This window comes from Pseudoalteromonas sp. APC 3691 (assembly GCF_030408135.1).
In the GTDB taxonomy this organism is placed as follows: Bacteria; Pseudomonadota; Gammaproteobacteria; order Enterobacterales; family Alteromonadaceae; genus Pseudoalteromonas.
Window position 1 is genome coordinate 1 of record NZ_JASDCB010000026.1, and the last position, 55,278, is coordinate 55,278.

Below are 55,278 nucleotides of genomic sequence, written 5' to 3' on the forward strand. Positions count from 1 at the left end.
GCACGCTTTAACATTTTCTTTTTAACTAAGCGCCCTTGTTCATTGCAGCACACCACATGGAAAAATCTTTTTGCTATGTCTAAACCAATTGTTGTAATCTTCATTTTGGTCTTCTCCCTTTGATTATTGTAACCACTTTAATCATGGCACATAGATGCCGTATAGGGAGGAGACCATTACATCAGGTTAGCTAGTTAAAGTGTGTAACTAAAACTTAGTTTTGCATTACGCTCTTCCCCTGGCATACCACCTAAAAACATCGCTTTTGAGTAATACTTTTTGTTGAACAAGTTATTTAAGTTTAACTGCATATGCCATTTATCAGTTGTATACGATACAGCTGTATCGTAAGTCGTATAACTTGGTACGTAACCATCAGGAATCGAAAACGAACTTGAATTAGTACTTCTGTTATCTACAAATGTAATACCACCACTTATATTTACAGCCTCAGGTAAATTAAACATATCTGCGTAGTAGGTTACCCATGTACTTGCTGTTACGTAAGGCACACCTTTTTGGCGTGTGTCGTAACTGCTGCTGTTAGGATTACTTTTGTCACGTGCATCTTGATAAATACCATTTACGTTTACTTTCCATTTATCGTTCAAGTAAGCATTTAAATCAAGCTCAACACCTTTTGTTTGCTCTTTACCATCATAATAGCTTTCAGGTACATCTGAGCCTGATGTTAATGCGTCATAGAGTGGATTTGCATATTCTAAGTTAGTACGAGAGCTTTCAAATATAACAACAGATGCGAGTAGTTGGTCATCAAATGCTTTAAATCTAAAGCCTAGGTCGTTACTTATAGATTCTGAATCTTCTCGGTCAGCTTCATTACCTGCCACTGAGCCTAATACACTATACGCTGTACGCCCTTTTGAATGATTTACAAATACAGATAAATCTTCAGATGGCTGATACGTTGCACCCAGGTTATACGTTAAGCCAGAATCTGATGTACTCGCTTCAGGCGTTGGCTCTGCACGGCTAGAACTGTAGCGCTCATCAACACCAAAGTGCTCATAAGTTTGCTCAATTCGGTTATATGCCACACCAATACGCGTTGTAAGTTCTTCAGTTATGTAACCAACATGTTGAATGCCTAAGCCCCATGCTTGTACTTTTTTATTGTAGTCACTTGTTTTAAGCGGATCGTAATTTTCAAAGTTACCGGTTGGCCAATTTGGTTCTCTTATATCGTAAATATACGGCAAAGAACCTTGGTACGTTACATCACCATCATTGTTTGTGAGTACGTAATCTTGATCCCATATTGAGAATTGTTTAAAACGAATATCTCTATCTTCGTAGTTGGCGTTAACTAGTAATTCGTTATCTACGTCGCCTAACATAAAGTCATAACGTAAATCTAAGAAGTACTGCCATGATTTTTCATCTGCTTCTACTTGGCGGTATTCTTGGCGGCGTGCTGCATATGGGTAAAGTACACCGTCTTCAACTAATGGAGCACGGGGGTCGTTATTGATAATTCCATCGCGTGTTGAATAGACGTAGTTATATGCACCTGTTTGGCGCGCAAAACTTGATGTGTAGTTACGGTACTGTAGCTGCTGGTTTAAAAATAAATCGTCAGTAATGTAATAGTTATGCGTTAATTTAAAACGCAGCTCTTCACCTTCGTTAGCATCAGCCATTGGTGAAATAATACCATTTGTGCCAAAGCTATAAGGTGTTAAGCCATCAGATGCTGATAATGAATTAGCAAGTTGGTCGCGTTGTGCATCACTTAACTGTACGCCGCTTCCTGTCGGATCATTTACTAAATCGGCACCAGTTACTTCACCCGCGCTTAAGCCGTTTGCAGTTTCTGCATTGTAAATACGAATAGGGTGACCAATAGAATCAACCGCTATTTCATCTTTTATATAGGCTGCAGAAAGCATGATGTTTTGTCTGTCGTTTAGCACGTATTTAAGTGAGGTATAAATTTCGTCGCGATCTTCTTTTAAATCGCGAAAGCCGTCACTTGACGCTGTTTTAGCCATTACACGATAAGCTAAATCATCTGTTATAGCGTTAGTGCTATCAAACGATAATGAATAGCTATCCCACTGGCCAAGCTCAGCCGCAACTTTGTGTTTTTCTTCAAACTCTGGTTTTTTTTCAATTAGGTTAATTACGCCACCTGCACTACCAATGCCATATAAACCTGTTGCTGGGCCTTTTAAAACCTCAACAGATTCAACATTTGTAAGTGAACGAGTTGGGTTAAATGTATTACCTAGGCCTGCACCACCGTACATACCATCGTAGGTGTAGTTTGCATCTAAACCACGAATTACTAAGTTATCACCAATACCGTAATTATTACCTGCTTGTGTTAAGCCACTTACGTTTCTAACTAAATCTTGTAAGCTATCTACACCTTGAGATTCAATCAGTTCTCGGTCAATAATTACAACCGGTGCAGGTGTTTCCATTAAAGACATGTCTGATTTAGTAGCAAGACCAGAGCTCATCACCACGCGGTTTTGCTTTTCGTATACGCTGATGCGTTCAATATCAGCATCAACTTGTGTATTTTTGGCAAATGCCATATTTGCATTTAAACAAGCAAGAGTAATAAGAGAGTACTTAAACGTTTTCATAGAGTGATAACTATTCGCGTTATTGAATTTGCGCGAATGATAATGGTTATTGTTTTTAAAGTGAATAGAAAGTTCATTTTATTTGATTAAATAAAACTGTTCGGATAATTAATAGACAAAAGCGAGTCTAATAGGGGGGCGGTGACCCTTTTATGGCATATTCAATATAGGTGAGAGTTTTATTAAGGCTGAGTAAACTCAGCCTTAATAGTGTGTATTTACAACTGGTTTTTATAAACAACACCTGCTTTCATTACAAAAGGTACTGCCTCTAAGGTTTTAATACTTTTAAGAGGATTTGCTTTTACCGCAATTATATCAGCTGCAAATCCGGTTTTAATTTGTCCTAACTGAGTATCCATTTTTAATAACTTAGCGCTATTAATAGTTGATGCTTGAATGGCTTGTAGTTCTGTCATGCCAAATTCAACCATGCGGCTAAACTGTTTTGCATTATCTCCGTGCGGGTAAATTGCTGCATCGGTACCGAACACCATTTTAACACCCGCTTTTACAGCACGGCTAAAGCTATCACGTTGCCTTTTAGAAACTTGGCGCTCTTTATTTAGGTTTTCTTCGTCTACGCCGTTTTGCTCGCCATAAGTGAGCGTGTATTCGGTGTTATAAATATCCATAGAAAGCCAAGTTCCATGCTCTTTAGCAAGCGCTATTGCTTCGTCATCTAAAAAGCTGGCGTGCTCTACGCTATCAACACCTGCTTTAATCGCTGTTTTTATACCGCTTGTACCGTGCGCATGGGCAGCTACTGGTAAATATCGCATATGGGCTTCATCAACAATGGCTTTCATTTCTTCAAAAGAATACTGCTGTGCACCTACTTTAGTCCCTTTTGAAAATACGCCACCTGTGGCGCAAAACTTAATAGCATTTGCCCCGTATTTAATATTTTCGCGTACTTTTATACGCGCAGCCCATGGACCGTCTGCGACGCCACTTGAAGTATATTTAAGCTCAGGAGGTAGGCGGTTGTTATCACAGTGCCCGCCAGTAATGCCGAGTGATGGGCCTGCAGCCCAAATACGAGGGCCAACTATGTCACCCGCATTTATGCCGTCACGCACGGCTATGATGCTGTAACCTTCTGCGCCAACATTACGTACTGTTGTAAATCCAGCTTCTAAGGTTTTTTTGGCAAAATGAGCCGCTTTAATCGCCATTCTAGGAACTGACTGGCCTAAACGTTCACTGCGCGGCACCGTAGGGTCACTCGTTAAATGCACATGCATATCCATTAAACCTGGCATAAGGGTTAAATCAGGTAGTTGAATATGTTTATCATCTTTAGTTAGCGTTGGTTTTTTATTTTGTTCAACATTAGTGATCACGCCATCATCTATAGTAATTAAAGGAGATTTAATGAGCTTGCCATCTTTAATATCAATCATGGCTTTAGCCGATAGGTATGTAACTGCATGGCTATTAAAAGTGGTTAAGCAAAGTAAGGCAATAGAGGTGCTGAGTAGTTGTTTTTTCATTTTATTTTTCTTTTAAATCATATTTGAATTAATAGAAATGTAACAAGTTCAGATAAAAGTGCAAATTTAATACGATGATTGCAATCTATCGTAATTTCTTTATTAAGCACGGTTTAATGCGCATAATTAAAAAACGATATTAAAAAGGATTATCATGAAATCAATTAAATTAGCATTAGTTGCCAGTGGCGTTATGTTTGCTTTAAGTGGCTGTATGAATACTGAGCTTAGTACACAGACTAATACCAGTACACAGTTAAACACAGTTAAGGCATCAGCAGGTATTGTTTCAGAGCTTTCAGCAGAGCAACAACTCGATGTACTTGTTGCACAGTATTACGATGAATCGCTCACATATAGCCCCATCAGCGCAACGTACAATGGTCGTAATGAGTTTAACGATCAATTCACGCCTGTGATTTCAAAAGAAAATAGAGCTAAAAAAGCCGCTTTTTATAAAAAATATCAACAGCGATTAAACTTTATAGATAAAGCACAGTTAACAGGGCAATCGCTTTTAAGTTTTGAAATATTAGAGCGTGACCTTGCCCTTAAATTAGAAGGCATGCAGTTTCCTGATTATTTACTACCAATTAACCAAATGGCGGGTGCGCATAACACCTTTGCAGGTTTTGGTTCAGGTCAAAGTGCCCAGCCGTTTAATACCGTTGAAGATTACACGGCTTTTATCTCGCGTAGCGAAGGTTTTGTAAAGTGGCTTGCCAGTGTAGAGCGCTCAATGGCACAAGGCATTAAACTAGGTATTACGTTACCAAAACCACTAGCTGAAAAACTGCAGCCACAATTTGCAGCTCATGTAGTTAAAAATGCTGAAGACTCACTATTTTGGGGACCAATTAAAAAATTACCAGACTCGATTAGCGCACAGCAAAAGCAAAAAATTACAGCGCAGTATCGTCAATTGATTATGCAGCACTTAGTACCGGCTTATAAAAGCATGAGTGACTTTTTAGCTAATCAGTATATTGCAAATAGCCGAAAAAGCGTTGGTTACAGTGACCTACCAAACGGTAAAGCATGGTACGAATACCAAATTAAGAAAAACACGACGCTTAGCTTATCTGCAGATGAAATTCATGACATTGGTTTAAGTGAAGTGTCGCGTATTTTAAGCGAAATGAAAAAAGTAAAAGAAACCGTAGGCTTTAAAGGTGAGTTATCTGAATTTTTTGACCATTTACGCGATTCAGATGAATTTTACTACGACACGCCTGAGGAGTTAATTGCGGCATATGAAAACGTTAAGAAAAAAATAGACTCACGTTTGCCTCTGCTTTTTAACATCGCACCCAAAGCACCTTATGTTGTAAAAGCTGTTGAAGCATACAGAGCGCAGTCGGCAGCTGGTGCATCATACGCATCTCCGGCGTCTGATGGCTCTCGCCCTGGTATTTTTTATATCAATGCTTATAACTTAAAAGCGCAGCCTAAATTTTTACTCGAAACTTTATCGATTCACGAAGCAGCCCCGGGTCATCACTTTCAAATAGCACTTCAGCAAGAAATTGAGGGCTTACCTGATTTTCGTAAATTTGGTGGTTATACCGTGTTTGCAGAAGGTTGGGCGCTTTATGCAGAAAGCTTAGGCAAAGAGCTAGGTTTATTTACCGACCCTTATATGTGGTACGGACGTTTATCAGACGAGCAATTACGCGCAATGCGTTTAGTGCTTGATACTGGTTTTCATGCAAAAGGGTGGACGCGTCAACAAGGTATAGACTACATGCTTGCAAATTCGTCTATGGCTAAAAGTGATGTAATTGCTGAAGTAGAGCGCTACATAGCATGGCCAGGCCAAGCGCTTTCTTACAAGTTAGGGCAATTTAAAATTCAAGAATTACGTGATTTTTCTAAAAAAGAACTCGGCAATAAATTTGATATTAAAGCGTTTCACACGCAAATATTAATTGATGGCGCATTGCCAATGCCAATCCTTGAGGAAAAAATTAAGCGTTGGGTTAAATCTCAAAGCTAATTTGTAGCGCAAAGCCTGTACTTTGAAAGGGTATTGGCTTTGCGCCATTTACAGCAATACGGTAGAATGCGCGCTCTTTAGGGGGCACGAGTAAACTATGTTTGATCAACAATTAGCAAATACACAATTTTGGCTTAAAAAAAGCTTAAGCGACATGAGTCAAAACGAATGGGAAGCCATTTGTGATGGATGCGGAAAATGTTGTTTAAATACGTTTATTGATAGCGAAGATGAAGACGAATTTACTGCCACCGATCAGTTACGCGAAGGTGAGCAATTAATATTTACTAATATTGTATGTCAGTATCTTGATAACAACACCTGTGGTTGTAGCGAATACGAAAACCGCCAAACGCTTGTTCCTTCTTGTGTAAAACTCACAAAAGAAAACCTTAAAGACATCTTTTTTATGCCACAAAGCTGCAGTTACCGTCGTTTACATGAAGGCCGGGGTTTGGCTTCTTGGCACCCATTATTAAACAGTGGCGATAAAGCAAAGATGCATGAGTTAGGTATTTCTGTAAAAGACAAAACAGTAAAAGATTGTGATGTAAAGCTAGATGATTTTGATTTATACATCGCAGAGTGGCCAACAAAGGACGCTGATTAATGAATAAGTTAAAAGCGAGTATTGGTTTAATTAACCCTAAAAGCCCGACAAATGTTGGCGGTGTATTGCGTGCAGCAGGCTGTTATGACGCCAAACAAGTGTTTTTTACCGGTAATCGTTACTTAAATGCCAAAAAATTTCATACCGATACTAAGAACGCACTTGAGCGTATCCCTTTAACCGAAACCGATAGTTTAGAAGCGGTAAAACCAGAGGGTGCTACCGTTGTTGTCATTGAGCTTATTGAAGGTGCAACACCTTTACCTGAGTTTAAACACCCTGAAAATGCGTTTTATGTTTTTGGCCCCGAAGATGGCTCTGTACCAAAAGACGTTTTAAAGTGGTGTGATGAAGTGGTATATATTCCAACTATTGGCTGCATGAACTTAGCGGCTACCTGTAATGTTGTTTTGTACGATCGCTTAGCTAAATTAGGCGGCGTTGAGAGCAGCGATACAACAATTATAAGCTCACGTGATACAAATAATAAAATGAAATGGGAAAAAGTATCTAATTAAGATTTATTAGTGCAAAAGGTTTAGTTGTAACTAAACTCATAAATATTCGTAATCACAAATAGATTCTAAAATGCGCTGGTTTTATTTTATATTATTACTGACAAGTAGTAATTGTTTTGCTGAAACATCAGTTGAGTATTATCAAAATGGTACTCAACATGTTTTAACTGGACATTACCACAAATCAGGAGTGCTCTATGAAGCGAAAAACCCCAAACAAACACTCCATTTAGCCACACTCGATTGGCCTCCTTATATTGGTAATAATTTATGTAATAAAGGCTGGGTTTATCAATTTTCAATTGCTCTATTAAATAGTAAGGGCTACAGCGTATATATTGAATTTTTGCCTTGGGCAAGAGCTGTACGAAATGTAGAACTAGGCAAAGCTGATATATTAATGCCTGAATACTTTATAGAAGATACAGCCCCCTCCGATTATGTTAATGGTAAAACACGTCGAGAATTACTCGGTTTATCAAATTCGTTTAAAGGTGGCGAAATTGCATTTTTAAAAAGGAAAGGCGATTCAGACCGTTTCACTGGAAACTTAAAATCGCTTAAAGGGCAAAAGATTGGTGTTGTTCGTGGGTATCAAAATACGCCTGAGTTTGATGCTATGATGGACAATGCTGAGTTTGAAGTTATTACCTCTGTTGATGATTTACAACTTGTTCAGCTTCTGGTTGCTAAACGTGTTGATTTGATTATAGGCGACCCTCAAGTTCTTAAATTCTCTGTAACTTATTCTTCTTTAACTAAACCTGAAAAACAATCTTTGCTTTCTTCTATAGAGCAAGAAAGCATTCCTCTGCAATATAACCCTTTATATTTTGCTATTAGTAAGCTTACACCTAAATGGCTTTTAGTCTTAGATGACATAAACGAAGGGCTTTATCAGTTCCATAATAGTGGTGAGATAGACCGTATTATCAATACGACCAATACTCAATGCAAACCATAAAATTGGAACGTTCCTTTGTTGCACTGACTAATTTATATATAAACATGTAGAATCGTTTTCAACTTGTTAATGGAGTGAAAACGACGTGAGTGAAATAAATACAAATCAATCATTCGCGGTCAACGAACAGCCAAATAAAAATTACCTGTTTCCACTGACTGCAATGACGACCCTATTTTTTTTATGGGGTTTTATTACTGTTTTAAACGATGTACTAATACCACGATTAAAAGGTGTATTTGATTTAAGCTTTTTTGAAGCGATGCTAGTACAGTTTTGCTTTTTTGGTGCTTATTTTATTGTTTCTATCCCTGCGGGTATTTTAGTTAAGCAGTTTGGTTACAAAAAAGGGATTTTAACCGGTTTAATTGTGGCTTCAATTGGCTGTATGTTGTTTTACCCTGCTGTTGTAGTACATGAGTATTGGCTATTTTTAGGCGCTTTATTTGTACTTGCCGCTGGTGTAACGGTACTTCAGGTTTCTGCTAACCCTTATGTTGCTGCTCTTGGGAGCGAAAAAACAGCTTCTTCTCGTTTAAATTTGGCACAAGCACTTAATGCGCTTGGTACTACTGTTGGGCCTTATGTAGGTGGTTTATTATTTTTTGGTACAGCAGGTAGTCTAGCCGCTTCTGCAGCAACTGCTGAGTCTGTAAAAGTTCCTTATTTAATGCTTGCTGGCGCATTATTACTTATCGCTATTATATTTGCCTTTATAAAGCTTCCAGAAATTGAAGCCCATAAAGAAGAAAATAACGCTGCAGTAGAATCTCGTTCATTAACTCAAGCACCGCACTTAACTATGGGTGTACTTGCTATATTTTGTTATGTAGGCGGGGAAGTTGCCATCGGCAGCTTTTTAGTAAATTACTTTGGTGAGGCACACATAGCAGGGCTTGAAGAGCATACCGCGGCCGCACTTATTAGTTATTATTGGGGCGGGGCAATGGTAGGGCGTTTTATTGGCTCTGTTTTATTACAAAAAATAGCGCCTTCTAAGGCTATCGCATTTAATGCATTTAGTATTATTGCGCTATTGCTGATCACCATTTTTACTCAAGGTGACGTCGCTTTATATTCAGTATTGGCAATTGGTTTATTTAACTCAATTATGTTCCCGACTATATTTTCAGTTGCAATCGAGCGACTAGGATCATTGACCAGTAAGGGTTCTGGTTGGTTGTGCTTAGCTATTGTAGGTGGTGCACTTGTACCATTACTGCAAGGGTTTATAGCTGACACAGTAAATATACAGCAAAGCTTTTTTGTTCCAATGCTATGTTATGTATTTATTGCATGGTATGGATTAAATGTTGTTCGCTTAGCAAATAAGTGGAAATAACAGACTATACAAGAGTGACTGAATACGTATTCAGTCACTTATAAAGCTACATTTAATAGGAACGTTCCACAAGTAATTAATACGAGTCACAATTTATTTCAATATTAGTCAGTTATCCCCTACAGCCTTTTGTTTTTTAATCCTTTATCCTTATTTTTATCTAATAACCTAGTCGCAAGACTTATTTATTAGGACATTTTGCTAAATTTTTGCTAAAACTGTATTGATAATAAAGATAAATAATAAAAAGGATGTATATGCTTAACTCGTTGAAATTTACTTCCAAAGTGACTATTGCGGCCTCTTTAATTTTGGTTTTGGTGCTAGGGTTATTTACTTTTAATAACTACATTGCAATGCGCAAGCAAACAGAGCAGCAGTTAAGCCTAGTATTACAACAAAACTCAGAATCTGTTTCACAAAATATAGCGAGTTGGTTAAATGCAAAGTTGGCGATTGTTATATCAATTGCTAAAACCCACAAAGCTAATGATTCTAAAGCACTCACCCTTTCACAATTAAATACTGCAGAACTTGCCGGAAGCTTTAAAAATACCTATATCGGTAAATCCAGCGGCACGTTTATATTAAACGATCAATCTGTCGTTTTACCTGCTGATTTTGATGCGACCTCTCGGCCTTGGTACAAATTAGTCGAAAACAAATCAAATACCGCTTTTACAACTCCCTATATTGATGTAACAACTAACGAGCTTACAATCTCAGCGGTAGTACCCATGCTACAAAATGGGCAGTTTAGCGGCGTTGCAGGTGCCGATATTGATATGCAGACCGTGACTAAAATTATCAACGATATTGATTTTTTAGGTCTTGGTTATGGTTTTTTACTCGATAACAAAGGTCAAGTGTTAAGCCATCCTAATGCTAAGTTAAACTTAAAAAATACATCAGATATTTTTGGTACTAATACGCCCTTGCAAAGTGAGTTTACCCAATACGAAATAAACGGAGAGTCTAAACTTATCTCGTTTACAAAAATTAGTGGCATTGAAAATGTAGATTGGTACCTAGGTGTTGTTATAGATAAAGATAAAGCGTATGTCAGCGTTTCTAACTTTGGCCAAACTGCGGCTGTTTTTATGGTGATAGGGATCATTGCTATCATTATTATGATGCAGCTTTTATTACGCTATTTAATGCAGCCTATGAACCGTTTAAATGATGCCATTAAAGATATAGCACAAGGCGAAGGCGATTTAACAAGGCGTTTAACCGTTGAAAACGATGATGAGTTTGGCGACTTAAGTCATTCATTTAATATTTTCATCGAAAAAATTCAGCATTCAATAGAGCAAGTAAAAGATTCCACTGAGCAATTAGATACAGCTATTGAGAGCTTGGTATCACAAACACATTCATCACTGTCTATGTATGATGATCAAAGTAAACGAACCGATAGCGTTGCAGCGGCTATTAATCAGTTTTCAGCTACATCAATGGATATTTCAAGTAATGCAGAGAGTGCTTCGCAGCTTGCTAAAAATGCAGATGAGCACTCAACACAAAACCAAGAAGCATTAAGCCACAGTGTTGCAACCATCCACCAGCTTTCAGCTAATATGGAGAAAGCTCAGCAAACAATAAACAGTTTAAATACACACACAGCCAGTATTGGGCAAGTGCTTGAAGTTATTAAAGGTGTAAGTGAACAAACGAATTTATTGGCACTTAATGCCGCAATTGAGGCCGCTAGAGCAGGAGAGGCGGGACGCGGTTTTGCCGTTGTAGCAGATGAAGTTCGCCAATTAGCGCACCGCACTCAACAGTCAACGCAAGAGATTGAAGACACGGTTAGTCAGTTGCAAAAAGGCTCAAACCTTGCGGTAGAGCTTATGAAAACAAGCCTTGAAGGCAGTGAACAAAGCGTGCAACAAGCCGATGCTGTTGGCAATTTAATGAGCCATGTTATACAAGCGATTCAACAAATTAACGATGCAAATCACTCTGTGGCCACTGCAACAGATGAGCAAAACCAAGTTGTTAAGTTATTAGATACAGATATTCAAACAATTAATTCGCTTTGTATACAAGGCAAGGCCAACTTAAATGACACGCTTGACGAATGTACCAAACTAAAACAACAGTTTAGTGCTTTAGAAAATATGGTTCAAAAGTTTAAAGTATAAAATTAATGACTAAAAAAAATGTGAATAAACCAAATTGGCTCAGTCTGATAAATATCGACAGTGTTTATAGCTCAGACATTCAACGCAAAGCGTTTTCCTTATTTACCATGATTGGGATTTCAATTGTGTTGATCGCAGTATTAGTGTTTTTTAATTATAAGCTTTATTCGCCACTACTGACCGCTTCATTAATTATCGTTAACATTACAAATATAAGCTGTTCTATCTATTTTATAAAAACGGGTAATCTGCAAGTTGTGGCATTAATAAGTATGAGCATTGTGTGCATGATGTTTGTTGCACTTGTTTATACCGGCGGTAAAGATAATACCGCGCTATATTGGCTAATGTTTTATCCTGTCGTAACGTTTGCATCTTTAGGGGTTAGACTAGGTGCTTGGTTAGGCTGTACCTTACTGTTTTCTTGTATTGTTATTTTATACGGCCCTGACTTTGGTCAAGTTAGCTATGGCAACGTAGAAAAAACACGTTTTATAGCGTCCTTTTCTATGGTGTTTTTATTCTCATTTATTGGTGAGTATTTTAGGCATAAAAGCCACATGGCTATTGCCGATATTACGCTAGAGCAAAAACAAGATGCTTATACTGACCCCCTTACTGGCATAGCAAATAGGCGTTTTATTACCTCTCATTTTTTAAAGCTTGCTCAAACACGCCCAGAGCAGTACTTACCTTTTTCAATTTTGTTAATTGATTTAGATAATTTTAAATCTTTAAACGATACGCATGGCCACGATTTCGGTGATACGGTATTGATAGAATTTACCAAACTTCTTGAGTCTCAGTTTTTGGCAACTGCGTTAAAGGCCCGTTATGGCGGTGAAGAGTTTGTTGTTATTTTACCGCAGCTCACTGCCTCTACAGCCTCTGTAATTGCCAACAAATTTCGAGAAGCAGTGGCAGGGCATGTTATATTTACTGATGACAAGCAGCGTATTTCAATCACCTGTAGCATTGGTATTTCCCAAGTAAATAAAGTAACTGATTATGATGATTCGTTAAAGCAAGCTGATGAAGCTCTTTATAGTGCAAAGGCTGCTGGTCGCAATAGAGTCGTCTCAAACTAGTTGAAGGATTAATATGTCTCAAAGTAAGTTAATATATGTCCATGACCCAATGTGTAGTTGGTGTTGGGGTTACTCACCAACCTGGCTTAAGCTAAAATCAGAGCTTGCTGGTAAAGTGGCGATAGAATATAAAGTAGGTGGTCTTGCTCCTGATAGCCAAGACCCAATGCCACAAAATATGAAAGAGATGCTTGAGGGTACTTGGCATAAAATTTCAGCGCAGTTAGGTACGCAATTTAATTATAACTTTTGGCGCGATTGCCAGCCAAGACGTTCAACGTATCCCGCATGCAGAGCTGCACTTATAGCGCGTAAAGCGGGTAAAGAAGCCCAAATGGTGGCTGCTATTCAACACGCTTATTACCTAAACGCACAAAACCCGTCTGATGAAAGTACATTAATTAGTTTGGCTGAAAAAATTGGCTTAAATAAAGATGAGTTTTCGGAGCAGCTAACATCAAGCGAGCTTAATGATGAATTTAAAGCTGAGTTATCGTTTGTTCGCACTTTACCAATTCAAGGTTTTCCCTCACTGGTGCTTATTAAAGATAATAAAGCTCACCCTATAGAAATTAATTATACCGATTTGCACTATTCTCTTAATCAAATTAATTCAATTTTGGATTAACCACCTTCTTGCATCTTCTTAATAAGGGGTATTTGGCCAGCAAGTACCCTTATTCGCGTTAAAACTTCCTCGTAAGTCTTAATTGTTACCATTGTCATAAAAGCGACTTTTTTGCGCAACATCCTTGTCATGTTTCATCTATAAACTCCTGCTCATTGAATTATTAAGTCATAAATTATTTATATAACAAAGTTTATGACCTAAAAAAACAAACTAGCAAATCCGCTAACTAACGAGTAAAGGTGTATGCGATGAAAGGCGTTAAACCATTAATCTTAGCTGGTATTGTGGCCGCAAGTGCAGCAGTACACGCAAACGATTTAGATAAGGTTATTGATAAAAGCAGTGAAATTAATAAATCAGCTGCGCAATCACAAACAAAAATAGACAAGATTGCAGATTCAATGCAAGGACGTTTACAGCAATTTAAAACCCTCAATAAAGAGATTGATGGTTTAGCTGTATACAACGCCCAGCTAACTAAACAATTAAATAATCAAATAGAAGAGATGGAATCTTTAAACCTGTCAATGGATCAGGTTTCTATTATTGAACGTCAAATTACTCCGCTAATGCTTAGAATGATTGAAGGTCTTGAGCAGTTTGTATCTTTAGATATTCCATTTTTAGCTGATGAGCGCACTAAGCGCGTTACGTCTTTAAAAGAAATGATGAATCGTGCTGATATTAACTCAAGTGAAAAATTCCGCCGTGTACTTGAAGCGTATCAAGTAGAAGTTGACTACGGGCGCACTATTGAAGCTTATACCGCACTTTTAAATGTGGATGACAAAGAGCGTGAAGTTGATTTTTTACGCATTGGCCGTTTAGAGCTTATTTACCTAACACGCGATGGCAAAAAAGCAGGTAGCTGGAATGCAGAGACAAAATCATTTGAAGCATTACCAGACTCTACAATAAGCCAAATTAATAAAGGTTTACGCATTGCGCGTAAACAACTTGCCCCAGATATGTTAACTCTGCCAGTACATGCAGCAGAATAAGAGGTTGAAAATGAAATTGTTTACTCAAATGACAAAAATAGCTCTTTTTGCTGCAAGCCTAAGCATTACTGGTGCAAGTATAGCGGCAGAGCCAATGAACTTAGATTCATTACTTAAAACGCTCGAAAATGGTAAATCAGCTCAAAGCGAGCAAAATAAACAACGTGAACAAGAGTTTGCTGCTCGCCAAAACGAGCAAGTACAAACACTTAAAAATACCCAAGCAAAGCGCAATCAAATGCTGGTGGAATCTGAACGTCTAGAAACGCAATTTGAAGAAAACGAAGTAAAACTTGCTAACTTAACAGACACGCTTTCTAAACGCATGGGTTCGCTTAAAGAGTTGTTTGGCGTTCTTCAACAAGTTGCAGGGGATTCTAGTAATAAGTTTGCGACATCAATAATATCTGCTCAGATTGCTGGGCGCAGTATGTTTATGGATGACCTTGCTCAAAAGATGGGTTCAACTTCAAAACTTGCTTCAATAGAAGATATTGAAAAAGTATGGTTTGAATTACAACGCGAAATGACCGAGCAAGGTAAAGTAAGTCGTTTTAACGCAAGTGTTATTGTTGAAGGCGGTACTAAAGCACAGCAAGAAGTTGTGCGAGTGGGCGCATTTAACCTCGTATCAAACGGTAAGTATTTAGAGTTTAACTCCTCGACTAATTCTTTGAGTGAATTAACTCGCCAACCTGTATCGCGCTTTACTGCAACAGCAGAAGAGCTACAAAGCACTAAAAGTGGCGTGGTGCAATTTGCACTTGACCCAACAGGCGGCTCTATTCTTGGTTTATTAGTACAAGCACCTGATACACAAGAACGTGTTCATCAAGGTGGCACAGTGGGTTATGTGATTTTAGGCGTAGGTGTTATTGCACTACTTATATCACTTGAGCGTTTTTTCTCACTATTGATTATGGGCGGTAAAATTCGTCGCCAGCTTAAAGATACAGTTGCACGTGATGACAATCCGCTTGGACGCGTAATGAAAGTAAAAGATCAATTTCCAAGTGTTTCACACGACACACTGGAGCTTAAACTAAGTGAAGCTATTTTACGTGAAATGCCAAAAGTGACGCGTAATTTAACACTTATCAAAATCATCTCTGTTGTTGCGCCGCTACTAGGTTTATTAGGTACGGTAACCGGCATGATCAATACATTCCAAGCAATCACCTTATTTGGTACTGGGGATCCTAAGCTTATGGCGGGTGGTATTTCTCAAGCGCTAGTAACAACGGTATTGGGCTTAGTGGTCGCCATACCAACGGTATTTTTATACACCTTACTTAATACGCGCGCTAAAAATATCTTGTTAACTATTCAAGAGCAGAGCGCCGGTATTATTGCAGAGCGAAGCGAGGAAGGAGCATAAACCATGGTGCTATTGATTGATTCAATCAATGCTATCCGTGATTTTCTCGACACTGGTGGCCAAGTTCTCTTGGTCATCGGGGTGTTAATCTTCGCGATGTGGTTATTGATACTCGAGCGATTTATTTACTTTTTTAATGGTTTTAGAAGCTATAAACACGCTCTTAAAGCCAATTGGATTAACCGTGCAGAACGAGATAGCTGGAATGCAGAGCAAATACGCGAAGCTATGATATCGCGAGCTGGTATGCGCTTAAACACCAATCTTTCTTTGATTAATGTGATGGTTGCTTTGTGCCCGCTACTTGGTTTGTTAGGCACGGTGACGGGCATGATAGAAGTGTTTGATGTAATGGCAATTACTGGCACTGGTAGTGCGCGTTCAATGGCATCAGGGGTATCTAAAGCAACTATTCCGACAATGGCAGGCATGGTAGGTGCGTTATCTGGGGTATTTGCCTCAACGTACTTACAACGAAAAGCTAAGCGCGAAGTAGAACTACTACAAGACAGCATGGTTTTAGACCATTAAGAAAAATTTTGATAAGCGGCTTATATAAAGCCACTTATCCTAGGAGAATAAAAATGAGAGCCCCGTTAGGAAACCTATTTCAAGAAGACGAAGCTGAAGAAATAAACATGACCCCAATGTTAGACGTTGTATTTATCATGCTTATTTTCTTTATTGTAACTGCCTCTTTTGTTAAAGAAGCCGGTATTGATGTAAACCGCCCAGAAGCCGCAACAGCTGTTAAAAAAGAGCGTGCTAATATTTTAGTGGCTATTTCTGATACAGGCGAGATTTGGATTAATAAACGTCAAATTGATGTACGCGCAGTACAAGCCAATATCGAGCGTTTAAAAGCAGAAAATCCACAAGGTAGCGTTGTGATTCAAGCAGATAAAAAAGCCACTACCGAAATGTTAATAAAGGTGATGGATGCCTCGCGCGCGGCGGGCGCATTTGATGTATCAATTGCCGCACAAGATGCGTCTTAAGGGCTAGTTATGTTGCGATATTTAGTTGCATTAGTGATAGCCGGTGTAGTGACCTTTATGTTGTTTTTAGGCATGCAGGCACTGATCACTGGCGGTGAAGGCGCTATGACGGATCCGGTAAAGGGTAACGTACTTGATTTTGTTCGCTTGAAAAAAGAAGAAACCGTACAAAAAAAAGAGCGTAAGCCACAAAAGCCACCAACACCAAAAGAGCCGCCACCACCAATGGAATCACCGCAAATGCAAAATAGTGATGCTACAGCAAATGCTAACAACTTTGACTTTGGTGCCAATGTAGATGCGGATGTAAATTTAGCCGGCGGGTTAGCACTTGAAACAAGTGATGGTGAATATTTACCGATTGTAAAAGTGGCACCTGTTTATCCGCGCCGTGCATTATCGCGAGGTATCGAAGGCTACGTTATTGTTGAATTTATAGTAACTAAACAAGGCACTGTACGCGACCCACAAGTAGTAAAAGCAGAGCCTGAGTCACTCTTTGATAGAGCCGCGATGGATGCAGCACTTAAATTTAAATATAAACCACGCGTAGTAAACGGTGAAGCCGTTGAAGTGGCGGGTGTTCAGAACAAAATATCTTTCCAAATTAGCGGTTAATTTAGTAATTAACCACGAGTATACGGACAGTAATGCGAGGCGATTATGAAACTATTTATTAAATCTGTTATGAAATTAAGCCCTACAGCTAAATTTTTAAAATTAACACTATTTTGTACCGCTGCAGTGAGTACAAGTATTGTTACTCCAAGTGCTTTAAGCCTGATACCAGGGCTAAATGTAGCTACGGCATATGCAGAGCAAGAGCAAAAAACAAAACGTGTACCAGCGCTTCGCGAAAAGGTCTACAGCCAACTCGCACGTGCACAAAAACTCGCTGATGATGGCGATGTTAAAGCAGGCCTTGAAGCGCTTGATAGCATTCAAGAGCGAGCTTCAAGCATGAACTCGTACGAAATTGCGATGATGCATAATTTTTATGGGTTTATTTATTACAACGAAAACGATTTACCAAAAGCGATAGCTTCGTTTGAAAAGGTCGTAGCAGAGGAAGCCATTCCTGAGTCGCTTCGTTTAAGTACTACCTTTAGTTTAGCGCAACTAGCTATGGCTAATAGTGATTACACTAAAGTTATCGCATTTTTAGATGACTGGGACACTATTAACACTAAGCCTAAAACAGAAGGCTATTACTTGTTAAGGGCTCAAACATACTATCAGTTAAAGGATTATAAAAAAGGCCTTGAGTACATATCTCAAGTGATTGCTTTAAGCGACAGCGAAGGCAAAATCCCTAAGGAAAACTGGTTAGTACTACAGCGTGCCATGTACTACTCACTTAATCAAACTGACAAAGTTGTTGAAGTACTTGAGCGTATGGTAAAGCTTTATAACAAGCCTGAGTATTGGGTACAGTTATCAGGTATGTATGGTGAAACAGGGCAAGAAAAGCAGCAGTTGGCGGTAATTGAAGCGGCTTATCAGCAAGGATTTTTAACCTCTAAGTCTGATTTACGTCAATTAGCGCAAGTGTATTTATATAACGGCTTAGCATTTAAAGCCGCAGACGTTATGAGTGATGCGATTGAAAAAGGGATTGCAGAGCAAAACGCTAAAAACTATGCCTTTGTAGCTGAGGCGATGATCCAAGCAAAAGAAGACGAAAAATCAATAAAATACTTTGTAAAAGCAGCCGATTTATCACCCAGTGGTAAATATGACCAACGCTTAGCTGAAGTATATGTTAATACTGAGCAATATGAAGAAGCGGCCGACGCAGCGCGTAAAGCACTTAATAAAGGCTCACTTGATTTTGAATCAAATGCATTTGTTGCCTTGGGTATGGCTCAGTACAACTTACAAAATTTTGATGCATCAATTTTAGCGTTCGAACAGGCAGAAAAACATAAAAAATCACAGCGTTTAGCGCAGCAATGGATTAAATATGTAAAGCGCGAGAAAGTGCATGCAGAAACATTAAGAACGGCACTGCTTTAAGCTTTAGTAATAACGTTTAAATATAATTTCATAATCGCAAATCCAAACCACACTATTTTTAGTGTGGTTTTTTTATGTTTTTAATAAATTAACTACTTGAATTTTATGTAAATAACTTTGTCATCTTATGTTTATTAAAGTGTAACTGTAATGTCATATAGCTACCGTAAGGTAGGCGCTGCTGATAACTCAAGTGACCTTAAAGCATTACTTAATGTTTTAAGGTGACTTGAGTTTATTTAAAGCACTTAACAAAATAATTAAATACTTTAACGGAGTGAACAATGAAATTATCTGACTTATTTAAAGTTAGTTTGATTGCAACTGCAGTATCTTTAGCGGGTTGTGGTGGTGACTTAGTAGTATCTGAAGGCGACACAACAATAAATGAAGGCGACACAGTTACTAATGTTGTTGAAGGTGGCAGTGGTACAGTAGATGAAACATCATCGCGTGATGATTCGCAAAATGCAACTACGGGTTTCCCTGCTGATATCGACAATGCACTTGTTCAAGGCTTAGCAACGGATGTATCAAGTGAATTTCCAGCAATAACAGATAAACCAGTGTATCGCTTAAGTGCTGATACAACATTGATTGCTGATGTTTCACTAACTAATGATGCACATTGGATTGTGAGTGGTCGTACTGCTGTGGGTAATGACCGTGCAGATAGTACAACGCTTTATATTCAGCAAGGTACAACGATTATTGGTGAGTCAGGGGATGACTTTTTAGTTGTGCGTCGTGGTTCACAAATTGAATCAGTCGGCACTGCAAGCCAGCCAATTACGATGACATCAATTCAAGATGTTACGGGTAGCGAGACAGCAATTGGCCAATGGGGTGGTTTGGTATTACTTGGTAATGCACCTGCAAACTCATGTGGAGACCAACAAGGTGAAGCAACAGCAGACGAACTTGCTAACTGTGGCGTGTCAGCTGAAGGTGATGCAGGTCAGTTCGGTGGAAATATCAGTGATGATAATTCAGGTACTCTAAAATATGTACTTGTTAAGCAAGCAGGTAAAACGCTTGGTAATGGTGATGAGTTAAATGGTATTACATTTGCCGGTGTTGGCTCTGCAACTACGGTTGATTATATCCAGGTTCATGAAAACCTTGATGACGGTATCGAGTTTTTTGGTGGTACGGTTAATGTAAGTAATGTAGTGCTGACTAACATTGGTGATGATTCACTTGATTGGTCTTTTGGTTGGACGGGTTCGGCTACTAATGTTTACATTCAACAAGCCGCTAACGTAGGCGATAACGCTATTGAAGCTGATAACTCTGAGTTTGATTCAAGCGCCACGCCATTAACACTGCCTACTATATCTAACGTAACAATCGTCGGTGCAGAAGGTAATAATGGTATTCGTCTACGCGCTGGTACTGCGGGCGCTCTTAAAAATGTATTTGTAACGGGTCCTGCTACTTACGAAAACTGTTTACGTGTAGGGTCTGATTCAGTTCCTCGCGCTGAAGATGGCACACTAACGATTGTAAACTCTATTGTGGCGTGTCAAACAACGGCAAATAATTTTGGTAGTGAAGTAATTAACGGTGGCGACGTTCAATCTTGGTTTGAAGGACAAGATGGTAACCAAGTACTTACGCCTGCAGAGCTTATGCTTGCTGATGACGGTTACACGCCACTTGCTGGTTCACCGCTTATCGCAAATGGTCAAATTGGTGCTTTTGATGGTTCAACTAATTGGATGGAAGGTTGGACTGTCGGTATTAATGGCGGCTTCCCTACTGATATTGATAACGCGCTTGCACAAGGCTTAGCATTAGATGTTTCTAGTGAATTTCCAGCAATTACAGATAAACCAGTATACCGTTTAACTGAAGATACAACGTTCACAGCAGATGTAACGCTTACTAACGATGCACATTGGATTTTAAATGGTCGTACTGCAGTTGGTAATGACCGTGCAGATGCAACTATATTATATGTTCAAGCGGGTACAACGCTAATTGGTGAAACAGGTGATGACTTTTTAGTTGTACGTCGTGGTTCACAAATTAATGCCAATGGTAATGCAACTGCGCCAATCACTATGACATCTATTCAAGATGTAACAGGCGCTGAAACAACGATTGGTCAATGGGGCGGCTTAGTATTATTAGGTAATGCACCCGCTAACTCGTGTGGCGATCAAACCGGTGAAACGACAGCTGAAGAATTAGCTAACTGTGGTGTATCAGCTGAGGGTGACGCTGGTCAGTTTGGTGGTGATATTATCGATGATAACTCAGGTGTTCTTCGTTATATTGTTGTTAAACATGCAGGTAAAACGCTGGGTAATGGCGATGAACTTAACGGTATCTCATTTGCAGGTGTTGGTTCACAAACGAAAGTTGAATACATTCAAATTCACCAAAACCTAGATGATGGTGTTGAGTTTTTTGGTGGCACAGTTAATGTTCGTAACATTGTACTAACTGATATTGGCGACGATGCATTCGATTGGTCATTTGGTTGGTCGGGTCGTGCACAAAATATCTATATTCAACAAAGTTCAGTTGAGGGTGATAACGCAATAGAAGCTGATAACTCAGAATTCGATTCAAATGCGACACCATTGACTAAACCACTAATTTCTAACGTAACAATTGTAGGTGCTGATGGTACTAACGGTGTTCGTTTACGTGCAGGGACAGCGGGCGTTCTACGAAATGTTGTTATAACGGGCCCTGAAGGTTACTCAAACTGTTTACGTGTAGGCTCAGACTCTGCTGCTAATGCAGAATCGGGTGAGTTGTCTATCGAAAACTCAGCTGTTGCATGTAGTGAAGATAATAACTTTGGTTCACAAGCAATTGGTAGTGGCAATGTGCAGTCTTGGTTTGAAGGTCAAACGGGCAACTTAACGCTTACGGCTTCAGCACTTAATTTAGCGACAGACGGCTTTACACCAAAATCGGGTTCACCTTTATTAGGTGCTGGTGGGGATTCATCTGAGCTTGACTCGTTCTTTACCAAAACAGATTACATCGGCGCATTCGATGGCGATAATAATTGGATGGATGGTTGGACAGTTGCTATTACACCAAGCTTTCCTGACGATATTGCTAATGCATTAGCACAAGGACTTGCAACAGATGTTTCTGCTAGCTTCCCTACAATTACAGACAAACCTGTATATCAATTAACCTCTGATGTTGTATTTACATCTGATGTAACACTGACTAACGATGCGCATTGGATTTTAAAAGGACGTACAGCCGTTGGTAATGACCGCGCTGACAACACAACACTTTATGTTCAGTTTGGTACAACATTAATTGGTGAGTCGGGTGATGACTTCTTAGTTGTTCGCCGTGGTTCTAAAATTGAAGCGGTAGGCAGTGTAAATCAACCAATTACTATGACGTCAATCCAGGATATGACGGGAGGCGAAACTACGATTGGTCAATGGGGCGGTTTAGTATTATTGGGTAATGCACCTGCTAACTCATGTGGCGACCAACAAGGTGAAGCTACCGCAGAAGAACTTGCCAGTTGTGGTGTGTCTGCTGAAGGTGACGCAGGCCAGTTCGGTGGTAATGACCCTGAAGATAATTCAGGTACGCTAAAGTATGTTGCAGTTAAGCAAGCGGGTAAAACGCTGGGTAATGGCGATGAACTTAACGGTATTACACTTGCGGGTGTTGGTCGTCAGACTGAACTAGATTACATTCACGTTCATGAAAATCTAGACGATGGTGTTGAATTTTTTGGTGGTACTGCAAATATTAGTCACCTTGTTTTAACAAGCATAGGCGATGATTCACTTGATTGGTCGTTCGGTTGGACGGGTAAAGCGCAATATGTACTGATTAAACAATCAGACTCTGAGGGCGACAATGCAATTGAAGCTGATAACTCTGAGTTTGATTCAAGTGCAACGCCACTAACAATGCCAACTATCTCTAACGTAACAATTATTGGTAATGTTGGTGTAAATGGTATCCGCTTACGTGCAGGTACTGCGGGTATGCTTAAAAACGTAGTGGTTACAGGTGGTGCAGACTATTCAAACTGTTTACGAGTAGGCTCTGATTCAGCGCCGCGAGCAGAGGACGGTACATTAACTGTTACTCACTCCATCGTTGCGTGTGAAACCGCTAACAACTTTGGTACCCAAGCAATTGGTACAGGTAATGTTGAATCTTGGTTCTTAGGACAAACAGGTAATTCAGTTCAAGTAGCCGCTGACCTTGGGCTAGCAGATAATGGCTATATGCCAACTGCTGAGTCGTTATTACTTGGTAATGGCTTTGATTCATCAAGCTTAGATAGTTACTTTGATTCTGTAGATTACATTGGTGCGATGGATGCACAAACAGACTGGACAGCAGGTTGGGTAAAAGTAGGCCTTTAACCCAAACCACATTATAGCCGAGCGAAAGCTCGGCTAATGTCTTGTTTTGTTTCGGAGTATAAAAATGAAATCTTTTAAACCCTCTACACTTGCTTTATCAAAGTTAAACTACGCTGTAATGGCTGCGTTACTTGGTTTATCAGTAAATACAGCTACGGCTGCTGAGCAGCAAGTAGAAGAGCAAGAAATAGAAGAAGTTGTTGCTGTAGGGCAACGATTAAAGGGCAGTGCGGGTGCTGTACTGCAAGAACGTCAAAACCAAGCGTTTGTTGCTGATATTATGGGTGCAGACCAAATATCACGTACTGGTGATGGCGATGCTGCCTCTGCACTTCGCCGTGTTACTGGTTTAACGTTAGTCGATGGCAAATTTATTTATGTGCGTGGTTTAGGTGAACGCTATTCTAGTACTCAGCTAAATAGCATGTATGTACCAAGCCCTGATCCTACTCGCTCAGTGGTTCCTTTGGATTTATTTCCATCTGAAATTATTGAAAGCTTGAGTGTACAAAAGTCATTTTCACCGGATATGCCAGCTCATTTTGGTGGTGGTAATGTAAATATTCGCACTAAATCAATTCCTTCTGACTTTTTATTAAAAGTACAAGTGGGTACATCGTACAATACTTCTAATAGCGATACCGGTTACTTTTACAGTGGCGGTGATGATGACTGGATGGGTCGAGATGATGGTTCGCGAGCATTATCGGATGTGTTTACTACTGCGCTTACCAGTGATGCTGGTCTTGAGGGCAATATAAACACTACGTTAGCTGAGCGTAAAAACCTGATTCAATCGCTTGATTGGGATGTAGGTATTTCACAAAAGGATGTTGACCCTGCTATGAACTTCTCTATTGCCTTAGGTGATAGATTTGAAAGTGAGGTCGGTACTTTTGGTGTGCTTGCAGCCGTATCTTACGATAACGAGTGGGAAGTAGTTCAAGAGCAAAGCGGCTCAAGCCTTGGTAGCTTAGGCTGTGAAGACAAATGTTTTGCCCAGTATTACGATGGTACATCGACTGAGCAAAATGTACGTTGGAGCGGCACATTAAATTTAGGATATGAGTTAAACTCAAACCATAAGTTTGAGCTTACTAATATTGCACTTCATGACATGAGTGACCGCGTACGTAACCGCGATTACTTTGATGCAAATGAAACCGAAGAAGGTGTCACCGAATTACGCCGAGTAGATATTACGTACGAAGAGCGCGAAATGTTTTCGACTCAGCTTAAGGGGACGCACAACTTTGCAGAGCTAAATAATTTATTTTTTGATTGGTATGGCGGTTTAAGTCGAGCAAACCGTAATGCACCAGGTGGTTTAGATGTTGTTTATCAGCAAAACTTAGTTGATGGCGTGCTTGAATCTGAACAACTGCAAGATGTAGCTGCAACAAATATCACCCGTGAGTATCAAGTATTACACGACGATGTTGAAACATTTGGTTGGAATATGGGTATGCCTTTTTATGGTGACGGCTATGAGCTTGAGTTAAAAATAGGCGGCGATTTTTCAGAGAAAAAACGTGATGCAAGTAATGTGAAGTTTGGCATTACGCACCGTGGTATAAGCGATGAGTACTCGTTCGGCTCTAACGTAAGCGATATTTTTGCTGATGAAAACACGGCGAATGACGCTTTTTATGCAAGTGTAACAGGCTCAGGTATTTTTGATGACGGCACCACTGATGGTGATAAGTACAGTGCAGCGCATAAATTAGATGCTTATTATTTTATGGCGGATTACTTCTATCAAAACACTTGGCGTTTTACTGGTGGCGTTCGATGGGAAGATTTTTCTCAAGTATCAGTCGGTTATGAAGCGCATACTAATTTCTTTGAAAATACGTTACAAGAAATCCAAGATGTAGCTATTAATGAAGATAACTTTTTTCCTTCTTTAGCTGTTACGTACATCATGGATGAAGAAATGCAATTTCGCTTAAATTTAAGTGAAACAACCATTCGCCCTGATCTACGTGATGTAAGCTCTTCTTTCTTTGTTGACCCGTTAACTGAGTTTCTGGTGAGAGGATCACCTAGTTTACAAAGTTCTAATTTAAAAAATGTAGATTTTAGGTTTGAATGGTATATGCCATCAGGTAATAACCTTTCTGTTGCATTGTTTTATAAAGACATTGAAAACCCAATTGAAATGGTTGAGCTTGCGGGCGTAGGTGGTGCATCTCCACAGTTATTAACAGCAAATGCTCAGTCGGGTAAATTGTCGGGTATTGAAGTTGATTTTTTAACTGACTTTGGCTTTATAAATAAAGATTGGTCTTCAGCATTTTTGTCAGGCAACGTTACGCTATCTGACTCAAGTGTTAATTTGGGGATTAATGATTCAGACGGTGTTGACTCACTGTTTGAAACACAGCTTAAAGAAGCCCTTGAGGCCGATACGGTATCGAATATTGTAACTAACAATGAGCGTCGTTTAGTTGGTCATTCTGAGTGGGTTGCAAACTTACAAATGGGCTATGACTCGAATGATGGGTTTCATTCTACTTCATTAATTTATAATGTGTTTGGTCCTCGTATAATTGTACCTGGTACACGTGGAAATGAAGATGCAGAAGAAAAGTCGTTTCACTCAGTTGATTTAGTTTATTCTTACTTCCCTAACTTTAACTCTAAAGTTAATTTTAAGGTTAAGAATATGCTTGGCCAAGAAAAAGAAATTGAACAAGAAGGTCTTACCCTTTGGGGACAAGACACCGGCACTGAGTTTAGTTTAAGTTATAGCTATGAGTTTTAAGCTTTATTTAAAATAAAACTCAAGGAATGAAATAGTAAACTTCACTATCTATTAGCTCTGTATTTTAATACAGAGCTTTTTTGTGTTTATGCTCAGTATGAAAAATATTTAAGTTCTGTTTTATTCACTAGTTTTAGCCGTCTACGAGTGTTAGTTTAGCGTTAATGAAAATTAAATCTCACGCAATGAATTTAATTTTTAATGTATTAAGGCATCTTTTATGAATCAAACAGTGGAACAAACAATGAAAAAAGTAGGATTAGTCGGTTGGCGTGGCATGGTTGGCTCTGTGTTATTAGAACGTATGCAGCAGCAAAGTGATTTTGCCCATATCGACACCACCTTTTTCACCACCTCACAAGCGGGTCAACTAGGCCCAGATATAGCAGGCGACGCAAAACCATTACTAGATGCAAGTGACATTAGCGAACTTGCTAAAATGGATATTATTGTTACTTGCCAAGGCGGTGACTACACCAATGCGGTACATCCAAAACTTCGAGAGTCGGGTTGGGATGGTTACTGGATTGATGCAGCTTCAGCGCTGCGTATGAGTGAGGACAGCATTATAGTGCTTGATCCCGTAAACAAAGATGTTATTGAACAAGGCTTAGAGCAAGGCGTTAAAACCTTTGTGGGCGGTAACTGTACTGTATCGCTGATGCTACTTGCATTAGGTGGTTTATTTGAGCAAGACCTAATTGAATGGGTAAGCCCAATGACTTACCAAGCGGCGTCGGGCGCTGGTGCACGAAATATGAAAGAGCTTATTGCACAAATGGGCGCTATTCATGCAAGTGTTGCAGATAAACTAGATAACCCAAGCTCTGCTATTTTAGAAATTGATAAAATAGTAAGTGAAACAATGGCGTCAAAAGACTTACCACAAGACCAATTTGGTGTGCCATTAGCGGGCAGTTTAATCCCGTGGATTGACGTACCTATGCCAAGCGGTCAGTCTAAAGAAGAATGGAAAGCGCAAGTTGAAGCGAACAAAATTTTAGGTTCTTCAAAGCAACCAGTGCCTATTGACGGTTTATGTGTACGTATTGGCGCTATGCGTTGTCATTCACAAGCGATGACCATTAAATTACGTGAAGATATTAGCGTAGAAAAAATTGAAGAAATTTTAGCGTCTCATAACGAGTGGGTTAAGGTTATTCCTAACGAGCGTGAAATTAGCGCAACAGACTTAACACCCGTTAAAGTAACAGGCACTTTAACAATTCCTGTTGGCCGTATTCGTAAATTAGCGATGGGGCCAAAATACATCAGCGCATTTACAGTAGGCGATCAGCTTTTGTGGGGAGCGGCAGAGCCACTTCGTCGTATGCTACGCATAATTGTTGATGGTGAGTAATACCAATTCGCAATAATACTTAATCAATTTGAGGGGTTAAATCTGACGCTAACTACGTTAAATATTTCTGATATAGAACAACTAAATAACGAAATCTTTGCCTTGTTATCGACACGATTTTTCTTCCCTCAAAATAGATCACTTAATTAAGCGAATTGGTATAATATATAATTAGTATTAACAAAAGGGGTTGGCAATTTGCCAGCCCTTTTTAGTTTAATGGCTTATAAAACCGCTTAAGAGGCTTAAACAATACTTTTTTATGAATGTTCACTGTTGTTTATTATTGAACTTAAGTAAACTGTTTACATTGTGCAACAGCCTATTCAAGTAACATTAATGACCTCTCATATAAATAACTTTGCCAATAAGCGATTAGCATTTGTTAGCTCCTATTTTAGTTCTGCAATTGCTATAAACACGGTTGTTTCTTGTTTTCTTATTTTTAGCAGTATTAACCACAGCGCCTCGCAAGAAAAACTTTACTGGCTTTTTACGTTATCATTTATTTCATTACTTCGAATAGCCAGCCATGTATTTGTTAACAACACCCATGCTTTTAAATATCATCTGTATTTTATAGGTTTATTATTAACAGCCGTAACTTGGGCTGCTTTCCCCATTTTGTTTTATGAAAATATGCCAATGCAGGAGAAGTTTGTATCACTCGTTGTTTTTAGCTCCCTTGCTGGTGGCGGTGTAAATGTTTTAGCTTCTGATATTCGTTCCTCCTTGTCGTATATAACCTGTTTACTGGTTCCTTTTAGTATTTTATTACTTTTACAGCCTATTGAAGATGAGAATGTACTAGGTATTTTAGGGCTCGTTTTATGGTTTATTTTGTGTTTTGTTACCGCTGTACGTTCTGCTAAAGATGTAAAGTCATCAATTAATAATGAACTTAAGTTAGATCAATTTATTGAAAACTTAGAAAACGAAGTGCAACTTCGTACCGAACAAATAATCCTTTTAGAGCAAAAAGATAATTTAACTAAATTGTTTAACAGGGGGAGCTTTGTTTCTAATGTTGAACTTGATTTAGCCAATCAAAATGATGATATTAAAGCCGTTTTATTTTTAGATATGGATGACTTTAAAATCATCAACGATAAATACGGTCACGATTTTGGTGACTTTGTTCTGGCCCAAACAGGTAAACGATTAGTTGAAACACAAACCCAAGGCGACTTTATTGCTTGTCGTTGGGGAGGGGATGAGTTTATTTTTTATTCTCGTAGTAACACCGAAGACGAACTTTTTGACTGTGTTTTTAGATTAGTTAAAACTTTAACGAAAACAGTAAGCATGGATAGCTATCAAGTAAACCCTTCTTTTAAGGTTGGGCTGTATTTTACGCGTGAAAACTTTAATCTTGAAGACGCGATTAAATACGCTGATGTTGCTATGTATGAAGGTAAGAAAAGCCGTAATGAAATATCGGTATTTGACGAGCGAATGCATGAATCGCTTAAAAGAGAAGAAGTACTTCGCAGCTCAATTAAAGAGTGCGTAGAAAAAGGTGACTTTCATCTGTGTTATCAACCTATTGTTGATATAAGTACAAATGAAATAACCACGTTTGAAGTACTACTTCGTTGGCAGTTTAATGATGAATTTATTCCCCTTTCAGAATTTATAGATATTGCAGAGCGATATGGGAAAATTAATATATTAGGTGAATTTGTACTAGAGCAAGCCATCGCGAGTTTAAGTAAGTTAAACGCTGTGAATAGTAAGATTGGATTGTCGATTAATGTGTCGGTGTTGCAACTAGAAAACCATAATTTTTTAGATTTTTTAGTTGCTCTTCTAAATAGATATGCTGTTAAACCATACAATGTGCATTTAGAAATAACAGAAACAGTGATGATTAAAAATTTACCGTATTTGTCAAAAGTGATTACGGCCATAAAAAATACCGGTGTGCGTATCTCTATTGATGATTTTGGTACTGGGTTTTCTTCTATATCGGTTTTAAAAGAGCTATCAGTTGATTACATTAAAATAGATAAATCTTATATTGATAACATTTGTGAATGCTCAAAAGATAAAAGTATTGTATCTGCGGTAACTAACATGTCGCATATGATTGGTTGCCAGGTAATAGCGGAGGGCGTAGAAAACTCCGCTCAGTTAACGTTATTACAAAGCTTAGAAATTGATAAATACCAAGGTTTTATATTCAGTAAACCAGTTAGATTTGCCGATGCGCTTAAACTTATTAGTTAGAGCGCTGGCTTTTCAGGCACAAAGTTTGTTTTATCTAGGTTCGATTTAAGCGTGCCGTGCGTTTCTGGCTCGCTGCGAGCGGTAACTTCTTTTGTGTTATTCTATTAGCTTACATTCATATGTAAATAACTTAAAACGGAGCAGTCCGCCTCGTTTTTTTAATGCTATTTGCCTAAAGATGCTGCCGAAAATTCAACCTAAAAAGATAGGTAGGCCTTAGTAATAATGAACTTTTATTGACTTAATTCGCTTATATGAACTACCTGATTACGCCCTCCATTTTTAGCATGATAGAGTGCTTTATCTGCCTCATTTATTGCGCTTTCAATTGCGCTTTCAATTGCGGTTTTATTGCATTTAATATTTATTACGCCAAAACTTGCCGTAACATTAATTATTTTATCATTAAAATGAATCGGACTACTGGCGAGTGCGTTTCTTAGTTTTTCGGGGAATGCTTTAGCTGTAGGCTCGTCGTTACGTGCTATTAATAAGGTAAATTCTTCGCCACCAATTCGGCCAAACAAATCATCTGGATTTATGCAGTCTTACATTATTTTCGCCGCTTCTACTAACACCACATCACCTCCTGCATGTCCAAACTCATCGTTTATTTTTTTAAATTTATCTATATCCCAATAAATTAAGCTTACGTACTTATAATTATTAAGTTTATCTTTTAGTTGCTCTTGGCTTTTATTATAAAACCCACGCCTATTTAAGCAGCCCGTAAGTACATCAGTCATTGCAAGATGGTTCATTTTTTCGGCTAAATCAGACGCCATTATGAATATCATAAATACGGCCATGCCGACATGAGCAGCAGGGACAGTCATAAAATTAATTAATGTATATAGCGCTATATATTCTTCATTCACTTGGCTGCCTTGCAGTAATGCTATGCTTGCTGCAACAAATAAAAGTAATCCACATAGCGAATAAGTGATACTAGCGCCTATTTCAGCAGGGAGTGATTTTTGCTTATGCCTGAAAATAATAACCGCACTTAGTATCAGTAAGATCACATCGTAATACACATACAACGACATAAATAAGCCAACATGCACATTTATGGCTGTAAAATAATAAACAGCAGCAAGAGTTACTATTGCCGAGATGATTAAATAGCGAATTTTTATACTCGAATTTACCCTAATGCAATGCCCCCATGTACCAAGTAGCACAGAGCCTACTGAGAAGCTGCTTCCTAACATCCAATATAGTGTATGAGAGTCAAATAATGGTTCTGCTAATATTGTTGCCCATTGGCATGCCGAGAGTGCGAATGCGATTGTCCAAAGCATGGCATATTGCTTTTTACCTAACGTAAACCACGACATTAAAAATATGACAGACCAAATAACACTGGTTAAAAAGAGGGTAACTAATATATAAAAAACAGGGTTCATGTATTTTTATTCTTGTTTGCGTTAATTTTACTTTAGTAGATGAAAGCGGTTTATTCGGATCAATGCAGGTTATTAGTTGGCAAAACTATAGATAGATAAGCATGGGAATCACTTCATTAAGCGGTGTATTTGAATAGTGGTATATCCTTTGCTGTAGTGATTGTAGTTTAAAGTTTTAAGCTTATATGGCTTTGCTCTATCTGTAATTTTATACCTAACAGGTACTTAAGTTACAAATATTAGTAATTTTTACACGTTTATTTATGTACTTAATTAAAAAGTTTAACTAATTAGAGCCTGTTTATCTTTCGAGGTTAAATGTGCAGCTGTACGTTTGGTTTTTAGGCAAGGTTGAGTCTATGTTGTGTGGTTGTTCTTCATAAATAGGCGATAACGCAGCATTAATGCCAAACATACGCAGCCCCTAAATAGAACAAATTTTAATCCTTAAAGGTCAATAGGCCCTGGTTTTTAGCAAAGGAAGTTAGAATGCATTTTTCATCTACAACATTTCACGCCAAATATTTTAAAGGTGTAATAGCGCTGATTGTATTGCTTATATTAATGCGAATAGCTGCGCCTTATGTAGTTCAATACTACGTAAATTATCAGCTAAAACATACGCAAGGTGTTACGGGGCATGTTGGTGATGTAGATTTGTTTTTATATCGCGGTGCCTACGCAATTGACGACGTTGAAATTTACGCTGTTGATGCAACTTCAGCTCCGAAGCCTTTACTGAGTATTCAAACTCTTGATTTTTCACTCGCGTGGTCAGCCCTTTTAAAGGGCAATTTAGTAACAAACATGGCCTTTACGCGTCCTGAAATAGTTATTTACGATAAAGACCCCAATGCTTCTGAGCAAAATAAACAAGTAAAAGACGAAACTACCTGGGTAGGGCTCGCCAATAATTTAGTACTGTTCTCTATTGATACCTTAACAATTGAGCAAGGCAAATTAACTTTAGTTAACTCAACTAATAGTGGTGAAAAACCCACTTTTATATCAAATATTAACGCTCGAATTGAAAATATAACCAACGCGCAAAACCTATCAAAAACACTAGTGACTACTCTAAGCGTAGAAGGTGCATTAATGGGGGAGGCCGGATTAAAGCTTGATGGCAAATTAGATCCCTTTAGCAAACAAGCCAATTTTGATTTTAACGCAGAGGTACAGCGTTTCTCTGTTAAAAACCTCGATACTGTATTTAAGGTATACACGCCTTTTGATATTGAAGCGGGTGGCATTGATGGCGCTATGGAACTTGTAGCTAAAGATAATAACTTAAATGGTTATGTAAAAGCGGGCGTTCAAAACTTGAGTGTGTTCTCGTGGCGCGAAGATATAGAAAAAGATGACGACGGCATATTTACGGCCATATTTGAAGGCAGTGTTGATTTACTGGGCTCTATACTCGAAAACGATGAGTCAAAACTTGTTGCTGCACGTATTCCTATAGAGGGACAACTAGATAATACGGATGTTTCGACTTTTCAAGCTGTGATTTCGGTATTAGAAAACGCATTTTTTGATGCGTTTAAAATGAAAGTAGATAACGTTATTTCTTTTGAAGATACGGATGAAAAATTTGATAACGAGGAGAATTAAAGCTCTTTGGTAATGTTCGTTTTAGTTAAATACTTAAGCTGCACCCACTTTTTAAACTTTAAGTGGGTGCTTTAGTACTTTTCTCAGATTAGTTTTTGCGGTTACTCAATAGCTCTTTAAGCTCAGCAATTTGGGATTGTAGTTCGTTTACTTGCCCTTGCGTTGCAGGTAATGAGCTGTCGTCTGCGAGCTCTTCTCGCGCTTTGCGGTGCTCTTCACTCATTACTTCTAAAATGGCACCTACCATCATATTTAAAAATACAAATGCGGTTAAAAATATAAACGTAAGGTAATAAATCCAGCTTAGTTCGTACACCGCCATTGTTTCATACATTATGTCGGTCCAATCTTCAAATGTTGCCACCCTAAACAGAGTAAGCATGGAGATTGAAACATCTTGCCAAAGTACGGGGTTTATTTCAGCAAACATCATGCTGCCCATTGCAGCGTATATATAAAAAATAACAAACATTAATAGGGCTATATAACCCATTTGTGGAATGGCTTTAAGCAATGAATTAACTAATAAGCGCAGCTCTGGGATCATCGATACTAATCGCAGTACTCTAAATATGCGAAGTAATCGAGCAATTAACATAGTAGAGCCAGCAGCAGGATATAAACTGCCCAATACTATGATGGTGTCGAATATGTTCCATCCTTTAGAAAAAAAATGTTTTATGCCTTTACTTGCAATAAAGCGGATTACTAGTTCAATTAAAAAGAATGCGGTAATGCCAACGTCCATCCAATTTAGAGCAAGCTCTACGGTAGGATGTAGTGAGTAAGTGTGCGCACCTACTGTCAGGGCAGAAACAATAATTACAGCTATAACAAATGATTGAAATATCTTGCTTTTGTCTATACGCTGAAACAACTTTTGTAACTGCGACATCATAGAAATAGATCCTTTGGAGATTAAGATTTTATGGCGCTAATATACAATAATATTGTAATAATTTAACGCTTTTTCGATATAGAAAGTGTAAGGAAATTTAATGTTTACCAATAAACTAAAAAGTAGCGCATTACTTATTGTTGGATTATGTGTTTTAGCAGGTTGTAGCTCTGATGCGCGTTTTCATGAAGTTCAATCGGCGCGCCTTGATGAGTGTAACTATAAAGCTGACAAAGAATATTACGAATGCTTAGATAAACAAGATTCTAACTACGAAGAGTTTAAAAAACAGCAACAAGCAGAAACTAAATAAGTAACCTTTATATTATGACTAAAACTCAAAAGCAGCGCGATAAGCACATTAGACTAGCACTTACTAATGCATGCGAAGCAATAAAAGAAAGCGTAATTGGTTTTGATTATCTAACGCATACCATTGATTTAAATAATGAGGCCAATACGTTAAAAGTACAATGCTATTTTAATGATGATATAGCCCTTGAAAGTGCAAAACCGCAACTTGATGAGTTAACGCAGATTATACTTAGCCAGCTAGCAGCTATTAAGTTGAACGCAAAACCAGCACACATCTCATTTTTAGCCAATTAACAGCGGTTTAGTTGGTATGACATCACATGGACGTTATAATTAGATAAATTATTTTTAGGGTTTAAATTATGGCTGTTCCTACGCGTTCGCAAATTTCACCAGGTACCACAGTAAATATTGTATTAAAAGAAGATCAACGCAGCGGCACATTAACTGAGGGTGTGGTTGAGCGCCTTTTAACAAAATCACCAAATCACCCACACGGCATTAAAGTACGTTTAGAAGATGGTCAAGTTGGCCGAGTAAAAGAGATTTTATAATGGCAGCGTTAACAGAACAGGCTTTTTGGGAATTAGTAACAACGCCTGATTTAGGGCTCGATCCGCAAAGTGTGAGCGATAACCTAAAAACTAAACTTAATGATTTAAGCGATCAACACCTTATTGATTTTGATAAGCATTTTGGCATACATATGCGTAAATGTTTTACCTGGGATTTGTTTGGTGCCGCTTTTGTGATGGCTGGATGTAACGACGATTACGGTTTTAGCGAGTTTAGATGTTGGTTAATTTCGCGCGGTAAAACAGTATTCGAAAACGCTTTAGAAAATGCTGATTCGTTAGCGCAGTGTACACCTGTTTATTACTTAAATGAGCAGCCTTACCCGTATATTGATGAGTATGATTTAATAGCCGGTTTATTATTTGAAGAACGCAGCGAAGACGAATTACCGTTTATTCCATCAGGCAGCGATGAACCCAAAGGCAAGCGTTTTAAAGACAAACCTAAGTTTTTAAAGCAAAGCTACCCTTTATTATTTGCAAAGTACTGGCAATAAAATAAACAGTAATTTGTGCGCTATTCAAACAATTTAATGAGTTCAATTTCCCTACAAGTAAGCGCATTGATATAAATCGTTTTGCTGTTTAAGTACGTATTAACTAAAGTACTTAACAGCAAAATGGTTTGTAATGCGGTATCTATGAGGAATCTTTGTGGATTTAAATGTGTTCAATCTAAGGGATTTATTCGCGGCACGAGGTTTGTAACCTAATAAGCTCGGTAATTGCTCTTGCGTTATCTTACTGGCTTACACACATGAAGAGTTAGTAATAGTCGAGCAAAGCTCCCTTAGCTGCTCGCGTCTTGGTTCCTGAATACGACTTCTCTCCTTTTATAGTAAATCTCTGTTATAGTTGTTAAAAGTTATAAAAGCTAAGTGATTAGGCATTTTGCTATTATTTAACACGCTGACTCACGAGGATACACCCACGAAATGAAATATTTAACACTCGCTTTATTAACTGTCGCTTTTACAAGTGCAAATGCTTTTTCTGAGCCGAGTAATAAAACACGATTTATACCGCTTTTAAAGTCAAAATTGGGAGCCTACGAAGTTGTGTCGAGCAACTCAGGGTTATGCGTTAACAGCAATTTGAGTTTGACAGATGAAAGTGATTTAAGTGCTGGTTTTAAACTTGGTGAGCAAATTGTATTTGGATCGCTCCACAATGGTACCCGAACCATTAAAAAACCAAACTTTTGCTTTATAACCAGCACGCTTAAATATAAAAGTGATGGCCTTGAAAACGGCTTAAGAATGAGCCGTTGTGAAAGCCCTGCAAACGAAAAAACAATCAGTCAAAGTATCAAATTTTTAGCTGATAACACACTCAAATACACATTGAGCGAACCCAATGTAGAGTGCACATTTAAAAAAGCAGATGAGAGTAAATAAAGCATCTAGTAAGTAGCAAATCATTCGCAGTATATTTTAGGGATATCGCGCCAACGCGTAGTGTACTGCGGCGACAAAAAATCACGGTTCATGTGCCACCGGTCATTTAATTTACTACTTGCAAGGCTTAGCATTCCTTTTCCGTATCGATTGTTAATTGTGTCTAAGCATTGCATAAGTTTCGGATTATCAGGGCTTTTATTAAATAAGTCATTTTGCTGAAACTGTTCTGATATTAGCTCTACCGCACCCACACCACATTTATAAAACCGTATACCGGGTTGGTAAATCTTATTAAATACCTCAGATACAGCATTAGCCATCACGCAGGTGTCGTTAGTGGGTGAGGGGAACTTATACACAAAAGACTTTTTATAATATCTATTTTCGTGCGCGCCACTGGCTGCAAAAATATAAAGCTGGTGAGTGAGCGAGTGTTGCGCTCTTAATTTATTAGCCACTGTGGTTACATGGTTAATTAGCGCTGTTTTAAGTGCTGTTGGCTCACATATGCGCTCTCCAAAACTACGGGTTGAATAAATCTCCCGCTTATCTTGTCGTACATCATCCCAGTTTAAACATGTTATCCCGTTAAGCTCGCTTACTGTGCGTTCAACAACCACACTAAATGCACGGCGCATTGCTCTAGGGTTTTGCTGAGCAAGATCCCAGGCGGTGTGTATATTCATTATTTTAAGTTTTTTAGCTAGCCGGCGGCCTATTCCCCACACATCTTCGCAGCTCATTCTTTGTAAAATAGCTTGGCGAGTTTGTTCGCTATTTATTACTGCAACACCATTAAAACCACTGAGCTTTTTAGCGGCATGGTTAGCGGCTTTTGCTAAAGTAGGGGTCGGGCCAAAACCTACACCTACAGGAAGCTTTGTTTCGCGCCATACTGTGCGCCTTATTGTATGACCGTATTCATGCCAGTCTTTAATTAATGATGTGTAGCCATCAAAGTGCAAAAACGATTCATCAATACTGTATATGTGCTGTGTATCGCAAAAGCGAGCGATGATATTCATCATTTTGTCGCTTAAATCAGCATAAAGCTCGTAATTGCTAGAGCGAATAACAACGTTGTTTTGCTCAAGTAAATGCTTAACTTTAAAGTACGGGCCAAATTTAGGAATATTTAAGCGCCGAGCAATAGGGCAAATAGCGCATACACAGCCATCGTTATTGGTAAGTACAACCACGGGTTTTGATCGAATAGCAGGGTCGAATACTTTTTCGGCACTGGCATAAAATGACACAGCATCAACTAAGGCATACATTTTAGTAACTCTGGGCTTTGCCTGTGCATTCTTATTGATAGCGTTACTACGCCTTCGAGCTGAAACTCGTCTGCAGAGGTGAGTTGTACAGGCTTATGTAAAGAAGAAGCTGAAAGCAGCCGCGCATTGGTTTTATCAAGCAGCTTGCATACAAAAAGACCATTTAAGTTAGCAACAATAACGTCACCATTCTCTGCAGGCTCTGCACGGTCAATAACTAATAAGTCCCCTTCAAAAATTCCGACTTCTTGCATAGAGTTACCCGATGCTAGGCCAATAAAGGTAGCATTTGGGTGCTTTATTAAAAGCTCATCAAGGGTTACACCTAGCTCGGTGTACTGCGCTGCGGGCGATTCAAAACCACACACGCCTGCTTCTATATAAATGGGAATTACAAACATAACACAACCTAAAACGCATATACTGTATAAGTGTACAGTATATGCGTTTTGTGTAAGTTATGCCAAGAAATGTATAACCGATCAATCCATATTTTTGATCATTTGCTGTGCGATATCTAAAAAGTCTTTGATTTGCTGAGGGTTTAAGTTTTTACACATTTGATTATTTATTTTCTGCTCTGAGGCTAATAACTTATCAAAAAGAACTTTACCTTGCTCTGTGAGCGACAAAATAAAGCAGCGCTTATCGTGCTCACTTGCCTGTTTATTTATTAAATTTAAGCCAATAAGATCTTTAATTAAACGTGCTATTTGCGCTTTGTCGCGCTGCGTTTTAGTAACAATATCGTTAGCCGTACAGTTATTTACGTTCGCAATAATATGTATGCAGCGTACGTGCATAGCATTAATACCAAGTTCGCCTGCGTTAATTGCTTCACGAATTGTGACGCGGTAATTTTGCATCAATTCAAACAGCGTATTTGATAAAGGTGTATTCATAAAACTCTCAATGTAGTTGACAAAGTCAATCAATTTGTTATAGTTGATTTTATCAACCAATGGGGCGTTGTGCAATGTCTGCTTTTATAGCAGCTAATTATTATACCAATCTGCTTATATATGGGGTCTATTTAACGTTAAGAAAATTACGCTAGAACTAGGCTAAAATTTTTGTATCTAGTTGTTCTAAATAAAAAATTTTTAACAACGTTATAGTGCAATTTAATTCGTTAAATTGATCAAAGATTTATGCAAGTTGGTATTAAAGTCCAAGTTTTGTAAAACGAGGTAATGCATGGGTAAACAAATTCGCAAAGCTAACATATTAAGTACGCAGCAAATCACACCACACCTACAACGCATTGTTGTAGGCTCTGATGATTTTAACGACTTAACCTCACAGCACATTGGTAACTATGTAAAAGTACTGATCCCAAAAAATGGTGAAGTAGATTTTAACTTAAAAACAGCGTGTATGCGATCTTACACAATAAGGCATGTAGATGCACAAACAGGCGCGTTAACACTTGATTTTGTTATAAATATGCACCAAGGTCCGGCAACTGACTGGGCTAAAATTGCAAAAGTAGGTGATGAGGTAGGTATTGCAGGCCCAGGCCCTAAAAAGCTAGATAATTATGGGCATTCGCATTATGTGTTGCTAGGGGATTTAACATCGGTAAATGCAATAAAGGGGTATATACAGCAATTACCTTTATTTTCAAAAATTGATGCCTTTGTACATGTACCCACCGAAAAAGACATTATAGATTTAGAAACAAGCCGCGATGTTAATTGGCTTGTTACCGACAATGCTGACGAAGCGCTACTTAGCGCGCTTCAAAATTTGCACATTACAGCAGAGCCTCCCATTGTATTTATGGCATTGGAAGCTGGGCTTGTTCGTAAAGCAAAGACATTGTTAACAGAGCAATTTAATATACCACGCGGTAGTATTGTTTCCTCAGGGTATTGGAAAAAAGGCGTGGATTCAGAAGGCTATAAAGAGCTGCGCCAACGTGATGCACAGCTTGCTTGAATACCTTAGAGCAAAATAACATATACCTATTTTGCTTTAATACCACTGCGTAACTTGAATTGACCTAATAGCAGACCCATTTAAGTGTTTTATGCTAATGATGTAATACATTGTTAGCATGCATTTTTAGGAGCTACTATTTTGTTGAATTCCATTCCTTTTTCGTTATTAGAACTTGCCCCCATGATTAAAGGGGACAGCGTTACTAACACTCTTCATAAAAGTACTAAATACGCCCAACGTGCAGATGATCTTGGCTTTAACCGTTTTTGGCTTGCTGAGCATCATAATATGCCAGGTATAATTTGTGCGGCCACTTCAATTTTGGTTGGTCACATTGCAGGTAATACCAAAAAGATACGCGTTGGGTCAGGCGGTATTATGCTGCCAAACCACTCCCCATTAGTTGTTGCTGAACAATTTGGTACATTAGAGAGCTTATATCCTGGGCGAATAGATTTAGGACTAGGGCGTGCCCCAGGTAGCGACCCCGTAACGAGTCGTGCACTAAATAACGATATGAGCCGTGCAGAAAACTTCCCAGGTGAAGTAACTGAGCTGCAAACATTGTTAGGTCCTTACAATGGTACGCATCCTATACGTGCTATACCGGGGGAGGACACAAACGTTCCGATTTGGTTATTAGGCTCGAGTTTATTTAGCGCGCAACTAGCGGCGCAAAAAGGGTTACCGTACGTATTTGCAGGGCATTTTGCACCGCGCTTTGTACACGATGCAATAGCGTTGTATAAGCGCGAATTTAAAGCATCAAGCGTACTTGATAAGCCATACGTAATGCTTGCACTGCCTTTAGTGGCTGCAGATACCGACGATGAAGCGCAATACTTGTCGACTACTTCTAAGCAACGTGTACTCGAACTTATACGCGGTAATGAGCTGTGGCTAAAACCACCTGTTGAAAGCATGGACGGGTTATGGAGCGAACAAGAGCGCGCCCATGTAGAGAACTTTTTAAGCCTAAGCGTAGTAGGCGGACATGTAAGTATTAAACACAAGTTAGAGATTATAGCTAAACAGCTAGAAGTTGATGAGTTTATATTTACCAATGATGTATTCGATAGTGAAAAACGCCACCGTGCACTCGAAATTTTAATGGAAATAAAACACTAAAATATAGTTAGTTAAGCAAGCGTACACTCTGGGCTTGTTAATATACAGACATCATCAAAAGTTAAACTTTTTTAACTCATTTTATTAACTTTAAGTGATGTCTGTATTTGTTATTTAAATATTAAAAGTAAATTTGATTGCTATTTTTAGTACATATTTTGCTTTATATACCGTTCTGTTTTTTCAATTGAACTGATTTAAACAATCAATTTTAAGATATCACTTTTGTTTTTTATAATGTAGCTATTAAACCAGACATCATAAAATTAAAGGCAGGTACACCGTGAACTCTCTAAACACCGCAACAGCTAATTCAGTTAACAAAACAGCGCAGCCAAAAGTTGCTCTGATTGCTGAAGGTGGCGGGCAGCGAGGGATATTCACAGCTGGCGTACTTGATGCGTGGTTAGAGCAAAGCTATGACCCTTTTGATTTATTCATTGGTACTTCAGCGGGTTCACAAAACTTAACTAGCTACTTAGCGCGTCAAAAAGGCTACGCTAAACGCCTGATTAGAGGACTTTCGCGTAATAAGCGTTTTTTTCAGCTTGGTCGCGGATTAGTGGGTAAGCATATAGTTGATCTAGATTGGTACTTTGACAAAACCACTGAAGTAAACAGAGCTATAGATTTCAAAACAGCGAAAACTAGTTTAGGTGAGCGTGAACTACTTATAACAGCCACAAATGCACGAGACAGAAAAGCTTATTACTTATCGCCTACAGGTGATAGCAGTCAATGGCGTGATTTGTTAAAGGCTTCTAGCGCACTTCCGTTTTTATACAAACAAGGTGTAAAGTTAACACCTTGGTTAAACGCAAAAGCAGCGAATGAAGCTCACTTGGTCGAAGAGAAAACACAAGCTGATTTTTATCTCGATGGCGGCTTAGCAGCACCATTGCCTGTACGTGAAGCTTACAACCGAGGTGCACGTAAAATTGTGGTAATAAGAACGGTTGACGCTAACTTTCAAGCGCAATCTGCATGGGTACAAAAGCTAAGAACATTTGCTATAGCATCGGGTTATTGTCCAAAAACATTAGACTACTTAATACAGCACGAGAAGGCTTATTTAGATGAGCTTGAGTTTATTGCAAATCCACCAGATGATGTAGAAATAATCCAAATTTTTGCAGACGAAAAACTGCATAGCAAATTATTAGGTAGTTCAAATAAAGATTTACGTTTTGATCATAAATTAGGCTTAGCTGCAGGTCGATCTTATTTAGCGCAGCAAAGCCAATTCGAGATCAGCAACACGCATAACTATACGCAAAGCGAATATAGTTACAATTAAACCAAATTCTTGTACCTAGATTGCAAATAGTACTGCAACTTAAAATTGCAGTACTATTCTTCATTTAAATGACACCCACCTAAATTTGTATGTTTATTAACCCCTAGATTCTGGCGCTTCAATTCTTTAAAACTATAAATGGGTGTCATTCTAAATTTTTAAATTAGCTAAAATTATTGTGAACACTTAAATAATATAAATGGGTGTCATTTTAAACCTAAAAATAAACCTAAGTTGATGAGAGTAATATGCTCGTTTCACTATTTAAAATACCGTCTATTTCTCTTACTTGCCTAAGTACTCCATCAAACTCACTTAAATTCGCGGCCTGTATCTCTGCTACCAAATCCCAAGCACCATTGGTAGTGTGCAATTTTGTAAGTTCGGGTATACCACGCATAGTTTTAATAACTTGAGAAGTTGATTTACCAATCACTTCCACCATCATAATTGCACGAACGGCTTCGGTTTCTATGTGTTCATGCACCCTTATGGTAAAGCCTAAAATAGCGCCTGAGCTCACTAATCGATCTAATCTATTTTGCACTGTCCCGCGTGACACATTTAAAGAACTTGCTAAAGCAGAGATAGAGGCGCGACCGTCTTTTCGTAATTCAGCAATTAAAGCGTTATCAAGGGAATCGTAAATATAGGGAGTCATAAATCAAACCTTTTAGAGCATGGCCTACTAAAATACACAATTTGTATATACCTGCATAGCAAAGTGATAAAAATTAATAAAATTTGTATAACTAGTTGCCATATTAAATAGCATGCGGCCTCGCTAAACTTGTTTTAAATTAACTAATACATTTATTTAAGAGGTTTCAACATGAGTCATTTTATAGCACAGCCAAAACAAGGCGTTCCGTTTGTTAGCGTTCAGGCAATGGCTAAGCTTATAAATAGCTTAGGTATCGAAAACGTTTTGTTAGAGCTAACACATAAATTAGAAACCGACTTTGCCCGTTGGAAAGAGTTTGATAAATCACCTCGCTATGCAGCACACTCACCAGAGGGTGTAATAGAGCTAATGCCTGTGAGTGATGGCCAGATGTTCAGCTGTAAATATGTAAACGGTCACCCAAAAAACACCTTTCGAAAACTTCAAACAGTCGCTGCATTTGGTATTTTAGCCGATGTAGATAGTGGTTATCCGGTAATGATCAGCGAAATGTGCCTACTAACAGCGCTACGTACAGCGGCTACATCGGCGCTGGTGGCTAAGTATTTAGCACCAAAAAACTCAACAACACTTACATTAATTGGTAATGGGGCACAGTCTGAGTTTCAGGCACTGGCATTTAAAGCTGTATTGGGCATAACACATATTCGTTTATACGATATAGATGCAAACGCGTCTAAAAAAGCATTTACTAATTTAAGTGCTTACGGGTTAAACGTAACTATTTGTAATAGCGCACAGGAAGCTGTGCAAGGTGCGCACGTTATTACAACCTGCACTGCCGATAAAACCAATGCTACAATTTTAACAAACGACATGATCCCACAAGGTGTGCACATTAATGCAATAGGTGGCGATTGCCCAGGTAAAACAGAGTTAGATGCTAAATTACTCGAGCGCGCTAATGTATTTGTAGAGTACGAGCCACAAACTCGAATAGAGGGCGAAATACAACAAATGAGTGAAAGCTTTGTTGTAACTGAGTTTCATAAAGTCGTTAATAAGCAATCGCTTGGCCGTACTAGCCAAGACGAATTAACTATTTTTGATGGTGTAGGCTTTGCGAGCGAAGACTTTACAGCGCTTGTATTTATACGCGATCAACTTATTAAAAGCGGTGAATTTACATTGCTCGATTTAATTACACAGCAAGCCGATCCGCGCAACTTGTTTTCGGTACTTAATACAGAGCAAACATCAGCACAAGAGCACGTAGCATGAGCCACGTAAATCAAGCTCCGAGTGCGGTTGTTATGGTACGTCCGCATCACTTTACGTCTAACCCACAAACAATGCTCGACAATGCATTTCAAAGTGAATGCTTAGCACCAAATCAAAGTGAACAAGCATATAGCGAAGTCACAAATGCAGTAAAATTATTAAAAAATGAAGGGGTAAAAGTTCACCTTTTTGAAGATGAGCAAACACAGACTCCCGACTCTGTGTTTCCAAATAATTGGTTTTCTACTCATCAAAGTGGGGAATTAATAATCTACCCAATGTTTGTAGAAAACAGAAGGTTAGAATATCGAAAAGATATTATTGATTTTTTAACGGATCACTATAAAGTGACGGTTGTGACTGATTATGCGCATTTAGCGAAAGAAAATTCATTCCTAGAAGGCACAGGCTCACTGGTTCTCGATCATCAATATAAACTGGCTTATGCAGCAAAATCTAAAAGAACAACTCAATCGGTTGTTAATACAGTTTGTAATTTGCTCGCATTAAAACCCGTTATATTTAATGCATATGATGAAAAAGGTACAGCGGTATATCACACTAATGTATTAATGTGCGTTGCAACTGAGTTTGTAATGGTTGGCTTAAACATGGTGCCAAGTGAGGAGCGTAAAGCGCTAGTTACTCATTTTTTACAAAGCCACCACGAAGTAATTGATTTATCACTCGATCAAATTAATCAATTTTGTGGTAACGCCATAGAGTTACAAGGTAACAATGGCCGTATTTTAGCGTTATCGCAAACAGCATTTAATGCGCTCACAACCGCACAAATAGCAGCCATACAAAAAACGGCTAAGCTTGTACCGTTACCGATTCCTACCATTGAGTCGGCTGGTGGATCAGTTAGATGCATGATTGCAGGAGTTCATTTGCAAAACAAATAATGTATAGTTTTAAGGCAGCAAAAAGTATGGCTGCCTTATTAGTACAAAATTTAAGTCGATGTCGTAAGCAAAAGCCGTTATATCCGCAACAGGATACTGATATAAAAATATAAGAAGGAATTAGCAATGTTCGATAACGTCGTCAAAAGCGTAAACAACCTTTTGTGGGGAGAAGGTCAGGTACTTATTTATATACTCTTGTTTACAGGGATATGGTTTTCAGTACGACTAAAAGGAATTCAAATACTTAAATTTAAACATATGTTTAGCCTTTTAAAAGGCAGCAGCAAATGTAAAAAAGACGACATTTCATCATTCCAAGCATTGTGTACAGGGCTTTGCGCACGAGTAGGCACTGGTAATTTAGCCGGTGTGGCTGTGGCAATTTCACTTGGCGGCAGCGGTGCAATATTTTGGATGTGGGTAATAGCCATATTGGGTATGGCTACAGGCTTTGCTGAAAGCGTACTTGGTCAAGTATATAAAGTGCGAGATAGTGGCGGCGAGTTTAGAGGCGGCCCTGCGTATTATATTCAACAAGGTTTGGGTAGCCGAGCATTCGCAATTGTGTTTGCCGCATGTTTATTTTTAGGTTACGGCTTTACGTTTAGCGCAATGCAAACTAACACAATTACCGACGCACTTAATTACGCGTTTGAAGTTCCTACATTTTACTCAGGTCTGGTTATTACCGTACTCGCAGGCTCAATTATACTCGGTGGCTTTAAAGCAATTGCCCAGTTTGCAGAGCGTGTTGTGCCAATAATGGGCATTGTGTTTGTACTTGCCGCCGTTATTATTACGATTATAAATTTCACGCAAGTACCCGCCATGCTTAAGGATATATTTTTATCGGCGTTTGGTTTACAAGAAGCAGGGGCAGGGGCGATGGGCGCTGCCATTAAAAACGGTATTCAACGTGGTTTATATTCTAATGAGGCCGGTGCAGGTAGTGTGCCGCATGCTTCAGCAAGTGCCAGTCCAATTCCTAATCACCCTGTTACGCAAGGTTACATACAAATGCTAGGCGTATTTTTCGATACAATAGTACTGTGTAGCTGTACCGCGGTGATCATTTTATTGGCCGATATAGACATTAGCGGCGAAATGGAAGGCATTCGTTTAACACAAAGCGCGATGACCGCTCACTTAGCACAAGGTGGTGTTTATTTTGTAGCAGCCGCTATAACCTTATTTGCTTTTACATCGGTGGTGGCAAACTACGCCTATGCAGAGAGCAACTTGCACTTATTTAAGCTCGACAACAAAGTAGGGCGCGGCATTTACACTTTGCTTTATTTATCAATGATGTTGTGGGGCGCGTCGGCCACATTAAAAGAAGTCTGGGATTTAGCCGATATTGCCTTAGGGTTAATGACAGTGGTTAACGTTATCGCTATTATACTGTTAACGCCGACTATTTTGTCTGTTACGAGCGATTACCACGCACAAAGAGACAAAGGTTTAGAGCCCGAATTTAAAGTAAAAGATGTAAAAGTACAGGGCAAATGCGAAGACGGCATTTGGGACTAACTCAAGCAAACTTAACTATAAAAAGCGGTTTTATGGCAACATAAAGCCGCTTTTAATTTTGCATAAGTATTCACTTTCAGTGTTGTAAAAATAACTGAAGAAACCAAAATTAAAGGCATAATTTTTTAAATGATCGAGATTCACGCAGGGAAAACAGCGGCTAAAATTATTAACGAACAGGGCTTTAAACCTGAACTTTTCACCTCTTTTTTAGGTGCAAGTGGCGGTCCTAAATGGTTTACATTATTTGGCTTAGATAAATATATTTTTGGTGAATTTTTTAAAAACCGTACCCAACCACTTAATTTAATTGGCTCATCTGCCGGCGCTTTTCGCTCTGCGTGTTTTGCACAAAACGATCCCGTTGCTGCCATTGAGCGCTTAGCAAAATCGTATTCGCAAACTAGGTACTCAAGTAATAAACCAGCACCAAGTGAAATCACAATAAAAGCGCGCGCATTACTTGAAGATGTTTTTAGCGATAACGGCGTCACCGAAATTATAAATAACCCAACATTTAAAGCGCATTTTATAGTGGCAAAATCGAATGGCTTTATTGCAAGCGAAAATAAATTGATACAACTACTGGGTTTATCAAAAAGTTATATGTTAAACCGCGTTAACCGAAAATTATTAGGCTCACAGTATGAGCGTTTTATATTTGGCCCAGCAACAAGTGACTTATCAATTACCGACAGCTACAATTTTAAAACGCAAAACATAGCGCTTACTCAAAATAATTTAAAAGATGCATTACTTGCATCGGGTTCAATACCACTTGTTATGCAAGGTATAAAAAATATTGCAGGCTCACCTGTTGGCATGTATCGCGATGGTGGAATTATTGATTACCACTTTGATTTAAAAATTAATAATCCAGGACTCATTTTGTATCCGCATTTCAATTCAGAGCCAAAAGCAGGGTGGTTTGATAAAAACCTAAAGCGTAAAGTATCGCCACTTAATTACGACAACGTGGTAATGCTAGCCCCATCCAAAAAATTTGTAGCAAGCTTACCGTATGGAAAAATTCCAGACAGAAATGATTTTACCGATCTTGATGCAGACACGCGTATTAAATATTGGAATATAGTTTTTAGTGAAACAGAAAGGCTAGCTGAAGCGTTTGATAAAAAGTTAAAAAATGTTATTAATTTTTAAAAATAAAATATAGTTTTATTAGTTGCTATAAGAAGTCAGTTAACATAATTAATTTTAATCGTGTTAACTGACTTCTTATATAACATTTAACCCAAGCTTTTAAAGTCGTAAGAATAGATGTAAATAGTTATTTAGATATCTCTTCAATGTACTCCTGAAGTTTATTTTCAGCATTATCCTTACCAAATAGAATTTGGCAGACTTCATGTAAACCAGGATCTGAAAGAATATCTTCTTTTCTTACAACCAGTGAAATTTTAGAACGTCGACGTAAAAAATCACTGAGTTTAGTTATCATTTCCCGCTCAGCAGCGTGTTCAATTTCCACACGTAAGTACTCCGAATTCTTAATAAGGAGTTCGCCTTTTTCAGGTGCTTCACGAATTTTTTCTAGCATGTTAATCGCATTTCTGCCGTAACGTCTCCAAAACCGCTTACTAAGTACCTCTGTAGATGTTTTAGGTGTTAAACCATCCAAATTCATTAATTTTGCACGATGCATGAACTCATTTTTAACGGTGTCGTCAGGTTCACCGTACCATTTGTAATCTTCATAAGGTAACTTAATACCTAATCCAGTGACTAAATCAGCCACTTCATCGCCTACATTAATACAATCTGTTAGTTTTCCGCCAAAGATAGAAAGATATTTTTGATCACTATTTGTATCTATAGCGTGCTTGCGCGATAACTGCACCCAGTCAGCCTTACCATTACCGTCTTTTTTAATTGCTAATGGTCTAACTCCACAGCGCTCGGCTATAATATCATTTTTTGTAATTGGCTTTTCTAACTCTAATAATTTGTTAGCATTATCAAGCACAAAGTTTCGATCCTCATCAGTCACTTGTGAGTGCGGACTATGAACTTGTGTATCGGTTGTACCAATACACGTTTTTGGGCCCATGGGGATCACAAAAAACAACCGACCATCATCTGCAAAAAACGTCAGTACTTTGTTACTGTTAGTTATCTTATCAACAATAAGGTGAATACCTTTTGAAAATACATGGTGATGTGCTGTGGTTTGACTATTTGTATTGTTAATAGGATCAACAAATGGGCCTGCTGCGTTAATAATAACTTTAGAGCGGATAGTAAACTTCTCTTTAGACATCTCGTCTACTGCATTTGTAGTCCAAATATCATTAGAGCGAGTAGAGCCCTGCGAACTTACATAGTTAGCGGCAATACACCCATGGCTCATACTAGAGCGAATAAAATTGAAAACAAAACGAGCATCGTTATCCAATAAAAAACTGTCTGAATATTCAAATCCAGCCTCTACATTTTTTGTGTTAATGACTGGCTCTGATGATTTTATTTTTTTTGCATTGAGGTATCTAGGAGATTTAGTAAAAAAACGGCCCATAAACCAATAGAGAATAGTACCTAAATAAACAAAGAATGCCGGAAATCTAAAGCCTTTTTGGATACTTGTAAAAAAGCGAATTTCTTTAACAGTAGAAGGATAGCTACGCATTAAATGGTTTCTACTTTTACAAAGTTTATTAACCAAATTATATTCATGACTTTCTAAATATTTTATGCCACCCCAAGCTAAATTTGATGAGTTTGAACTAGTGAAACCAGCAAAATCACCTTTGTCTATCAAGGCAACTCTAGCGCCCTTAGCGGCTAAAGCAGCAGCAGATACAGCACCGTTAATACCCCCTCCAATAATCAAAACATCATAAATATCTTGAGGAAGTTTTTTAATATTGTTGTCTCTAAGTTGACTCATTTGTTGAATTACCTATTTTAATATCAAGCTATTTAGACCAGCTCAATTAAATTTAAAGTATTAATGTCCTAAACGGTATTTATCGTGCTATCAAAATTTATACTAGGCATGCAGGTAAGTAAGTATACGAGTAATAATAAAAATACTTTCGATATTTTTATTATTTAACTCAAGATTTGTTACCTAACATTTAAGTACTTGACACAAGTAAGCCTTCAAACGAAATAAAAAATTAATTGATCTGATTAACAAGGATGACCAAGCTACTGCAGATAACTATTGTATTTTAAGACTCTGAATAGCTATAACAGTACGAAGTTATTATTTACTTCGATTTTCTTTTTATTAAAAATAACATTTAATAACGAACATTTGCAAACATTAAAGTACATAAATGAAAATTAGTCTAGCTATATCAAACCCACCGTAAAGCAATAAAAAACTTAGGAGTTTAATTTTTTCCGCTATAGTTTTTTGACACCCCATTGAATCAATAGTTACTACGGCGTTTTGATATCCGATAAATCAAGCTAGGCTGAGCCAGTTGGAGGTTTATTGTTAGCTATCGTTATTTTTCTTGATACAACAGCTATTGTCGGCTGAAAAGCGCTTGTTATATCGATTGTATGTCTCTTTGGCTTCTTATCATTAAAGCCACAAATAGTTTTACCATCTATGGCTATAACGCCAACGTTTGTTGCTATATGTGCAGCCTGTGTCCAACGTATAAAGTTTTGTTGTAATATCTATCCTATTAAAAGCATGATCATTTTATCTTCTTAAATAACTCTCTACGTTAAAAATTATTAATAGCTGGCAGCATAGGGGCAGGAGGGAGAGCAATACAGGAAAATGCAGAGAGTAATTGGAGATAACAACTCTATGTCATAATTTTGCTTTGTTATCGCGCTATTTCCTCAGCGCTATAATAGATCACTAATTTAATACAATAGGTATGACTTTTCAGATGATATAGGTGAATAGTACCATCTATAGTGTTGTGAACTGGAAGACTACTTTCAAATAAGACATATTTTTCAAGCAAATCAATCTCATTATGAGCAACGTATTCAATGCTTTTCATCCATCTTCGGTGCAGAACACACCTACAACGAGAGTGAATAAGATAGCATGAAGATTATATTCGACTCTAGATTGCAGTTGTTCGTCGGATATTATTGAAAAATGTTCATCAAAAATTAATTGTATGGGACTTCTGCTTATCAGAAGCCTATTCGATCATGCTGTAGCTAAAATGGAAAGCTCATGATTTCCCCATGATGAGGGAAAATCTATTTAACTGTTATGTTAAGCTTTTACTGAGCTATATGCAGTTCGACATCGTGCTCATTGAGTAAAGTAAGTATACTTTCGGGTGGCTGAGCATCGGTAATAAAGTTATCTGCCTGCGAGATATTACCTAATTTTACCATCGCATACCGACCGAATTTAGAGTGATCTGCAGCAAGTAAAACTTTACGTGAATTTTCAATGATTGCCTGGGCTACGCGCACCTCACGATAGTCAAAATCAAGTAACGCACCATTTTCTTCTATGCCACTAATACCTATAATGCCAAAATCCATACGAAATTGTTTAATAAAATCCTCTGTGGTCTCACCAATAATCCCGCCATCTCTGTGCCTAACTTCTCCACCTGCGATAAGTACAGAAAAATCTTTCTTAACACCTAATATAGCTGCAACATTAAGATTATTAGTTACAACTTTCAAATTTTCATGACCAAGAAGTGCTTTCGCGATTGTTTCTGTTGTAGTGCCTATGTTTATAAATAAGGAAGAGCCATTAGGTATCATACTAACTACATGCTGTGCTATTTTTTGTTTAGCTTCTAAGTCCATGATTTTTCTAGTTTGATATGCTGTATTCTGAATGCTTGAAATGGCACTAGCGCCGCCATGATGACGTCTCAATTTATTTAAATTAGCAAGATAAGCCAGATCTCGTCTTATTGTTTGTGGTGTAACTTCATAATGACTTACTAGTACTTCAATAGAAATTGAATCTCTTTCTTTTAATAATTTTAGTATGGATTCGTGTCTTTGGTCTTGAGTCATTTTTTTCGCATTTTAAATTTAGTTAATAGTAAATTATAGGTTAAGAGCTAACAAATGAAAATCACATATAAATAATTATATATTAAAGTTGTATTTTTGTTGTATGTAGCAATTAATCCATGTAATAGTACAAAAACGAAAATAACCGAAAGTAAAAGTGAAAAAATAATGAATAACTATATCCTTTCAATTGATCAAGGTACGACTAGTTCTAGAAGTGTGCTATTTGATTTAAATGGTAATATTGCATACCTAGAACAACAAGAATTTGACCAGCACTTTCCAAAAGATGGTTATGTAGAACATAAACCAGAAGATATTTGGGCTTCTGTGCAGCAAACAATGACAGCTGTAATGAAACACCTAGACCCTCAACACGATAAGGTTATTGCCATTGGTATTACTAACCAACGTGAAACGACAATAGTATGGGATAAAATTACTGGTGAACCCGTTTATAATGCGATTGTATGGCAAGATAGACGTACGTCAGAGTTATGTAATGATTTAAGGGCCGCAGAAAAAGAAGAGTTAATTAGAAAAAAAACCGGCCTTTTAATAGACCCATATTTTTCTGCAACTAAAATAAATTGGATTTTAGAAAATTGTCCCGATGCTAGAGAAAAAGCAGAAAAAGGCGATTTAATCTTCGGTACTGTCGACACTTATTTATTGTGGAAATTGACAGGTGGAAAAGAGCACCGCACAGACGCAACGAATGCTTCGCGAACTATGCTCTTTAATATTCATACCCAAGAATGGGACGCGGAATTACTTGAACTTCTGAATGTGCCAATAGAGATGTTACCAGAAGTAATGGATTCATCAGATGATTTTGGCGTAACAGATGAACGCTATTTAGGTTACGAAGTACCTATTCTTGCAATGGCAGGAGACCAACAGGCAGCGTTATTTGGGCAAACTTGTTTTCAACCAGGAATGGCTAAAAGTACCTATGGTACAGGATGCTTTATGATGGTTAACACTGGCGATAAAGTACTTGAATCTGAAAATAGACTTCTCAGTACAGTAGCTTATAGATTAAATGGGAAACCAACTTATGCGCTAGAGGGGAGTATTTTTATTGCAGGTGCTGCAATTCAATGGCTTAGAGACGGTCTACAATTAATCCAAAAAGCTGAAGAAACAGAGTCACTTGCATGCAATACCTCGCTAGATCACGGTATATATATGGTACCCGCTTTTACAGGATTAGGTGCTCCTTATTGGGATTCTAATGCGCGAGGTGCAATTTTTGGCTTAACCCGAGATACGGGTATAAAAGAGATCGTAACAGCTGGATTACAGTCAGTTTGTTTTCAAACTAAAGACCTTCAAAAGTCAATGGAAGCTGATGGCGTAAGACCACAGGTACTAAGAGTTGATGGCGGTATGGTAATAAATGGCTGGCTTATGCAATTTTTGTCTGATGTTTTAGGAGCCGAAGTTGACCGTTCGACCATAAGTGAAACTACTGCTTTGGGTGTAGCTTACTTAGCAGGTCTAAAAGCGGGTGTATTCCCATCACTTGAATCATTAGCGACTAACTGGAATTGCGATAAACGATTTGTTCCTAACATGACTAAATCAAAACGTGATGAATTATATGCCGGATGGTGTAATGCGGTAAAAAAAGTACAAAGCGAATAATAAGCCGCTTAACTATAAAACCATAGCAACATATCTATTAAGGTTTATTAGTGGAGACTATTTTTATGATATCACTACATACTCCAAGCGTAAAAATAAATAAGTTGATACTTATTTTATGGTAATTTTCAGCTGTAAAAAAGTTTCAAAATATTCATGGCTTATACTTATGCAATAGATATCATTATTGAGGGTGGTTTTATGTTTATAATTAATAAGGAATATTAAAATGTCACCTTTCTTAGCAGAAATACTAGGAACTGCACTGCTTATTTTAATTGGGGGCGGAGTTGTAGCCAATGACATACTAAAGAAAACACTAGGCCATGGCGGCGGTTGGATGACGATTACCACTGCTTGGGGACTTGGTGTTTTTATCGGTGTGGTTGTTGCCGGTCCCTATAGTGGAGCACACCTTAACCCTGCAGTAACAATAGGCTTAGCCGTAGCTGGATCATTTCCATGGTCCGAAGTTCCAAGTTATATTTTAGCGGAATTTATTGGCGCGATGGTTGGCGCTTCGTTAGTTTATGCAGTTTATAAAGATCATTTCGATGCCACTGACGATCCCACCTTAAAACGAGCTGTTTTCTGTACATCTCCAGCTATACCAAATACGTTTAGAAATATACTTAGTGAAATAATAGGGACCTTCGTTTTATTAATTTGTGTTTTTTACTTCTCTTCAGCTGAAATTGACGATGGCTCTGGCGTAAAAATAGGCTTAGGTTCAATAGGCGCTATACCTGTTGCTTTTGTTGTTTGGGGTATTGGACTTTCTCTGGGCGGGACTACTGGATATGCAATAAATCCAGCTCGAGATTTAGGCCCGCGAATTGTACATTCTTTATTACCAATAAAAGGTAAAACTGATAGTAACTGGAGTTACTCATGGATCCCGGTAGTTGGTCCAATAATAGGGAGTGTTTTAGCAGCTTTATTATATATATTAGTTAAATAATTGAAATATAGTTACTTAATTTTACTAAAAAAATGATTATACACAGACTACTTTTCTGAACACACAAAAGAAAAATATAATTTATATAAGCAATATAGTTAAATAAAAAAGGGCGTGTAGCCCTTTTTTATTTAAAGTTAAGGCTATTACCAATACAAAAATATAAATAAAAAAGTATAAAAAATTTATATATCGCGACGGCGGAATTATCGATTACCACTTTGACTTAAAAATTAATAACCCAGGACTTATTTTATATCCGCATTTTAATAGTGAGCCAAAAGCAGGGTGGTTCGATAAAAATTTAAAACGTAAAGTATCACCACTTAATTACGATAATGTGGTAATGATCACTCCATCAAAAGAATTTATAGTAAGCTTACCTTACGGAAAAATCCCAGACAGAAACGACTTTACCGATCTTGATGCAGATACACGCATTAAATATTGGAATACCGTTTTTAGTGAGACTGAAAAGTTGGCTGAGGCGTTTGATGAAAAATTAAATAATGAAAGTTTCGATTCAAAGCCATATTAGTAATTTATTATGCCTCTAACTATTGTAAAGTTAATATAATAGTTAGAGGCATAATAAATCTATAAATAGATATATTTATAGATAAAAAGGTAATCATATAATAAAGTTACGGTAATATTAAAAGTGAAAACAATTCATGGACTTGAAACATAGGAGATGAGTTGTTCTCTGGAGCTCTTCTAAGCAAATTTAAAATTACTCTTTGTTCAATGAACATGGTTGTAAGCTCAAATAAAAAGCCCAATATTAAACAGCTAAATCCTAATGAAAGTACAGAGATCTATTTTTACGTAGTTACAATGGCTATCTCTGGTCCAATATGGATAGAAGCTGAGTTTGAAGCAAAGGATAAAGAAGTAACCATTTATACATATCAATATGATGTAAATCATAAAAATGATGAGAAATATGACGTTCCTAATAAGTGGGCAATGAATGATTTTGTCCAAGGAAGACTTGAATTATTACAAACAAATACTAATATACAGATTTTAATTTTAACAATAATCACTGTTCTTGAAGCTATTTTGGGCTTGAGAATATTATAAAAAAAACATTTAGTATTCTAGGTTGTATTTTTAAAGGCATATCAGATTTTTTCTTATATCTATCATGATGTAGGGCTTCACCTACAAAGGCTTAACTTTCTGTCCTTTCAGATATTTCACCAATAATAAGAAGTAATTGATCCTGTAAATCAAGTAAATATAAATCTTGGGTTTTATGGTTTTTACTTAAGAGTTTTTTACATAGATTGGATTTTCTAGCAGACCATTTCTAGCGTTGTACTAACTGAACATGAACATCAGAGGGTTTTACCTTTACCCAAAGGTAGCTATTGCCCATAAATTTCAGCCGCGTTATGTTGAGAAAATGCCCCGCTAAACTTTCTCCAGTAGCGGGGCATTTGTGGTTTTTCGTGTGGAAAATTGCGCTAGCCCACACGAACTAGAACAAAAGCCCTTTTAAGCGTAGCGGTTCTAGCCCGTAACATAATGGGATTTATGGGGTGTATTAATAACCATATACTTTGAAAGGTTACGTAATAATTTAATGCAATTATTACGTACCATTGGAGACTTGACCGTAGGAACCTATGAAACTTTGTTTCATGAAAGGCCGCACACAAACTTAATTTAACAGCTAGAAGTTAAACGGCCGCAACCATAAACCAACTACATTTAGAAAAATATACCAGCGCAACGCGCCCACTGATAAACCCCTCCGAAAATTGAAATAAAAAATAATGTTTCCGCATGGGTATAGGTTGAGAGTCCACATACTTTAATAGTGGACTCTAGTCCCATTTTGAGACTTTTTGCACTAACCCTTACGTTTATTTTTTAGATCCTTAACTGCTTCACTCAGGTAATTATCAATTAAATATTGCACAATTGTTGACGTTTTTATCGT

At 38.0% G+C, this 55,278-nt stretch carries 43 protein-coding genes and 3 pseudogenes; 35 read left to right on the plus strand and 11 right to left on the minus strand.

Annotation, left to right across the window (positions count from 1 at the left end; genetic code table 11):
• From QL998_RS10125 to QL998_RS10135, 3 genes and pseudogenes are all read right to left on the minus strand, one after another.
• Window positions 1-104, minus strand: a pseudogene (locus tag QL998_RS10125) (IS110 family transposase); the annotation flags it as partial.
• A gap of 90 nt (window positions 105-194) precedes the next feature.
• Window positions 195-2,615: a TonB-dependent receptor gene (locus QL998_RS10130; protein WP_290192606.1), complete on the minus strand. Its 2,421-nt coding sequence runs from the start codon at window positions 2,613-2,615 to the stop codon at window positions 195-197.
• 218 nt (window positions 2,616-2,833) lie between these two features.
• Window positions 2,834-4,111: an amidohydrolase family protein gene (locus QL998_RS10135; protein WP_290192607.1), complete on the minus strand. Its 1,278-nt coding sequence runs from the start codon at window positions 4,109-4,111 to the stop codon at window positions 2,834-2,836.
• A gap of 154 nt (window positions 4,112-4,265) precedes the next feature.
• Here QL998_RS10135 and QL998_RS10140 point away from each other — a divergent pair, with 154 nt between their 5' ends.
• The 18 genes from QL998_RS10140 to QL998_RS10225 all read left to right on the plus strand — a co-directional run bounded on the left by QL998_RS10140 (window position 4,266) and on the right by QL998_RS10225 (window position 29,529).
• Window positions 4,266-6,107 (plus strand): DUF885 domain-containing protein, encoded by a 1,842-nt coding sequence (locus QL998_RS10140; RefSeq protein WP_290192608.1) that lies wholly within the window; start codon window positions 4,266-4,268, stop codon window positions 6,105-6,107.
• A 97-nt stretch (window positions 6,108-6,204) separates the two neighbouring features.
• Complete coding sequence (locus QL998_RS10145; RefSeq protein ID WP_290192609.1) at window positions 6,205-6,717, plus strand: YcgN family cysteine cluster protein; 513 nt, start codon at window positions 6,205-6,207, stop codon at window positions 6,715-6,717.
• Window positions 6,717-7,235 carry an RNA methyltransferase gene (locus QL998_RS10150; RefSeq protein WP_290192610.1) on the plus strand — a complete coding sequence of 173 codons (519 nt, stop codon included), beginning with the start codon at window positions 6,717-6,719 and terminating at the stop codon, window positions 7,233-7,235. Before QL998_RS10145 ends, QL998_RS10150 begins: the two co-directional genes overlap by 1 nt.
• Before the next feature lie 70 nt (window positions 7,236-7,305).
• Entirely contained in the window at window positions 7,306-8,199 is an 894-nt protein-coding gene (locus tag QL998_RS10155; protein WP_290192611.1) for a transporter substrate-binding domain-containing protein, read from the plus strand.
• 85 nt (window positions 8,200-8,284) lie between these two features.
• Window positions 8,285-9,541, plus strand: coding sequence for a sugar MFS transporter (locus tag QL998_RS10160; RefSeq protein ID WP_101163500.1), 1,257 nt, complete (start codon window positions 8,285-8,287; stop codon window positions 9,539-9,541).
• A 257-nt stretch (window positions 9,542-9,798) separates the two neighbouring features.
• Window positions 9,799-11,688 (plus strand): methyl-accepting chemotaxis protein, encoded by a 1,890-nt coding sequence (locus QL998_RS10165; protein WP_290192612.1) that lies wholly within the window; start codon window positions 9,799-9,801, stop codon window positions 11,686-11,688.
• Window positions 11,689-11,693: 5 nt separating this feature from the next.
• A complete protein-coding gene (locus tag QL998_RS10170; RefSeq protein ID WP_290192613.1) occupies window positions 11,694-12,776 on the plus strand; it encodes a GGDEF domain-containing protein in 1,083 nt (360 codons plus the stop codon).
• 13 nt (window positions 12,777-12,789) lie between these two features.
• Complete coding sequence (locus QL998_RS10175) at window positions 12,790-13,404, plus strand: DsbA family protein (protein ID WP_290192614.1); 615 nt, start codon at window positions 12,790-12,792, stop codon at window positions 13,402-13,404.
• A gap of 251 nt (window positions 13,405-13,655) precedes the next feature.
• The gene (locus QL998_RS10180; RefSeq protein ID WP_024594647.1) at window positions 13,656-14,408 is read left to right on the plus strand and encodes a DUF3450 domain-containing protein; all 753 of its coding nucleotides are present in this window, start codon (window positions 13,656-13,658) and stop codon (window positions 14,406-14,408) included.
• Window positions 14,409-14,418: 10 nt separating this feature from the next.
• Window positions 14,419-15,786, plus strand: a complete 1,368-nt coding sequence (locus QL998_RS10185) for a MotA/TolQ/ExbB proton channel family protein (RefSeq protein ID WP_290192615.1) — start codon at window positions 14,419-14,421, stop codon at window positions 15,784-15,786.
• 3 nt (window positions 15,787-15,789) lie between these two features.
• Window positions 15,790-16,317 (plus strand): MotA/TolQ/ExbB proton channel family protein, encoded by a 528-nt coding sequence (locus tag QL998_RS10190; RefSeq protein WP_010552929.1) that lies wholly within the window; start codon window positions 15,790-15,792, stop codon window positions 16,315-16,317.
• A 53-nt stretch (window positions 16,318-16,370) separates the two neighbouring features.
• Window positions 16,371-16,784, plus strand: a complete 414-nt coding sequence (locus QL998_RS10195; protein WP_004334764.1) for a biopolymer transporter ExbD — start codon at window positions 16,371-16,373, stop codon at window positions 16,782-16,784.
• Between the two features lie 12 nt (window positions 16,785-16,796).
• Complete coding sequence (locus QL998_RS10200; protein ID WP_193371817.1) at window positions 16,797-17,402, plus strand: energy transducer TonB; 606 nt, start codon at window positions 16,797-16,799, stop codon at window positions 17,400-17,402.
• Between the two features lie 69 nt (window positions 17,403-17,471).
• On the plus strand, window positions 17,472-18,800 hold the full coding sequence (locus QL998_RS10205; RefSeq protein ID WP_290192626.1) for a hypothetical protein: 1,329 nt from the start codon (window positions 17,472-17,474) through the stop codon (window positions 18,798-18,800).
• A gap of 284 nt (window positions 18,801-19,084) precedes the next feature.
• Window positions 19,085-23,173, plus strand: coding sequence for a hypothetical protein (locus QL998_RS10210; RefSeq protein WP_024605225.1), 4,089 nt, complete (start codon window positions 19,085-19,087; stop codon window positions 23,171-23,173).
• A gap of 64 nt (window positions 23,174-23,237) precedes the next feature.
• Window positions 23,238-25,940 carry a TonB-dependent receptor gene (locus QL998_RS10215; RefSeq protein WP_290192616.1) on the plus strand — a complete coding sequence of 901 codons (2,703 nt, stop codon included), beginning with the start codon at window positions 23,238-23,240 and terminating at the stop codon, window positions 25,938-25,940.
• Window positions 25,941-26,160: 220 nt separating this feature from the next.
• The gene (asd, locus tag QL998_RS10220) at window positions 26,161-27,300 is read left to right on the plus strand and encodes an aspartate-semialdehyde dehydrogenase (protein WP_024597574.1); all 1,140 of its coding nucleotides are present in this window, start codon (window positions 26,161-26,163) and stop codon (window positions 27,298-27,300) included.
• A gap of 339 nt (window positions 27,301-27,639) precedes the next feature.
• Window positions 27,640-29,529, plus strand: coding sequence for a bifunctional diguanylate cyclase/phosphodiesterase (locus QL998_RS10225; RefSeq protein ID WP_290192617.1), 1,890 nt, complete (start codon window positions 27,640-27,642; stop codon window positions 29,527-29,529).
• A 233-nt stretch (window positions 29,530-29,762) separates the two neighbouring features.
• Here QL998_RS10225 and QL998_RS20770 read toward each other — a convergent pair.
• Window positions 29,763-30,938 (minus strand): annotated as a pseudogene (locus QL998_RS20770) (GGDEF domain-containing protein).
• Window positions 30,939-31,427: 489 nt separating this feature from the next.
• On the opposite strand from QL998_RS20770, the gene QL998_RS10235 reads away from it, so the two are divergent.
• On the plus strand, window positions 31,428-32,552 hold the full coding sequence (locus QL998_RS10235; RefSeq protein ID WP_290192618.1) for a DUF748 domain-containing protein: 1,125 nt from the start codon (window positions 31,428-31,430) through the stop codon (window positions 32,550-32,552).
• An 88-nt stretch (window positions 32,553-32,640) separates the two neighbouring features.
• Here QL998_RS10235 and QL998_RS10240 read toward each other — a convergent pair whose 3' ends face one another.
• Window positions 32,641-33,450, minus strand: coding sequence for an ion transporter (locus tag QL998_RS10240; protein ID WP_007583228.1), 810 nt, complete (start codon window positions 33,448-33,450; stop codon window positions 32,641-32,643).
• A gap of 100 nt (window positions 33,451-33,550) precedes the next feature.
• Between QL998_RS10240 and QL998_RS10245 the strand changes: the two genes are divergently transcribed.
• From QL998_RS10245 to QL998_RS10265, 5 genes are all read left to right on the plus strand, one after another.
• Window positions 33,551-33,763 (plus strand): hypothetical protein, encoded by a 213-nt coding sequence (locus tag QL998_RS10245; protein ID WP_290192619.1) that lies wholly within the window; start codon window positions 33,551-33,553, stop codon window positions 33,761-33,763.
• A gap of 14 nt (window positions 33,764-33,777) precedes the next feature.
• Window positions 33,778-34,059 (plus strand): hypothetical protein, encoded by a 282-nt coding sequence (locus QL998_RS10250; protein WP_290192620.1) that lies wholly within the window; start codon window positions 33,778-33,780, stop codon window positions 34,057-34,059.
• 68 nt (window positions 34,060-34,127) lie between these two features.
• Entirely contained in the window at window positions 34,128-34,319 is a 192-nt protein-coding gene (locus tag QL998_RS10255; protein ID WP_007583223.1) for a YwbE family protein, read from the plus strand.
• On the plus strand, window positions 34,319-34,837 hold the full coding sequence (locus QL998_RS10260) for a DUF4240 domain-containing protein (protein ID WP_024598177.1): 519 nt from the start codon (window positions 34,319-34,321) through the stop codon (window positions 34,835-34,837). Before QL998_RS10255 ends, QL998_RS10260 begins: the two co-directional genes overlap by 1 nt.
• 438 nt (window positions 34,838-35,275) lie before the next feature.
• Window positions 35,276-35,737, plus strand: coding sequence for a hypothetical protein (locus QL998_RS10265; RefSeq protein ID WP_004334802.1), 462 nt, complete (start codon window positions 35,276-35,278; stop codon window positions 35,735-35,737).
• A gap of 20 nt (window positions 35,738-35,757) precedes the next feature.
• On the opposite strand, the gene QL998_RS10270 is transcribed toward QL998_RS10265, so the two are convergent.
• From QL998_RS10270 to QL998_RS10280, 3 genes are all read right to left on the minus strand, one after another.
• On the minus strand, window positions 35,758-37,017 hold the full coding sequence (locus tag QL998_RS10270) for a Y-family DNA polymerase (protein WP_024598178.1): 1,260 nt from the start codon (window positions 37,015-37,017) through the stop codon (window positions 35,758-35,760).
• Window positions 37,005-37,418, minus strand: coding sequence for a S24 family peptidase (locus tag QL998_RS10275; RefSeq protein ID WP_004334808.1), 414 nt, complete (start codon window positions 37,416-37,418; stop codon window positions 37,005-37,007). Before QL998_RS10275 ends, QL998_RS10270 begins: the two co-directional genes overlap by 13 nt.
• 81 nt (window positions 37,419-37,499) lie before the next feature.
• Window positions 37,500-37,919: a MarR family transcriptional regulator gene (locus tag QL998_RS10280; protein WP_004334811.1), complete on the minus strand. Its 420-nt coding sequence runs from the start codon at window positions 37,917-37,919 to the stop codon at window positions 37,500-37,502.
• Window positions 37,920-38,214: 295 nt separating this feature from the next.
• Here QL998_RS10280 and QL998_RS10285 point away from each other — a divergent pair, with 295 nt between their 5' ends.
• The 3 genes from QL998_RS10285 to QL998_RS10295 all read left to right on the plus strand — a co-directional run bounded on the left by QL998_RS10285 (window position 38,215) and on the right by QL998_RS10295 (window position 41,386).
• Window positions 38,215-38,958: a siderophore-interacting protein gene (locus QL998_RS10285; RefSeq protein ID WP_024605140.1), complete on the plus strand. Its 744-nt coding sequence runs from the start codon at window positions 38,215-38,217 to the stop codon at window positions 38,956-38,958.
• A 141-nt stretch (window positions 38,959-39,099) separates the two neighbouring features.
• Window positions 39,100-40,089 carry an LLM class flavin-dependent oxidoreductase gene (locus QL998_RS10290; protein ID WP_024605141.1) on the plus strand — a complete coding sequence of 330 codons (990 nt, stop codon included), beginning with the start codon at window positions 39,100-39,102 and terminating at the stop codon, window positions 40,087-40,089.
• Between the two features lie 283 nt (window positions 40,090-40,372).
• Window positions 40,373-41,386, plus strand: a complete 1,014-nt coding sequence (locus QL998_RS10295; protein ID WP_290192621.1) for a patatin family protein — start codon at window positions 40,373-40,375, stop codon at window positions 41,384-41,386.
• Between the two features lie 229 nt (window positions 41,387-41,615).
• On the opposite strand, the gene QL998_RS10300 is transcribed toward QL998_RS10295, so the two are convergent.
• Window positions 41,616-42,047, minus strand: a complete 432-nt coding sequence (locus tag QL998_RS10300; protein ID WP_004334897.1) for an Lrp/AsnC family transcriptional regulator — start codon at window positions 42,045-42,047, stop codon at window positions 41,616-41,618.
• A gap of 171 nt (window positions 42,048-42,218) precedes the next feature.
• Between QL998_RS10300 and QL998_RS10305 the strand changes: the two genes are divergently transcribed.
• The 4 genes from QL998_RS10305 (at window position 42,219) to QL998_RS10320 (ending at window position 46,894) form a co-directional block, all read left to right on the plus strand.
• Window positions 42,219-43,292: an ornithine cyclodeaminase gene (locus QL998_RS10305; protein ID WP_290192622.1), complete on the plus strand. Its 1,074-nt coding sequence runs from the start codon at window positions 42,219-42,221 to the stop codon at window positions 43,290-43,292.
• Complete coding sequence (ctlX, locus tag QL998_RS10310; RefSeq protein ID WP_290192623.1) at window positions 43,289-44,200, plus strand: citrulline utilization hydrolase CtlX; 912 nt, start codon at window positions 43,289-43,291, stop codon at window positions 44,198-44,200. The genes QL998_RS10305 and ctlX overlap by 4 nt, the downstream gene beginning before the upstream one ends.
• 126 nt (window positions 44,201-44,326) lie before the next feature.
• Window positions 44,327-45,733, plus strand: a complete 1,407-nt coding sequence (locus QL998_RS10315) for an alanine/glycine:cation symporter family protein (RefSeq protein ID WP_290192624.1) — start codon at window positions 44,327-44,329, stop codon at window positions 45,731-45,733.
• 129 nt (window positions 45,734-45,862) lie between these two features.
• The gene (locus QL998_RS10320; protein ID WP_290192625.1) at window positions 45,863-46,894 is read left to right on the plus strand and encodes a patatin-like phospholipase family protein; all 1,032 of its coding nucleotides are present in this window, start codon (window positions 45,863-45,865) and stop codon (window positions 46,892-46,894) included.
• 127 nt (window positions 46,895-47,021) lie between these two features.
• Here QL998_RS10320 and QL998_RS10325 read toward each other — a convergent pair whose 3' ends face one another.
• Both QL998_RS10325 and QL998_RS10330 read right to left on the minus strand, forming a co-directional pair.
• The gene (locus tag QL998_RS10325; RefSeq protein WP_024597705.1) at window positions 47,022-48,638 is read right to left on the minus strand and encodes a glycerol-3-phosphate dehydrogenase/oxidase; all 1,617 of its coding nucleotides are present in this window, start codon (window positions 48,636-48,638) and stop codon (window positions 47,022-47,024) included.
• Window positions 48,639-49,954: 1,316 nt separating this feature from the next.
• Complete coding sequence (locus QL998_RS10330; protein WP_002963130.1) at window positions 49,955-50,716, minus strand: DeoR/GlpR family transcriptional regulator; 762 nt, start codon at window positions 50,714-50,716, stop codon at window positions 49,955-49,957.
• A 168-nt stretch (window positions 50,717-50,884) separates the two neighbouring features.
• Between QL998_RS10330 and glpK the strand changes: the two genes are divergently transcribed.
• From glpK to QL998_RS10350, 4 genes and pseudogenes are all read left to right on the plus strand, one after another.
• A complete protein-coding gene (gene glpK / locus QL998_RS10335) occupies window positions 50,885-52,366 on the plus strand; it encodes a glycerol kinase GlpK (protein ID WP_024597707.1) in 1,482 nt (493 codons plus the stop codon).
• A gap of 229 nt (window positions 52,367-52,595) precedes the next feature.
• The gene (locus QL998_RS10340; protein WP_002963131.1) at window positions 52,596-53,327 is read left to right on the plus strand and encodes an MIP/aquaporin family protein; all 732 of its coding nucleotides are present in this window, start codon (window positions 52,596-52,598) and stop codon (window positions 53,325-53,327) included.
• A gap of 187 nt (window positions 53,328-53,514) precedes the next feature.
• Window positions 53,515-53,865: pseudogene (locus tag QL998_RS10345) on the plus strand (patatin-like phospholipase family protein); the annotation flags it as partial.
• Window positions 53,866-54,026: 161 nt separating this feature from the next.
• Entirely contained in the window at window positions 54,027-54,413 is a 387-nt protein-coding gene (locus QL998_RS10350; protein WP_024605344.1) for a hypothetical protein, read from the plus strand.
• Window positions 54,414-55,278: the final 865 nt, after the last annotated feature.

Excerpts from the sequence above, each read along its gene's own strand:
- QL998_RS10250 (WP_290192620.1), top strand. The coding sequence starts at position 33,778 with ATGACTAAAACTCAAAAGCAGCGCGATAAGCACATTAGACTAGCACTT.
- QL998_RS10165 (WP_290192612.1), top strand. The coding sequence starts at position 9,799 with ATGCTTAACTCGTTGAAATTTACTTCCAAAGTGACTATTGCGGCCTCT.
- QL998_RS10245 (WP_290192619.1), top strand. The coding sequence starts at position 33,551 with ATGTTTACCAATAAACTAAAAAGTAGCGCATTACTTATTGTTGGATTA.
- QL998_RS10240 (WP_007583228.1), bottom strand. The coding sequence starts at position 33,450 with ATGATGTCGCAGTTACAAAAGTTGTTTCAGCGTATAGACAAAAGCAAG.
- QL998_RS10235 (WP_290192618.1), top strand. The coding sequence starts at position 31,428 with ATGCATTTTTCATCTACAACATTTCACGCCAAATATTTTAAAGGTGTA.
- QL998_RS10260 (WP_024598177.1), top strand. The coding sequence starts at position 34,319 with ATGGCAGCGTTAACAGAACAGGCTTTTTGGGAATTAGTAACAACGCCT.
- QL998_RS10315 (WP_290192624.1), top strand. The coding sequence starts at position 44,327 with ATGTTCGATAACGTCGTCAAAAGCGTAAACAACCTTTTGTGGGGAGAA.
- QL998_RS10170 (WP_290192613.1), top strand. The coding sequence starts at position 11,694 with ATGACTAAAAAAAATGTGAATAAACCAAATTGGCTCAGTCTGATAAAT.
- QL998_RS10145 (WP_290192609.1), top strand. The coding sequence starts at position 6,205 with ATGTTTGATCAACAATTAGCAAATACACAATTTTGGCTTAAAAAAAGC.
- QL998_RS10325 (WP_024597705.1), bottom strand. The coding sequence starts at position 48,638 with ATGAGTCAACTTAGAGACAACAATATTAAAAAACTTCCTCAAGATATT.
- QL998_RS10205 (WP_290192626.1), top strand. The coding sequence starts at position 17,472 with ATGAAATTAAGCCCTACAGCTAAATTTTTAAAATTAACACTATTTTGT.
- QL998_RS10280 (WP_004334811.1), bottom strand. The coding sequence starts at position 37,919 with ATGAATACACCTTTATCAAATACGCTGTTTGAATTGATGCAAAATTAC.
- QL998_RS10300 (WP_004334897.1), bottom strand. The coding sequence starts at position 42,047 with ATGACTCCCTATATTTACGATTCCCTTGATAACGCTTTAATTGCTGAA.
- QL998_RS10225 (WP_290192617.1), top strand. The coding sequence starts at position 27,640 with ATGACCTCTCATATAAATAACTTTGCCAATAAGCGATTAGCATTTGTT.
- QL998_RS10150 (WP_290192610.1), top strand. The coding sequence starts at position 6,717 with ATGAATAAGTTAAAAGCGAGTATTGGTTTAATTAACCCTAAAAGCCCG.
- QL998_RS10130 (WP_290192606.1), bottom strand. The coding sequence starts at position 2,615 with ATGAAAACGTTTAAGTACTCTCTTATTACTCTTGCTTGTTTAAATGCA.
- asd (WP_024597574.1), top strand. The coding sequence starts at position 26,161 with ATGAATCAAACAGTGGAACAAACAATGAAAAAAGTAGGATTAGTCGGT.
- glpK (WP_024597707.1), top strand. The coding sequence starts at position 50,885 with ATGAATAACTATATCCTTTCAATTGATCAAGGTACGACTAGTTCTAGA.
- QL998_RS10265 (WP_004334802.1), top strand. The coding sequence starts at position 35,276 with ATGAAATATTTAACACTCGCTTTATTAACTGTCGCTTTTACAAGTGCA.
- QL998_RS10185 (WP_290192615.1), top strand. The coding sequence starts at position 14,419 with ATGAAATTGTTTACTCAAATGACAAAAATAGCTCTTTTTGCTGCAAGC.
- QL998_RS10285 (WP_024605140.1), top strand. The coding sequence starts at position 38,215 with ATGGGTAAACAAATTCGCAAAGCTAACATATTAAGTACGCAGCAAATC.
- QL998_RS10270 (WP_024598178.1), bottom strand. The coding sequence starts at position 37,017 with ATGTATGCCTTAGTTGATGCTGTGTCATTTTATGCCAGTGCCGAAAAA.
- QL998_RS10155 (WP_290192611.1), top strand. The coding sequence starts at position 7,306 with ATGCGCTGGTTTTATTTTATATTATTACTGACAAGTAGTAATTGTTTT.
- QL998_RS10340 (WP_002963131.1), top strand. The coding sequence starts at position 52,596 with ATGTCACCTTTCTTAGCAGAAATACTAGGAACTGCACTGCTTATTTTA.
- QL998_RS10255 (WP_007583223.1), top strand. The coding sequence starts at position 34,128 with ATGGCTGTTCCTACGCGTTCGCAAATTTCACCAGGTACCACAGTAAAT.
- QL998_RS10215 (WP_290192616.1), top strand. The coding sequence starts at position 23,238 with ATGAAATCTTTTAAACCCTCTACACTTGCTTTATCAAAGTTAAACTAC.
- ctlX (WP_290192623.1), top strand. The coding sequence starts at position 43,289 with ATGAGCCACGTAAATCAAGCTCCGAGTGCGGTTGTTATGGTACGTCCG.
- QL998_RS10195 (WP_004334764.1), top strand. The coding sequence starts at position 16,371 with ATGAGAGCCCCGTTAGGAAACCTATTTCAAGAAGACGAAGCTGAAGAA.
- QL998_RS10180 (WP_024594647.1), top strand. The coding sequence starts at position 13,656 with ATGAAAGGCGTTAAACCATTAATCTTAGCTGGTATTGTGGCCGCAAGT.
- QL998_RS10175 (WP_290192614.1), top strand. The coding sequence starts at position 12,790 with ATGTCTCAAAGTAAGTTAATATATGTCCATGACCCAATGTGTAGTTGG.
- QL998_RS10210 (WP_024605225.1), top strand. The coding sequence starts at position 19,085 with ATGAAATTATCTGACTTATTTAAAGTTAGTTTGATTGCAACTGCAGTA.
- QL998_RS10140 (WP_290192608.1), top strand. The coding sequence starts at position 4,266 with ATGAAATCAATTAAATTAGCATTAGTTGCCAGTGGCGTTATGTTTGCT.
- QL998_RS10320 (WP_290192625.1), top strand. The coding sequence starts at position 45,863 with ATGATCGAGATTCACGCAGGGAAAACAGCGGCTAAAATTATTAACGAA.
- QL998_RS10305 (WP_290192622.1), top strand. The coding sequence starts at position 42,219 with ATGAGTCATTTTATAGCACAGCCAAAACAAGGCGTTCCGTTTGTTAGC.
- QL998_RS10135 (WP_290192607.1), bottom strand. The coding sequence starts at position 4,111 with ATGAAAAAACAACTACTCAGCACCTCTATTGCCTTACTTTGCTTAACC.
- QL998_RS10275 (WP_004334808.1), bottom strand. The coding sequence starts at position 37,418 with ATGTTTGTAATTCCCATTTATATAGAAGCAGGCGTGTGTGGTTTTGAA.
- QL998_RS10330 (WP_002963130.1), bottom strand. The coding sequence starts at position 50,716 with ATGACTCAAGACCAAAGACACGAATCCATACTAAAATTATTAAAAGAA.
- QL998_RS10190 (WP_010552929.1), top strand. The coding sequence starts at position 15,790 with ATGGTGCTATTGATTGATTCAATCAATGCTATCCGTGATTTTCTCGAC.